The following is a 57,671-nucleotide window of genomic DNA, read 5'->3' on the forward strand; positions in this document are numbered from 1 at the left end:
GTCGGCGCGATCGGTGTAGCACTGCTGTTCGTTGTTGCCGCCGCCCCAGCAGTTAACTTCGTGTTCCCACTTAGCGGTGTCGATAGTGGAACCTTCAAACTCGTCTTGCCACACCAGGGTCCAGCCCTCACTGCTGGCCGATGATTCCGAGCTGGAAGATGCCACGCTGCTGGAAGAACTGGAAGAAGATGATGCAACCGACGAGCTGGATGAGCTGCTAGACGAACTACTGGATGAGGATATCTCACTCGAGGACGAGCTGGACGATGAGCTGGAGCTAACGACACTACTAACCGTCGAGCTGGACGAACTTTCGCTTGAGCTGCTGGAACTCTCGACACTGCTGGAACTGGATGAGCTTGAGCTGAGTGAGCTTGAACTCGGCGTGCTGGATACGACAGAAGAGCTTGATGAAGACTCGCTGGCCTCACTGGAGGAGGATTCGACGCTGGAGCTGGACGAAGTATCCACCGAGCTTGCGACGCTGCTCGCTACCGAGGAGCTGCCGTTATCAGAGCCCCCCGAGCTGCCGCCACAGGCGGATAGGGCAAGCGCTAATGCACTTACCACAAAGGGTAAATAGGCATTCGATTTCATTGTGACCTCTTTATTATTGTTAATGGCGGGGCCCGTCTGGCAGAGAGGTTTAGATGGGCGGCCGCTGTTATGGTTGGCCCACAAAATTGCTGGCTTTGTGGGATAACAGCGAGTGTGGCGCGGCCAATAAAGAGCGTCGTCCCAGATTCGTGACGGGCACTAAGGTGGCAAGTGTGCTGATTAAGTGGAAGAAAAGTGACGGGTGCCACTTTGTGACAAACGGAAAATCTGGAAACCTTTGCCAGCGCGCGTTGGTATTTAAGGCGGGATCACAAAAACGCGTGAAGTAAGCGGCGCCTTATCCTTTAGTAAGGCGCCGCCAGGGGAGTTACAGGTGTTTAGCGCTCCACTCGGGGTAGTCTTTAAGAATTTCTGCGGGTTTATCGGTATACCAGGCGTAGCCGTCGCGGCGTTCCTGGGAAATTTCCATAACATCGTAGTGCACGGAGCCGTCCCGATCACCCACCACCGGCTTGTTGCTGCCAATTTCGCAAAAGCGACCCCAAATAGGCCCCGCCCCTGGCTTTTTGACCAGAACATTGTGACCGTCTTTATCCTTTTCCCACGCCAAACCGTGCAGCTGATTCGCCGCGAACCAGTCGTGCGCGGCGCTAATGGCCTGTTTAAGTGCGTCGCTGGGGGCGTCGAGCGTCATTAAAAATTCAACCAGCTCGGCGCTTTCGGCGGTTGCCAGGGCAACGGGTTCAAACTTACGGGCGTTGATGGGGGCCAGAGTGTCCGCCTCGTGCTGGGCGCCCCAGATGGTGCGTTTACCGTCCACCACCACTTGGGTATCAAGCACGGCCTGTATGCCCTGGGCAAAACTGTCTTGCGCCTGTTTCGCCAGCTCTGGCGAAATAAACTGCAAGGGCTCGCGGCGATTAGCAGCGGCTTCTATCACCCGCAGCAGCTTGCCCATGGCCTCGTCGTTATAGGTAATGTAGTCGTGATAGCCGCCGGTCAGGGGAAAGTTCTGCGGCCATCCTCCATTGGGGTACTGCGCCTGCATAATCAGCTTGATGGCACGCTCGACGCCCTGCGCGTAGCGTGGGGTTTTGCTGGTGTTATAGGTACGGGCTAAAAACCAGATTTGCGTGGTGGTAGCGCCGTTGTCAAAGGTGGGTATGTAGTGCTTCTCGACCCCAAGCATCTGTCCCGGCTGGCGGGGTTCAAGGCTCATGTCGGTGCGTTTGGACCAGCCGCCCGAGGGCGTTTGGTAACTTAAAATAATGTCGGCAATGCGCTTTGCGTCGTCGGTGTGAAAGTAGGCGTCTTCCGGATTTGGGTCAAAGCCAAAACGTTTCGTGGGCGGCGCCTCAAGCGGCTGCTCGCGTCCGCTGTCTCGCAGCTCCTGGCTAAAGACCTGTTGATCCTTTTGCGCCAAGGTTTGCGACAGCTCGCGATACTGTTGTAGCGCTTGGTCCGTTGCGGCCGCCACAGGCAGCGCACTGCACAGCAGCAGGGTAAAAGCGATGGGGCGATACATAGAAACTCCAGATGATCTTATTGTGCCGACAGTATAATATGGTCTGACCAATTAACAATAATGGTCAGGCTGATTCTATGTTTCGATTCGTTAAGTTGCTGGCACTGGTCGCCCTTGCCCCTGTGAGTAACGCCGACTGTCTTGCGCCCAAGGCGTTAACCGAACTGGATTATCAATACGAGCAGGCGCTGCGCACGGGAGACCGTGAGTTTTTACAGCAGTTGCTGTTGCCAGATTTTGTATGGGTGCATAACCATGCCGTGGCCCATGAAAGCAAAGCCGATTTGCTCGCCCGCCTGGGGCCGGATTATCAGACTCTCAAGTCCCGCGAGCCCAGCGATGTCAAAGTGATTCGCACGGCGACGACAGCGGTGATTCACGGTTTATCGACGGTGGATAAATTCACCGACGGCCCACGCCACGCTAACAGTTATCGCTTTATGCGGACTTACGTAAAACACGGTGACGAGTGCCGGTTACTGGCGGGGCAGACTATGAAGGTGTGGAGTACAGAAACCGACAATTAGCCTCGCAAGTGTTGACGCCATCGGTGATTAAGCAATAGCCGAATTGTGCTAAGCTTGTGCGTTAAATAATAACAACTGGAGGCAAGGATGAGCCTTAGTACCCGCACACGGTTTTTGTTTTTCGTCACGTTTTTGATTTGCGTATTATTGGTTTACGGGTTCTTATCTGCAAACAAGCAGTCAATCCAAGCAGAACCGGATATCAGTCGTATAAATTCCTCTTCAGCATCGCTCTCGAAAGGCGTAGACACACCCACTGCCGAGCCCGCGACAGAGCTTAATTTGCCAGAATCCGCGCGCCGCAATCCGCAGAACTTTGCCGACGAAGACAAATACCGGCGCTTATGGGTTGAGCGAGGAAAGGATGAGGAGCAGCTGGAAATTTATAAAAGCTACTCCATGGACACTCTTAAAGCTTTGTCAGAGGATGGCGATGTCTACGCCACTATGGCCTTAGCAGAAGAAAATGATCACTGGTTGTTTAAGACTGATTTAAAACGCTTTCAAGCCTTAAGCGAGCAAGAGCAACAGCAGGCTCTGCTTGAGGTGGAGCAGGAGAGCTTGCGATTGCGGCGCTTGGCGGCGGCGCAGGGCTCGACGCAAGCGATTAGTTCCCTGTTCTACGAAAAAGGCTCTTTACTGCATTTAATTGAAAATGAGGGCTTTGGTCGGTCTGCCGACTATCATCGCCGGGTGTATGGCTACGATGACCCGGCGGTACCCTTAGAGTGGGAGTTGGCGATGGATGCCGCTGCGCTTGCGGTGGTGTTGGGGCGGCGCGGAGATGTTACCTTTGCGCAGGTTAATCTTTCAGCTTTAGCTAAAGATTATGGTTTTGAAGTCACGCTGACGGATTGGCCAGAGATATTAAACCGCGCCGATACATTTTATAGCGAGATTGCTCGGCAGCGCTCGAGCCTGGGGTTGGAGCCTTTCGATAACTCGGTGGTCAGTGGCTACAATGGCAATTACCGGGGTGAGCCCAACCATTTTTATTCAAACCTATCGCCCGATCGCTTGCCTGAACTTGAGTTGAGATGAGCCTTTGTCATCGATTGTTCCGAGGTAACCTCTGGCAGATTTGCGAACCAACCACTTATCAACATCATCGCAAAGGGCGCCGGTTGTGAATTGTGGCTTACCCACGGCGAATAAGTGCAACTAAGGTTCAGAGTGAATTGAGTCGCTTGGCCTGACGGCTTATGATAAAAAATTCATAAATGCTGGAGCTGGTGCATCCGGCCATCAGGAAAAACCCATGACAGGCGCTCCTAGATCAGACACTACTGACGATCCCCTTGATACTCATCGCAAGCATATTGGTGCGCTGGAAAAAGAGTGTCCGGTACGCGCCGCCATTAATGTGTTGCGCGGTCGCTGGAAGCCATCCATTCTCTGCGAAATCTCCCGCGGGCCGCAGCGTTACTCGGATTTACGTCGCACCCTGCCGCAGGTGTCAGCGCAAACCATGACCGTGCAACTGCGCGAACTGGAAGCCGATGGGCTGGTGATACGCGACGTCTATGCCGAAGTGCCGGTGCGGGTTGAGTATCGCCTGACACCCCTAGCCGAATCTCTGTCGGAAGTAATGGAACAGCTGGAGGCCTGGGGCGAACGCTACCTGGCCGAGCGCTCTGAGGGGCAGTCACAAAAACCTGAGTAACTCCCAAAACTGGTTCTGGATGGGTGTGAACCCCGCGTGACAAAGTGTGTTGACACACTCATCACCGGAGAACATCCATGACCAAGCTACTTATTATTAACAGCAGCGGGCGTATTAATCGCTCGATTACCCGCCAGCTAACCGCCGAATTTCGCCGCCAATGGCAGGCGGCTGCTCCCGCCACTGAGGTTATAGAGCGCGACCTGATTGCCGAGCCGCCCGCTTTCGTTAATGAGCCGTGGGTTGCGGCGGCGTTTGCCGACCCCGAACAACATACTCCACAAATGCAGCAGGCTATCGCCCCCAGCGATCAGTTGGTGGATGAGCTGATGTCGGCCGACCATGTGGTTATAGGCGCACCCTTATATAACTTTGGCATGCCTGCAGTGTTAAAAGCCTATTTCGATCAAGTTGTGCGGGTCGGTCGCACCTTTGCCTTTGACGCATCTCAGCCTAACCCTTACACACCGCTGCTGCCGCAAACGCCCGTCACGGTGATCACCAGCGCTGGCGATGGCGCCCTGTTGCCAGGCGGAGAACTCTACTCACTTAACACTTTGGAGCCCGCCATCAAAACCATTGCGGGGTTCATTGGATTGGCCGAGCCTGAGTTTATTCGCGTGGGCTACGAGGAGTATCAAGATAACCGGCACTTAGATTCTAAGGCTCGGGCGTTTGAGGATCTGACGCAGCGTATAGAAGGATTAACGGAAGCTACTGTCTATGCTGAAGGCGCAAAGGGGCGTGCACCCGTCGCTATGGCTTGATCTTGCGAATTACGATAGCTGCACCAGAAGCAGAGGAAGAAGTTGGGCAGGCCCGCTTTCGGGGCCTGCCCAAGTGCAGAGATTAAAAACTCATCTGTAAACTCAGCCAGTAATTGCGACCGGCGTCTTTGATGTTGTAATCGTCGGTAAAAATCACTTCGCTCACCGCGCCGCGGCCGGTGGCCAGGGTGTAAACACCGTCGCCGTCCAGGTCGACAAAGTCTGTGGTGTAAGAGGTAAAGTCTTCATCCAGCAGATTGTTAACGCGGCCGTACAGGGTGATGTTGTCGGTAATTTGCCAGTTCAGGCCCAAGTGGTACAAGTCGTAGTTTTTGTAGTACACCGGCTTGTCCAGCACGTTATCCCAGCTGCGATAGCGATCCGAGCGCAGCTCTGCCTGCAAGGTCATGGTAACGCTGGGCAAAATGGCCCAATCCAGTGAGGCATTGGCCATATGCTCGGCCGTGTTGGTCAGCGGTTGACCTTCCTGGGGGCCGCTTTTCTGCTCGCTGTCGGTCCAGGTGTAGTTGGCGTTAACCGACCAGTTATCGCTGATCAGGTAGCGGCCGGCAATTTCTACACCCTGAATGTCGACTTTGTCGATATTAATTTTTTGGCTGTAGGTGTCATAGCCCAGGGCGTCATAGGCACCCAGGTTTACACAGGGGCGTTGACCTCCGGTGGTTTCACAGCTGTAGATGGTGTCGCCGCGTGCAATCTTGTCTTCAAACTGAGTGTTGAAGTAGGTTGCATTGAAGTTATGGCCGTTCATGCTGGTCCAGTAGAGTGCGATTTCGCTGTTAACACTGGTTTCTGGTTCCAGCTCGGGGTTGCCCGCGAACGGCGAAGTACCCTGACCGCCAAAGCCGGTGATACCGTCATACAGATCGGTGGTTTGTGGGGTTTTATACCCGGTAGCCACACCACCTTTTACGGTCCAGCTGTCACTGATGGTGTACACACCGTAAAGTCGCGGCGACACCTGGCTGCCAAACACATCGTGTTCGTCGTAGCGTACCCCGGCGGTAACGGTGAAGGGGGTTATCGGGGTCCAGCTGTCTTCGACAAACAGCGAGTACATTTTTTGCTCTTGTACCGCACCCGGGTTGCCGCTTTCCATGCCGAACACGCCGTCTTCCAGCTCACCGTCAATTACCTGGCCGCCAATCACCAGCATGTGACTGCCCATGGCCTCAAGCGGAATATCCACGCGGGCGTCCAGGGTGTACTGGCTGCTGTCCAGTGGGCGATCGGGGCGTGGTAGGAAGGTATCTTCGGCCAGATCGCGGCGTTCGTCTTCGCTCATTCCGGCGTATTCACCCACGCCGTCGTACATCTCTTGTAACTGCAAACGTTCGGCGACAGTCAGTGGCAGGGTGCGGCCGTCGTTCTGAGTGTCCACGTAAGACAAAGAGAGATAGCTGGTGCCGAAGCCCCAGGTGGCGTCGTGGCTCAGGGACCACCATTCGCGATTAAATTCCTGATCCGCAGCATAGCCTGCGCGGGGGTTAACCTGGCCGCCGCGCGCCTGCCACAGCGCTTCAATGTTGTCTTTGGTGCCTAGTGGGTAGGACAGCTCGCCATTGTCCGGGTTGGTAAAGGGCGTGTTGTCGTAAACCTGCTCGGAAAAGTCGTAGTCAAAACGCAGGGTGTTATTTTGATTGGGGGTATAGGTCAAGCTGACGCCGTATTCCTGCTTTTCGCTGTCTACGGTGCGCCCGCCGCTGCCAAAACCCAGGCTGCGCACATGCACGGTGCCATTGGGGTCAACCGCGGGTTCAAACTGGGGGGAAGAGGCTTCGGATTCATAGTAGCTACCGCGTACACCCAGCGCCAGCGTGTTGGCAATTAAAGGGCCGGAGGCGGAGAAGTCCACCTGGCCGTCGTTGCCAAAATCGTCATTCTCTTGAATGGTGCCGGCCAGGTTTAAGGTGCCGTGCCAGCGGTCGGTCACTTTTTTGGTGATGATATTAATAACCCCGCCCATGGCATCGGCGCCGTACAGGGTAGAGGCTGGGCCGCGAATCACTTCGATACGCTCGATGGCCTCGGCCGGCGGCATATGGCCAAAAGCATTGCCGCCGAAGTTGTTGGGGTAAATGTCGCCGTGGTTATTCTGGCGTTTGCCATCAATCAAATACAGGGTGTACTCGCCGGTCAAGCCGCGCATGCTCACACTGCCTTGGCCGGTTTTATCGCGGGTGGTGCCGATATCAATACCTTCCTGGTACTTCAACATATCAAGCAGATTGACGTGGGGCCGGGTGAGAATTTCCCCTTGATCAATCACCGAAATACTGGCCGGTGCGTCGGTGATTTTTTGCTCGAAACCCGAGGCTGTCACTACGATTTCTTCGGTGACTTTCGGCTCTTTGCTTGGTTCTGCCTGTGCCGATAGTGCCAGTAAAGTCGATGTGCTCAGTCCGATTAAACCGCTGAACCGGTATTGATGAATAGCCAAAACTAATATCCCCAATTAATCGTTTTAATAATGAGGTCGAGAATTATTCACATTTGTGTGAGATTTTCAAGCGAAAATGTAAATAACTGTTTCTTGAGAGTGGGTCTACGCGGTTTTTGCGATTTTTCTGTGGATAACTTTGGCGGGTGAATCGGGGATAGGGAGGTTGCGGCGGATGCCAGGTGCGGGCAGCGGCCATTGCTTGTGGCCGCTGGAGAGGGGAGACGGTTACTGTAGTTGTGCCAGTAGAGCTTTTAGGGCTTTGGCTCGGTGACTGATACGGCCTTTCTCATCTTTACTAAGCTCGGCGGCGGCGCAATTGTGTTCGGGAACAAAGAACAGTGGGTCATAGCCAAAGCCGCCGTCACCCGCGGGGGCTTCGAGAATACTGCCCTCCCAGCTGCCCTGACAAATAAGGGGCGTTGGGTCTTCGCTGTGGCGCATAAACACCAGCACGCATTGATAGCGCGCCCCACGATTTTCGCTGGGCACGCCTTTTAGGGCCTCAAGAAGTTTGGCATTGTTACTTTCATTGGTGGCCTGGGTACCAGAGTAGCGCGCCGAATAAATGCCGGGTTGGCCGTTTAGATAGTCAACTTCAATCCCCGAGTCATCCGCTAGGGCGGGCAGGCCGGTAGCCAGGCAGGCGTTGCGCGCTTTGAGTATGGCGTTTTCCACAAAGCTCAGGCCGGTTTCTTCGGCGTCCGTTACCTGGAAATGCGATTGGGGTAATACCTCAAAGCCCACCCCGGCCAGCAGTTGCTGAAACTCTTTTAACTTACCCGGGTTAGAGCTTGCCAATACCACTTGCTGAATCATTACTCGGCCTCTTGGACATAGAGTTTGCGCGAAAATCTTACCTCGAGCGGTGTGCCACTTTGCTCGGGTATGACCTGGATAGCAAAGTTATACACTTCTTCATTGGTGTGTTTGAGCGGGGCGATATAGTAGGTGGCCTCCCCCTCGCTAATGGTTTGAAAATCCAGCGTCTGCATTTGTTGAATTAAATTTTTTGCGGTGCCCGAAACTTTGGCCGGCAGGCCCAAACTGGTTTTGCCGTCTTTGCTTTGGGTGACACTAATATTTACCAAAACCTGATTGCGGGCGCGGTTAATTTGGTAAATCTCCGCTACCGCCGGTGGTACAAAAGCGCTGTTAAAAACGCTGAAATGTACGGTGTAGCTGCCAAAGGTTTTGCTGCGTTCGGATTCGTCCAGCTCGCGCGCACTGGGGATTTCTTTTTGTGCCCAAGCTAAGCTGCTGCTCAGCAATAAAATGACACAAGCCAAGCGGGGAAAGTGGCGCAGATTCATGTGCGTCTCCGTGGTAAGTCGTTAATAGCTATTTACTCAGATGGTAAATCGCCGTCTCGCCAAATAAGTTGGGTGATAAATTCCCCAACCACTGGGCTGATTGTTGATTCACTACCTGGCGATGCAGCACATTGATATGCTTTTCGCGACACAAGACTTCAAAGTCTGTGAAGGTACAAAAGTGAATGTTGGGGGTGTCGTACCACTCGTAGGGTAGCAGGTCGGATACCGGCATGCGGCCTTTAATGGCCAGATGATAGCGCGCCTTCCAGTGGCCGAAGTTGGGAAAGGTAATAATGCATTCTTTACCCACGCGCAGCATTTCATCCAGCACTATGTGCGGATAGCGCATAGTCTGTAGGGCCTGTGTCATGAGTACGGTATCGAAGCTGTTGTCTTCGAAGTTACCCAGGCCGTGCTCCAGGTTTTGGTTAATCACATTCACGCCGCGAGTGATGCAGGTTTGAATTTGCTGTGGGTCAATTTCCAGGCCGTAGCCCTGCACCTGCTTTTTTTCGCTCAGCAGCGCCAGTAAGCTGCCGTCGCCACAGGCTAAATCCAGTACGCGACTTTCGGGGGCAATCCAGGTGAGTAGCTGGTTAAAATCGAAGCGCATGGTTACTCCGTGGTAATGCCGGCCATGTAGCGGCTGAAAGATTCGCGGTAGTGCTCGTTGGGCAGCAAGAAGGCATCGTGACCATAGGGCGAGTCGACCTCGGCGTAGCTGACATTTTTCTGTGCGGAAATTAAGGCATCGACAATCTCCCGCGAGCGCTCAACCGGAAAACGCCAGTCGGTAGAAAACGAGGCGACAAAAAAGTCGCAGCTGGCGCGGCGAAAGGCCACGGCTGGATCGTCATTGTATTCGCGGGCCAAGTCAAAATAATCCAGCGCGCGAGTCATTAAAATATAGGTGTTGGCGTCAAAGCGCTCGGAAAAGGTATCGCCCTGGTAGCGCAAATAGCTCTCTACCTGAAACTCTACTAAATCATCCAGGCCTTGCTCAAAGCTGCCGCTGCGCAATTCGCGGCCGAATTTTTCTCCCATCACATGATCGGACAAATAGGTGATGTGGCCGATCATCCGCGCCACTGACAACCCACTTTTAGGGTAGGTGTTGTGGCTCAGGTAGTCGCCGTCGTGAAAATGCGGATCGCTCATAATCGCCTGACGGGCGGTTTCGTTAAACGCGATATTCTGCGCGCTTAATTTCATCGCTGAGGCGATCACCACGCAGTGGCGCAAACGCTCCGGGTACTCCAGCGCCCAGCGCATGGCCTGCATGCCGCCCAGGCTTCCACCCACCACCGCGGCCCACTGGCTGATGCCCAGGGCGTCGGCCAGGCGGGCCTGGGAATGCACCCAGTCGCGTACCCTTAGCTTGGGAAAGTCGGCGCCCCAGACGGTGTTTGTCTCGGGGTTGATGCTGCAGGGGCCAGTGGAGCCACTGCAGCCGCCCAGGTTATTCAGCGAGACGACAAAAAACTTGTTGGTGTCGATGGCTTTACCCGGGCCGATATAACCGTTCCACCAGCCGGGTTTGCGATCCTTGGCACTGTGGTACCCCGCCGCGTGGTGATCGCCGGACAGCGCGTGGCAAATCAACACCGCATTGGATTTGCTGGCATTGAGTTCGCCGTAGGTTTCTACCATAAGCTGGTAATCGCTGAGAGTGCGGCCGCAGGCGAGGGTTAAAGGCTCGCTAAAAGTGAAGGCTTGGGGGGTGACCAAGCCCACGGAGTCCGCAGGGAAAGCTTGAGTCATGCTGATGTAGGTTCCGGGCCGCTGATGGCAGACAAAAGCGCAAGTCTAAAGTTGTGCCTGTGCCCCTGCAAGTAGCGCGTGCGGCGGGGCCCGGCTTTTGGCTACATCTGCACCTGTTGCCGCGCGCTGTGCAGCGGCACTACTTTGGCTGTGGGGGCGGTGTTGGTAGCCAGTGGCGGTGCTGTGCGGTTGTTGTCTGCATGCAGCAGAGGCTCTAGCTCGTCGCGGGCCTGAACCAGTTGCGCGAGGCTTTTTTCCAGCGCACTGAGCTGCTCACTGTGGCCCAGGGTTTTGCTGCGCATTTCGCCCAAGCGCATCATTTGGTGTTCCAACAACTGCTTTTGGTGCTGGTTGTGGTGCACCAGTGGAGTCAGGGCGTCTTCCAGCCAGTGGTAGATAGACATCTGCAGGCCAAAGAAAAGCTCTTTGACTTCTTTAACCAAGGTGGCGACAAAGCGATTAATCAGTGTCTTTTTGGGAGCCATCACGCTGTTAAACGAGTGGCGCAGGCGCTCGGCGCTGGATTCCAGGCTGCGCAGTTTGCGCCTTTCGGCGGTGATGTTAAGTTGATGTTTGCGCGCGATGGAAGCTTCCAGGCCGTGCTCGGGGCGCTCGTAAATGCTGGTTAGTACCTTGTTGGCGCGCTCCACTTCGCGCAGCAGCTGGTTAATGCAGATATCCACATCCTCAAAAAAGCTGCCAATGGCTCGCGACAGACCCACGGTGGTCCAGCTGTCGGCCATATTCTGATAGGCCTCGTCGATCATGCGTTGCAGTTTGTCGTCGGCGATGGGCGCTTGCAGCGACACTTTTTGGTGGTTCAGCAGCCTTTGGCTGGTGCGCAGCGACAGTGACTGCTTGTGATAGCGGTGGTGCGCTGCGCGGATGCGTTCGCGCTGGCGGGTAATTTCCGCCTCCGCGGATTCGTCGTGGGCCTCGCGCAGGCTGGCCAGTTCGGTTTCGTTTGCAATCACCTGGCGGCACAGGCTCTGGTAGGTATTACCGATCATATCCTGGCTGTTGCGCACCAGGCGGTGGTGCATAATATTTTGCTGCGAGCGCAGAATACACTCACCCAGGCGCTGCTCTAACTGCGGAAAATTGCTGCGCAGCAAAGCACTGCTGCGGTTACGGGTTTTGCCCACCAGTGCCTGCTTGGCCGATATAGGCAACACATGTTCGCTGGGCATTTCCAACAGGTGGGCGGTCTCCACCCGCACCCGTTCGATATTAGCGGCTACCTGTTCCGGCGGGGTTAGTTCATCCCACAGCGAGTCGATTTTGTTCAACAGCGCCAGTACTTCGGTGCCATTGCTGTCGCGCAGGTTTTGTATATGATCGCGCCAGATGGTCATGTCACTGGCGCTAACGCCACTGTCGGCGGCCAGTAAAAACAGAATGGCCTGGGCTTCGGGCAGGGTTTTTAAGGTTAGCTCGGGCTCATTGCCCAGAGCATTCAGCCCGGGGGTGTCGACAATTCGCAACCCCTCGCGCAGCAGCGGGTGGTCAAGATTGATTAACGCGTGGCGCCAGGTGGGTATTTCTACCAGGCCGGTGGCTTTATCGATGGTTAAGGTTGTCAGGTCAAAGCCCAGGCGCTCGGCCTCGGCGCGGCTGACTTTTTTGTTGGCTGATACCTGGCCAATGGCGTGGGCGATGGAGTCGTGCTGCTCGGGGTCGAACTCAATGGTGAACCAGTTTTGCGGAATGCGCTTAAAGCTCTGCATGCTGGCGGCGCTGCGGCGGGTTTCGATGGGCAGCAGGCGCACGCAGTTACGCGGTTGAGCTGGGTCCCAGAATATTTCCGTGGGGCACATGGTGGTGCGCCCCGGCTGCGAGGGCAGTAGGCGGCCGGTGTGTTCGCTAAACAGCAGGGCGTTAATCAGCTCGGTTTTGCCGCGCGAGAACTCGCCCACGCAGGCGATGGTGAAGTGGTCGCCATCAATCAATGCGCGCGTGCGCTGCAAATAGCGCATGGCGTCGGCGGTGACCAATTGGTGAGCTTCGCTCCACTGACTAAAGGATCCCAGGCGCTGGTCTAAGCCGCGCTTCCAGGTATTGTATTGCGCCATTTGGCGATGCAGTGCTTTTATATCCATGTCTGCCGCACATTCCCGTGTTTTTGTTGCTTGATCCGCCATTAAAGCGCAAATTTAAGCATTGCGCCAGCGGCCTGGCAGCGGGTTGGATAAAAGGGGCACAGTGGTCGGTGAGCGGTCAGCCCGCCCGGGTCGGTAAACCCGGGGTGGAGGTTAAAGCGGGGTTAAAACCCTAACAGAAGAATTCCCCGAAAGCCCAGAGCCTGTGCGATGGCGGGAATCAAAAACTGATTGCACAGGTTGAGAATCAAAAACAAGAATATCGGCGACAGGTCGATGGGCCCCAGCGGCGGAATCACTTTGCGAATGGGCGCCATTACCGGCTCAATCAATTGGCGCAGCAGCACCAGGGCGGGGTTGTTGCTAAACGGTGCCACCCAGCTGGCGATGATATAGACAATCATGCCGACAAAATAAATTTGCACCAGCATCTTTAAAATACCCACCACGCCCATGGGCAGTATCAGTAGCGGGTTGAGCAGCCCGCCGCCGGCGACCAGGTAAATAAGCTGGCCGGCCACCCATTGCAGCAGTAACGCCAGCACCAGCGAGGCCACATCAATACCGTAAAAGCCGGGAATAACCCGCCGCAGTGGCAGCAGCAACGGGTTGGTCGCTTTGCTGATGCCCTGAGAGATAGGGTTATAGAAGTCGGCGCGCACTAGCTGAAGTAAAAAGCGCAGCAGAATAATCAGCATGTACAACGAGCCGATGGTGCGGATCAGATAAATAAGCATTTCTTGCAGGGTATTCATTAAAACTCCTCGGTTACCTGCTACTGGCTGAGCTCACGGCCCAGAGATTCGGAGCGCGCGGCGCACTCGTTCATGGCTTTTTGCACCAGTTGGCGCAGCTGGCCGTCTTCAAAAGTGTGGATGGCGCGCTCGGTGGTGCCGCCGGGTGACATCACATTGCGCTTCAGCTGATCCACGGGTACATCCACTTTATTGGCAAGGCTTGCCGCGCCTAAAGCGGTTTGCAAGGTTAGTGCGCGGGCGCTGTCCTCGTCCAGCCCCAGCGATTTACCCGCCTCGATCATCGCTTCCATAAACAGGAAGTAGTAGGCCGGGCCCGAGCCCGACACCGCCGTTACTGCGTGAATCAAGGCTTCATTATCTACCCAAATGCTAAGTCCGGTCGCCTCGGCCACTTGGCTGGCAAAGTCGCGGTCTTCTGCGCTCGCCTTGCTATTGGCGAACAACCCGCTGGCACCCACACCCACTTGCGACGGCGTGTTGGGCATGCTGCGCACTATGGCGAGGTCTTTACCAAGCCACTGGCTTAGCGTTGCGGTGTCGATTCCGGCGGCGACCGACATCATCAACTGCTTATCTAAAGCGGGGGAGAGCTCGGCACAAGTGGCTTTCAGCATTTGCGGCTTGACCGCCAGCACCACCACATCGGCCCATTGGCAGGTGGCCTGATTATCAGTGCCGACCTCTATACCCAGGTTGGCAGTTGCGGTAGCGGCGGATTCGGCGCTGCGGGTGGTGGCGCGAATCTGCTCGGCGGGATAGCCGCCCTCAATCAGACCTTTGATAATGGCGCCGGCCATATTGCCGGCGCCGATAAAGGCGAGTTTCTTAACAATCACTGTGTATCCTCTTTATAGGTGCGGGGACCAAACAGGTCTGTGCCGATACGCACCATGGTGGTGCCGCAGTCGACGGCGGTTTCCAAATCGGCGGACATACCCATAGATAAAGTATCCAGAGGCGCGTTTGGGTGGTCGCCGCCAAGACTTTGCTTTAACTCATTTAGGGCGGTGTGCATACGAGTGAAGGCGCCGCGCTGCGCCTCCGGGGTATCGGCTTTTGCTGGAATGGCCATCAGGCCGCGCAGCGTAATATTGGGCAGTGACGCACATTGCCTGGCAAATTCAGGCAGCTCTGACAAGCTGGTGCCGGATTTGCTTTGCTCGTTATCAATATTCACCTGCAGGCAAATATTTAACGGCGGTAACGATGAGGGGCGCTGATCGGATAAACGCTGGGCGATTTTTAACCGGTCTACGCTCTGCGCCCAGGCAAAGTGCTCGGCCACCGCGCGGGTTTTGTTGGATTGAATGGGGCCGATAAAATGCCACTCAATGTCGCTCAGGTCCGCAAGCTCGGTTTGTTTTTCCAGCGCCTCTTGCAGATAATTTTCACCAAAGCGACGCAGCCCACACTCATAGGCCTCGCGAATGCGCGCGGCGCTTTGGGTTTTGCTGACGGCGATTAGGGTAATGTCGGCTTCATCGCGCCCGGCGGAATCGGCGGCGCGCTGTAATCGGGCGGTGACATTGGCGAGCTTCTCGTCTATCTTGTGCATCTGACTTCCGAATGTTGCCCTGCGTGAAGCGGCCTTCGGGCGCTCACTGCAATCAAAAAAATTGACAAATAGAGTAAGGGTTTAGCTGTATGGATATTACGGAGCTCCTCGCCTTTAGCGCCAAACAGGGCGCTTCAGACTTGCACCTTTCGGCCGGTTTGCCGCCCATGATTCGGGTAGATGGGGATGTACGGCGGATTAACCTGCCCCCTATGGACCACAAACAGGTGCATAGTTTGATCTACGAGATCATGAATGACAAGCAGCGCAAGGACTACGAAGAGTTCCTGGAAACCGACTTCTCTTTTGAAGTGCCGGGTGTGGCCCGCTTCCGGGTAAACGCCTTTAACCAAAACCGCGGCGCCGGCGCGGTGTTCCGTACCATTCCCTCTAAAGTACTCACCATGGAAGAGCTGGGCATGGGCCAGGTGTTTCGCGATATCTGCGCGGTACCGCGCGGTTTGGTACTGGTCACCGGCCCCACGGGCTCGGGTAAATCCACCACCCTTGCCGCCATGATGGACTACATCAACGACAACAAATACGAACACGTACTGACCATCGAAGACCCCATCGAATTTGTGCACGAATCGAAAAAGTGCCTGGTCAACCAGCGTGAAGTGCACCGCGATACCCACGGCTTTGCCGAAGCCCTGCGCTCGGCACTGCGGGAAGACCCGGACATTATTCTGGTAGGTGAGATGCGTGATTTGGAAACCATTCGCCTGGCGCTGACTGCCGCCGAAACCGGCCACTTGGTATTCGGCACCTTGCACACCACCAGCGCCGCCAAAACCATTGACCGGGTGGTGGATGTATTCCCGGCCAATGAAAAAGCCATGGTGCGCTCCATGTTGTCGGAATCGCTGCAGGCAGTAATCTCGCAAACACTCATGAAGAAAAATGGCGGCGGCCGGGTCGCGGCCCACGAAATTATGCGCGGCACACCGGCCATTCGTAACCTGATTCGCGAAGACAAAGTCGCGCAGATGTATTCGGCCATTCAAACCGGTGCCTCTGTAGGTATGCAAACCATGGATCAGTGCCTGGAAGATCTGGTGGCCAAGCGCGTTATCTCTCGCGAAGTAGCGCGCGAAAAAGCCAAGATGCCAGAGAATTTTTAAGAACGCAGAACGCAGAACGCAGAACGCAAAAACTGCGCGAGGACAATAAAGCGGCCTAACCGCATAACGACAATAGCTGGGTGATATTATGGATTTTGATCGTCTACTGCAGTTGATGGTGGATAAGGGGGCATCGGACTTATTTATTACCGCCGGTGTGCCACCGTCAATCAAATTACACGGTAAAGTAGTTCCTGCCACCGCCACACCACTGGCGCCGGAAAAAGCGCGCGAGTTGGTGTTGTCGGTTATGAATGAAAAGCAGCGCCGGGAATTTCTGGAGGCAAAAGAACTCAACTTTGCCATCAGTGCGCGGGGCATTGGTCGTTTTCGTGCCAGTGCTTTTTATCAGCGCAACTTGGCGGGCATGGTGCTGCGCCGGATCGAAACCAAAATTCCCAAAATTGATGACCTGCATTTGCCTGAGGTGATTAAAGAGCTGGCCATGACCAAGCGCGGCCTGGTGATGTTTGTGGGCGCAACGGGTACCGGTAAATCCACCTCGCTGGCGTCGATGATTGGCCATCGCAATCGCAATTCAAAAGGGCATATTATTTCTATCGAAGACCCAATTGAATTTATCCACCAGCATGAAGGCTGTATTATTACCCAGCGCGAGGTGGGCATTGATACCGACTCCTTTGAAGTCGCGCTAAAAAATACCTTGCGCCAGGCGCCGGATGTTATTTTGATTGGCGAGGTGCGCTCGCGCGAAACCATGGAGCACGCCATCGCCTTCGCCGAAACCGGCCACCTGTGCTTATGCACCTTGCACGCTAACAACGCCAACCAGGCGCTGGACCGGATTATTCACTTTTTCCCTGCCGACCGTCACCGCCAGTTGTGGATGGACTTATCCCTTAACCTCAGAGGCATTGTGGCGCAGCAACTAATACCCACGCCAGATGGCAAAGGCCGCCGCGCTTGTTTGGAAGTGCTGCTCAATACGCCGTTAATGTCTGACTTAATTCGCAAAGGTGAAGTGGGTGAGCTAAAAGAGCTAATGAAAAAATCCACCGAGCTGGGCATGCAGACCTTCGACCAGGCGCTGTACAACCTGTACGACAGCGGCGAAATCACCTACGAAGACGCACTCGCCCACGCCGACTCGCCCAATGACTTGCGCCTGATGATTAAGCTCGGCTCCGAAACCGACGCAACCTATCTGTCCAACGCTGCCGACAGCCTCTCCATTGAAGAGGAAGATACAGGCCGCGGCGGACGGATGTTTTAACCAGGCATCATTACAAGAGCGCTCACTTGAGTGCTCTGGTTTCTTGTGCTCATCTTAAAGTCTTCTCCATAAATCCTCGATATCGACTTAGCCTGTGTTTGTCGGCCTGCGGGCGGCTAGTGCTGAAAGGACAACGTTGTCTGTTTTTTGGTCTGTGAAATGGGTCACAAAATGATCTGTGGCGCGTGATCTCTCGTTTAACTGTGATTTATTTCATAATAAGCTGACACCCTGGTTATCATAAAAAGTATTAAATCGGTCGTTAAGTTGAGCCGATACAGGGATTGTGTCTGTGGTTAAACATTCTTCTAACGTCATATCAGTTGTCTGTCGGGTAATACGAGTATTGGTGGTCGTCGGTGCGGCAACTAACGCTTTTGCCAATCCTTTGAACGACGCCATCCGCAATAATGAACAACGTATAAAAGATGATGAGCTTCGTCGCGAGGACGAGCTTCAGCGTAACCTTCCTCAGTCCGACATTTTTCTGCAGCAACCAGCCGAGCAGGAACCACTGTTTAATCAAGACAGCCAGCAGTGCTTTGATATTCACGCAATTGAAGTATCAGGGGTAACGCGGTACTCCAGCGCCAAAATAGATGAGCTAACGGCTCCCTTTACAAACCAGTGTTTGGGCATGGCCGGGCTACAAAAGATAGTCAGAGCCATCAGCAACCTGTATTTAAACAGCGGCTATGTCACCAGCAAAGCCTATGTGCAGCCTCAGGGAATACGCGACGGTGTGCTGGATATTCTAGTCGTTGAGGGCCGCCTGCAATCGTTGCAAGTTAAAAAGGGCGCGTTAACTGAGCGCCAGCTCTATTGGGCTTTTCCGGTTGCCGATGGTGAGCTGCTCAACCTGCGGGATTTAGAGCAGGGGCTGGAGAATATTAATCGTCTGCGTCAGAACACCGCGACGATGGAATTACTGCCGGGTGAGCAGCGCGGCTCGACCGTGGTGGAAGTTGACAATACTCAAACTCGCCGCCTCAGCGGTGGTGCCGGTGTGAATAACAGTGGTAGTGAAGCCACTGGCGAATATTTAGCGAACCTGTTTGTCTCTTGGGATAACCCCACAGGCTCGAGTGATAACCTGTATTTAACCTTCAGCCAGTCGGTGGATGCCCCGCCCGATGCTGAATCAAGCAGCTATGCCCTCGCTTACAGTATGCCTTTAGGCAACTTGTTGCTGCGGCTCAATGCCAACCAGTTTGATTATCAGCAAAAAGTTTCCGGCGCGGTGGTGGACTTTACGACCAGCGGTTCATCCGAGGGGCAGTCGCTGGGTGCAGACTACATGCTGCGCCGAGGGCAGGCCGATAAACTGGCGCTGTTGTTGTCTTTCAACCGTAAAGTTAGTCGCAACTATTTAGAGGATGTATATCTGGATACCTCCTCTCGGGTGCTTTACCTGACTGAGTTAGGGCTTAAATACACCCGTTATATCCAAGGCGCCGTTGCGCGATTGGAAGGCGTTTGGACGCGCAGTGGCGATTGGCTGGATGCAAAAACAAAAGTCGTTAGCGCCGAAGACGATTTTCAGTTCGACAAGTTCTCTGTAAACGCCAACTATTCAACGGGGTTTTCGTTACAAGAAGTTCCGTTTAGCTATCAAAGCAATCTGTCACTCTATTACACCCCTGATGATGTTATCGCCTCCGAGGCTTTGTCTCTCGGTGGGCAATACACCGTGCGTGGCATTGAAAACGCCAGTATCGTCGGCTACAGCGGTGGTTACTGGCGTAACCAGCTGGGCCATCAGTTTGAGTTGCCCGTTAACGCTTCGTTAAATGTTTCCCTGGCGTTGGATGTCGGCAACAGCGACACGCCCGAATTTCCCGAGCAAGGCCGCGAGTGGATGGCGGGTGCCGTTATCAGTGCGGCGCTGGCCAGTCGACGCCTTGGTATCAATTTAACCTACGCACACTCCCTGCAAAGCCCCGAGTATTTAAACGCTCAAGATTACGGCTTTTACGCATCAGCGCAGTTGTACTTTTAGCAAATAACCAAACAACACAGTTCGCGAGCGCACTATGGAACGCAAAAACAAAACACGGATTATTTCTCTTTCTGTCATTATCGCCATGATTGCCAACCCCGCCCTGGCAGAAAGGCAGCGCGCCGATGAAGTTCGAATGCGCCAGTTAATGCAGCAAGCCATGCAAACCGGTGCGGTCCAAAAGTCCAGTTCTCGGCGAACGGGTGCGCAAAAAGTTTCAGCGGATATGTCCGCGGGGGTGGTTGTCGATCACTCTGCCCCCGCTCGTAATCAATCCCGTTTAAAAGAATCCTCTAACGGCACACTGGTGGTGGATATTGCCGAGGCCAGTTCGGCGGGAGTATCTCATAACCGCTATCAGGATTTTAACGTCGATGAAAACGGCCTTATTTTAAACAATAGCACCGCACCGGTACTGACCCAGTTAGGCGGTTGGACCGACGGTAACCGCAATTTAACTGGCGGTTTGGCCAATATAATTTTAACCGAGGTAACTGGCGCCTCCCGCTCCAACCTGCTGGGTCATATAGAAGTAGCAGGCCAAGCCGCAGAATTTGTACTCGCAAACCAAAATGGCATTACCTGTGATGGCTGCGGGTTTATCAATATTCCCCGGGCAACCTTAGTCACTGGCCGGGCCAATATGATAAACGGCAACCTGGATGGCTTTACTCTGGGTGACGGTGATTTTGTGCTCCAGGGCGATGGCATCAACGCCTCGAATGTTGACCGTTTCGATATCGTAACGCGCATGGCAACTATTAATGCCAGTCTTTACGGTAAAAAGGTTAACGTATTTACCGGTAACGACTATTTCTCTTACCGCGACGGTGTTATCAGCTCGACCGAAAACTCGCAAGGCTCTACACCGTCTGGTGTTGCGCTGGACGTCGCGGCTTTGGGCGGAATGTACGCACAAAGCATCCACCTGATAGGTACCGAAAAAGGTTTGGGCGTTAACAGCGAGGGTTTAATTCAATCGGTTGAGCAGCTGGAAATTTCGGCAGATGGCGACATTCGCCTAAAAAATGCGGTCTCTAATCAAGCCGTAACCATTGCTTCCGCCTCTGAGAGTGTCATTGCCGATGGGCAAGTGTACGCGCCGACAGTGGAGCTTATTGCAAGCGACACTATCACCAATACTGGCATGCTAGCCGCTCAAGATTCACTGTCATTGCAGTCGGACCGTATCGTCCAGCAAGGGAATGTATACGCAGGCCTGGCGGAGGATGGCTCACTACTCCCTGAAGCAAGATTTAGCTTGAATGGCGTTAATCACCTGGAAAATTCCGGTTTTATATACAGCGCGGAAGATTTGTCGCTGTCATTGCAGTCGCTGAACAATAATAACGGCCACATCGTATCCGGCGGGGGGATAAATTTTGAAGTTGCCGAGCGAATTGGTAATCGCGCCGGTGTGCTTCAGGCCCAAGGTGGCAATGTGCAGCTTTCCGCCGATGTGCTGGACAATCACATCGGAGAGATTTATACATCGGATCAGTTCGAGCTTTTTATTGATGTTGATAGCGACATAGATAATTCGCAAGGTACTCTGTTTGGCGCCGAGGCTATCAGCATCCAGGTGGCTGAAGGAGGTATAGAAAATTCGCAGGGGAAAATTAAAAGCCAGCGCATAGCGCTGAGTGCAGACGGCGTCGTCAATGATGCAGGCTTTATTGATGCACAAACCCTCAGTGTAAATGCCGGTAGGTTGGATAATCGCAGCGGTGTTCTGCTGGCGAGCGATACGGAAGGCTCGGGCCTTTCGCTTCAAATTCAGGGCGACATTGACAACGAGCAGGGAAGCATTCATTCCGCAGGTGAGTTACAGCTTTCCGCAACGGGTGGCCTGAACAATACCGGCGGCACCATCAGCTCCACCCAGGGTGAGCTAACGCTGAGTGTGTTAAATGATATAAATAACACACAGGGGGCGATCACCGCGCAGACCTTTACGCTCAACGCTACCGACCTGACAAATACCGAAGGCCTGCTGTCAGCCGACTCGTTCACCGGTGGGTTGCAAAGTATCAATAATCACCGGGGCAGCATTCAAGCGCAACAGTTACATATTGATGCCGCTCAGTATCAAAGCGCGGGCGGGCTTTTGCTCGCTCACGGTGAGCAGGCTGACTTGAGCCTGAACATTGAAGGGCTTATCAGCAACACTGCAGGCGCCAGCATACAGACGCAGGGTGAGAATTTTGATGTCGCTGCCGAAAGCTTAATCAATAACGACTCCGACATCCTCCATTACGGCCACGGCGATTTCAATCTTACCGCAAGCAATACTGACAATAGCGACGGTGTTATTAGCAGCCAGGGCGACATTCGCCTGGATATTTCCAGCCTGGACAATCGTCTCGGCGTCATTAATGGCGATGCTTTGTTTGTCACCGCCGATGATCTTGTCAATGACGATGGTCAGTTGGCAGCCTCTGATATTACCGTGGATGCGCACAGTATCAGCAACCGATCCGGGTTGCTCTCGGCTGCCAATGGTTTGAATTTGCAAACTGTTGCGCTAGATAACGCCGGCGGGGAAGTTTCTGGCGCAAGTGGTGTGGCTCTGTCTTTTGCTGCGAGCGATGCTTTGGATAATCGCAACGGGGTTATTGTATCCGGCCAGGTCTTACAGATTGATGCACTAGGGTCTTTGCGCAATACCGGTGTGCTCCAATCCCAAGGCAGTTTCACTTTTACCGCAGATCAGCTGGCGAATGATGGCCAGCTGCGCGGCGACAATGTGAGCCTCGAATTAAATCAGCTTACCAATCACAATGGCGGCTTAATTGAAGCTCAGTCGCTAAGCATTGATGCCACAGATATACACAACGCGGGGGCGATTCTTTCCTCAGGGGCGGGCGATCGGGACTTTCAGCTAAGCGTCGGCAGCTTTTTCAATACGGGCCTGCTAGAGGTTTATTCCCATAACCTGAAACTCAGTGATATCGCCTACGAGACACAGGGCGGCCGTATTATTCACCACGGTGAAGGGCGGCTTTCTGTTGCCACCGGCAATGTATTTGATAACCGTACCGGCACGCTTTATACCGCAGGAAGTCTGGATATCAGTGCATCGGTAATCGATAACCGCGGCGGTGAAATCAGCGCGGGTAAAAATCTGGGTTTAACGGTAAATGCTTTTAACAATGAACAGGGCCTGCTGCAATCGGGCGGCAGCTTGACTTTTGATTTGTCCGAGCTGAACAACCGCGCCGGTCGCATTCATCTGTTTTCTGATTCCGATTCAAGCTTTACCATTGAAAACACACTCGATCTTACCGACGGCGAGATTATCTCGTTTGGTGAAGGCGGCTTATCACTTGCGGCCAATCAGGTCGTGAACACTCGTGGGCAACTATCGTCCCATAGCGACATTCATATTCAGGCTGAGACATTTTTGAATCAGCAGGGTGTTTTATCCGCTGCGACTAATGTCACCCTGAACGCGGAAGAAATCGATAACCTAGACGGTGAAATAAGTGGCCACAGCGTCACCATTACCACGCCAAAGTTTGCTAACCACGGCGTGGTATCCGCGTTTTCGCAGCAGGGCGAAGCCTTGAGCTTTTATGTGGATGAGCTTATTAACCGTGGTTTACTGGAAAGCTACGGTGTGACTTTGGATTTGAGTGATACCCACCTAGACAACCGTGATGGGCGGTTGCTGCACCAGGGGCAGGGTATGCTATCGCTGCAGCAGCAGGCGCTGGATAACACCCGTGGCCAGGTGTACACCGCAGGCTCATTAAGTGTGTCGGCGCAGTCAATTGACAATACCTCGGGGGAGATTGTCGCTGAGGGCATAGCAAGCTTAAATGCCACCCAGGGCATTGTTAATTACGCCGGGGTCATTCAATCCCAAGACAATCTCACAATACAGGCAAATGAGTTACACAACGAAGCCGAAGGCTATGTGGTATCTCTAGGCCAAGCGGCGAATATCAATGTAACAAACCTTGTCAACGACTCGGTGATTCAGGCCGCTCACGATCTAAATATTGAAGCTCATCAGTTGCGTAACCAGGGGGAGGTCATTGGCACCGGCGTAATCCTGAACGCAAACCAAATGAATAATACCGGCCTTATCAGTGCTCAGAATTTATCAGCTAAGGTAGAACAACTACTAAATAACGAAGAAGGTATTGTTCAGGCCAGTGAGCTGGACATTCTTGCAGATAGTTTCGTAAATTCTGGCACCGTGATCGGCTACGGGCAAGACGCTTCCGGTACGTCGCTTAATGTTGATACATTGGCCAACACAGGGCGCATTGAAAGTTATGGTGGTGTGCTGTCCGTGCAGGCGCGCGAACTTATTAATTCGCAAGGGTTATTGCTTGCCTCGGGGGCACAGACTCATTTGGCCGTGGCGACCGATGCGTTCGATAACCGCGATGGTGTAATCGCATCCGGCCACGACCTGACGCTCGACACTGATAGTCTCATCAACGCCAACGGTGAAGTAAGCGCGGCGCAGACACTGCTTTTACAAGCAGCACAATTGGATAACGCCAGTGGTGTTATCTCTTCAGCGGCCGAGCTGGACATTACCGCAACTTCACTAAATAACACGGCGGATGGCTTATTAGTAGCGGATGAGCAAATCCGTGCAAATATTGCGAACTTTGATAATACCCAAGGTCGGCTTGCCACCTCGGAGCTTAGCCTCACCCTTGAGGCACTGCACAACGCAAACGGATTAATCAGTGCGGATTATTTCAGTATTGCGGCCGATAGCGTAGATAACACCGCAGGGCTATTACTGGCCACAAATTCACTTGAGGCCAGCACACTAGCGGTAACCTCTTCGCTCAATAACACCGCGGGTAGCTTACAGGTAGAGGGCGGTAGCTTTGCCATTAATGCACATGAGCTAAACAATGGTGGCAGCGGCCAAATTGTTCACAGTGGCGCAGGTGAGTTGGCGGTTACTGCAGGGCGTATTAACAACGGCGCCGAGTCTGTTATTGCCGGTGAAGCGAATGTTCAGCTAACGGCTGCTACTGACCTTGTTAACCAGGGTGTGATTCAAGCGGCTGATAATTTGGTGGTTGATACCCACACGTTTGAGAATAACGCGGGCCAGATTCTGGCCGATGGCGGTATCAGCATTCGCGCTGACACCATCACTAACAGCTCGACAAACGAACAAGTGCGTGGTTGGCTAAATGCCGACTGGATAGACATTACCGTCGCACGTTTCGTGAATGACCAATACGCCCGGGTAGAGGCCTCCGAGCTTGTGCTGTCCGCCACCGAGACAGTTAACCACGGGTTGTTGCTGGCGGCTGATGAGCAAGCTGCATCCAAGCTTGCGATTACGACAGACACACTGAGCAACAGTGGTCATATTGAATCTTACAATGGTGTGGCCACCGTACAGGGCGGGGTAATAGACAACAGCGGGGTAGTGGCACAAACACAAGGCCAAACGCTGCGGCTTGAGGCCGATACCCTGAACAATACCGGAGTATTGGCCGGTGATGGCGAGCTGACGGTAATTGCCGAAGGTCAGTTACATAATCAGGGCGAAATAGCCGGTACCGGGAGCGGGGCGGTTAGCTTATCGGCCGCCGAATTGATTAACGAGCAAGGTCTGCTCAGTGCCAGCACATTGGATATTCAGGCGGGGCAGCTGAACAACCTGGCCGGAGAAATCAACGCCAATACCTTAGGCATTACCACTCAGCAGTTGGTAAACGATACCGCCACGATTCTTGCCGCGAACCTTGCAATTGAGGCCGCCGACGTCATCAACCGAGCCGATGCCGACGGGCAAAGCTACCTCAGTGCCGATACTCTTACCCTTGATGCGAATACACTCAACAACACCGCCACGGTACAGGGCCAACAGCTGACGCTGGATGCCCATGCTCTGACGAATCGCGAAGGCACCATACTGGCCACTGGCGAGCAGGGCGAAAGCTTGCGGCTGCTAGCCGCCCAAGTAGATAACAGCGGCGGACTGATTGAAGCCCACGGAGAGCATTTGTCTATCGGCGCGGCGCTTATCAATCAGCAAGGCACTTTGTTGCATACCGGTAATGGCGTACTGACGCTATCGGATATCGACAACAGCGCTGGCCAGGTGGCGACGCAAGGCGCCTTACAGCTTGACGCTACCGACGTAAACAACAGCCAACAAGGATTGATTCAGGTGGCCGGTGCTGCCCAGGTATCCGCTACTCGTTTGAATAACCAAGGCGGTACTTTGGTGGCCGGGCAAGGTTTATCGTTAAACGTCGACGAGGTGCAAAACACCGATGGCGGTTTGGTGCTATCGCAATCCACCCAAACGGACGACTTTTTCTGGAGTGGCAGCACCTGGAATAACCAGTACGGCACCTTAGAAATTCATTCGGCTGATCAGACCTTGCAGCTTGACGGGTTTAATAACGCAAGCGGTACTCTCTATCACGCCGCTGCCGGCACACTCACTCTTGAAAGTCTCGCAGACTGGAATAGTGGCGACGGCGTTATCGTCAGCGATGGCGATATCGAGGTTCAAGCGCAGCAGCGTTTTACCAACAGCGGGACACTGGCAGCGAATAGCATTGAAATTTCAGCCACTGAAATGGAAAACCAATTTGACGGTTTTATCAATGCTGGTTGGATGAGCCTGGATGCTCAAACGGCCACTAACTTTGGCACCGTCCAGACTGGTCAGTTTTCGTTGCGCTCTGGTGTGTTGCGCAACCAGGCCACGCCCGCTGGTGACGGCAGCTACGAAGGTGGCCTGCTGATGGTTACCTCGGAACAAAACAATGCGTTTAGCCTCAACGGCAACAACCTGGAAAACAACGCCGGAGCGCGGCTGCAGCTCCACTCCGCCAGTAATCACATGGATGGACAAGTAATCAACCAGGGCGTTGTCGCCGCATTGGGCGAAGGTGAGCTGTCGTTTAATGGGCTGGTTAACCACCAGGGGGTGGTGTATTCGGGCGGCTCGATCACCGTGGCGCAGGGCAACTGGGATAACCGCGAAGGCGAAGTACGTGCAGAGGGTGCCGTGAATGTGGATGCATCGGCACTGAATAATACTAACGGAATTATCCAAGCCGCGACCGGCCTGAACATTAACGCTGATACCTTAATAAATACAGACGGCTCGGTGTTTTCGGAAAACGCCATAGCGCTATCGCTGCAAAACACTCTGGATAATTCGCGCGGCGCGGTGCTGGCAGAGTCTGGGGCCGTCACCATCCAGGCTGACACCTTGCTAAACGAGCGCGGCTTTATCGAACAAGCAGGCCAGGGCAACTTGGTACTGAAGCTTGCAAGTGTGTTGAACAACACCGGCGGCCAGATTAATACCGAAAATCATCTGCTCATCGACAGCGCACAAATTATCAATAATGCCTTTGCCCCATCGGGTGAAGATGACCGCCAGGCGATTATCAACGCCGAGCACACTACCCTTACGGCAGAGCAGCTGAGTAACAGCGGCGGTTACATTCAAGGGCAAGAATTTTTGTCGTTGGATATTAATCAAATAGACAATCGCGCCGGCACCTTGATTGCTATGGGTGAAGGCAGTGGCAGTTTTACGCTGCAAAGCGAACTTTTGGATAACCGCAATGGTGGCTCGTTGCAGGTGTTCCAACACGATCTATCGCTCGTGGGGCTTGAGCTGGATAACACCGGGGGTATCATCGAGCACCGCGGCCAAGGTTTATTTACCGCGAATAGTGAATCCGTATTGCGCAACGCGGGCGGCGTGATTCAATCGGCAGGCGACATTACGTTAAACGCTGCCAGTATTGATAACACCGATGGCGCCATTGCGGGGCGGGGCGTGACCTTAACCGCCGAAAACACAATTCACAACGCGAATGAAGGCTATATCGCCGGCGATACCCTAAACCTTTCCGCCCAGTGGGTGGATAACACCAATCAGGGTATTGTGGCTTCGGTGGGCGAGGGTGAAGACACCCTGAGCTTAAATGTTAATAAATTTAGCAATCACTACGGCACCGTGCGCAACAGCTCCACCCATTGGGATTTTGTGTTTGGTGAAATTGACAACGAAAACGGTACCGTTATTCACACCGGTAGCGGACTGTTTAATCTCGACCACCCCGATACCCTCACCCTTACTGGCACCGTAGCCTCCACAGGGGATATTCACGTCAGCGCCAGCGACTTGCACAGCACAGGCAACTTACTGGCCGATGGTGATATGACTCTTGATATTACCGGAGCAGTGATTAACGCCGGGCAGGCTATTATCCGTGCCGGCGAAGAACTGAGCGTAACCGTGGGAGGGCAAATAGACAATTCGGGTGGTATCACCGCCTTCTCTGGCTTTGACCTTACCGCCAGCGGTGCGCTAAATAACAGTGGCATTATCGTTACCGATTCACAAAACGCCACAATAACTGCCAGCCGCGTTAGCAATAGTGGCGATATTGCCCACAATGGCACGGGCGCCTTTACCCTAAACACCACCCAACTCGACAATGGCCTGTTGCCGGGCGCTGCTGCTGTGCAAAGTGTCGCCAGCTCTCAGAGTGAAAGCACAAATGAACCTGCCGGCACCCTAAAAACCGGCGGTACTTTGGCAGCCAGCGGCGTTGTGCTGAATAACAATGGCGTTATCAGTGCCAGCACCTTGCAGTGGACAGACTTTGACACTCTGGTGAACCAGAGCCTCGGTCGGATAGAGGCCGGCAGCATTCAACTAAGCGGTAATGCCCTGGACAATGCCGGGCAATTGGTCGCTACCGGCACGTCGGGTTCGATGGATTTGGCCGTGGCCACACTGACTAACCGAACCGGCGCAACCTTGGCCAGCAACAGCCAAAATCAATCGTTTATGGGGGACGTAATCAATTCGGGTAGCATCGTTCATGCGGGTACCGGGGTTTTAAAACTGGGCAATGCCGGTGTTATGAACATTAGCGGCGGCACAGTTTCCACCGCGGGCACTGCGCAACTTAGCGGTAGCATTACCGGCGCGGGCACGGTATCGGCGGCCGAGCGTATTAGCATTACCGGAGTGGGTACTTTTACTAACACTGGCAGCACCCTTTACTCCCAGGGCGATATCGACATCAGTGCCGCGGTGAATAACCAGCAAGGCGTTCTGATTGCCGATGGCGTTTTGGATATTGATACCAATGGCACTATCGAAAATAACCATGGTCACTTGCAAGGTGGCCGGGTGCAGCTAAACGCCTCGCGGCTTAATAACACCGGCGGCGGTAAAATACTGTCTACCAGTGGCGGCAGCGGTTACATCAGCGTAGGAAGTCTTAATAACCAAGGCGGTAGTATTATCGCCAATAACGCCAGTTTTTCGGTCGCCACCAGCGGCGCTCTTAATAATACCGATGGCAGCATTCAACACACCGGTGGCACGCTCACGGTTACAGCTGACTCTGGGCTAAACAATACCAGTGGCAAAATACAATCCGCCGGTACCTTGCGCTTACGCGGCGGCCCTATTGAAAACGACAATCAAGGCCTACTCTCTGGCGCTGTGCTGGACATAAATACCAGTGCGCTGACTAACTCAAACCAGGCAAGAATTATTGGCACCGGCTCTGGCACTAGTGAAATTATGGTTTCCAGCTTGACTAACTCTGCCACTATGTCGGCAGGTGGTTCTGGTTTTAACGTGGATGTGGCAAATACGTTTAATAACACCGGCGGCACCCTGGCCTTTACCGGCACAGGCTTGCTGGGGTTAACCTTTAACCAATACCAGAGCGATTCTGACAGTAATATTCGCAGCAACGCCAACCTTTCCTTGCAAACCACTCAGGCCCTTGGCAACGCCGGTGACATATCCGCAGGGGGTTTTCTCAGTGTTTATGCACAATCGTTTAACAACGCTAGTTCCGGCCAGGTGGACAGCGGTAATGTGCTTGCTATTGATACGGAAGACGGCAGCTTTAGCAATGCCGGTACGGTAAGTGCGGCTGAGGCACTAGAAGTAAAGACTTCTAACTTTTCCAATAGCGGTACGCTCGCGTCAGATAATATTCTGTACTTGGACATGGATACCCTCAATTTAGGCAGCGGGAAAATTGAGGCCAAGGGCCTGTTGGATATTCAGGTAATCAATAGCGTTAACCTTGGTGCCAACGAATCCTTAGTCAGTGAGGGTAGCCTCATTCTTGCCAGCGAGGGCAGTATTTTTAATGGCGGCACTATATCAGCCAACGGGGATGTCACGTTAACTTCGCAAGGTTTAACCAATGATGTGTCGGCTGTGATCAGCAGTGGCGCTACGGCGGAGCTAAACATTACCGGAAACCTGAATAATAGCGGCACCATTGAAAGCTCAAGCAACGTAATTGTTAACGCCGAGAATGTACTAAACAATCATTCTATTCGCGCGGGAAATAATCTTGAGCTGTTTGCCGATAATATTGCCAACCAGAACAACGCCGTATTGTACTCCGGCACCTCCATGACTTTGGGAGTAAGCGACACCTTAAATAATTACTACGCCGATATCTTGTCTTTAGGCACAATCAGTATCGGAGGTAAGTCTGCGGGTAGCAGCGCCAACGTTATTCAAAATACCGGCGGAACTATCAATTCTTCAACAGATATGAGCTTGTCGGCCCAAAGCGTCGTCAACTCGACAGAGGGGGTCAGTGAAGAGTATTTGGGCTTAACCGATACCACTGAAGACAGTACCTATGTCGCGTTTCAGGAGAAATGGGGCAACGGGGCAGAAACTTCAGAGGGGCAAGCACTGCTATCCGGGATGACTATCACGGAAGGTTTTCATCCTGGCAGCGTTCCTCTACAGAAAGACCTTCAGTTTTACGATAAGAAGCTCGTAACAGAAAAAGAGTACTTCACCACTGTGGTTAGAACGGAGGGTAAACGAGCCGGATTAATTTCATCCGGTGGCAACATGGCTTTTTACAATGCAGATGTGATCAATGCCTTTGGAAATATCACTGTTGGCGGAAACCTCACCGCTCAGGGGGCGAAGCTGGCCAGTTTTAATACCGCTAAAGATCAAACTGATGTAATTACCACTACCTACGATGAATACCATGTTGAGTATGATGCCTACGATACTGATGCGAACGGTATGGAAACATACAGGGAGGAATACAGATTTGTTGGCTATAAAAACCGCAATCAGGAAGAATCCGTCGAAGGCGCCGATGTTAAGTACGGCCAAATTAACGTTGCGGGAAGTATGGCGGCCAGCTTTGAGCAGGATATTTCATTTGAGGGAAGTAGTAGTCTTGACGGAGTGGACGAGCGTTCAATAAATGTCAACAACACCGCTGAAACGGTTGGCCGCCTCCAAGACAAACAAGATGAATACGCCAGCGTAACAGGCGACGGCGGTAGAAACGGTCAGAAAGGAAATACCAACCAGTCGCAACGGCAATATGCAGACCAGGAAACCGGGCGCGATGGCGATGCCACAGCCGGTGGCGACAAAGAAATACACGTAAACATTCTTTCTCGCCAAGCTGAGGATGCCACGGCCAAGCAGGCTCAGGCCCAGCAAGCGGCTGCCTCTACGGCGCGGCCCACGCAAGAGCGCGCCGAAGCGGGTGATGACTTTGTACAACAACAACTGCAAGACTTAATTGCACGCTACACACCAGAGCCAGAAGTTTCCGCTGCTGAGCAGGCGCAAGGCAGCGATGCGGGTGTGGATGGCACCGGCGCCCAGCAGCAAGCATTGGCAGATGGCGAATCCACCCCGGTAGCCGGTACCCAGGTAGACGGTAATACCGAGGTGGAGGCCAGCAACACAAATACTGAAGGCGGTAGCCACACGTTACCGGCGGAAAATACAGATCAGCTGGCCGAGTTTAAAAGCCGCGCCGCCGAACAGGGCAAAGAAGTGGTGCTAACCCCGGGTGGCCAATACGTGATGGTGGACCCGAAAAAACCCGACGCCTCGGGGGCGCAAAGCCCCACGGGCGTTGAAATTTCTACCGCGCCGGCTGACTACAACCCCGAGCACTTAGGCGGCCTTTACGTTGAAAACACCGCTCCCGAAGGGCAATACCTGGTAGAGACCCGCCCGGAATACACCGAGTACGGTAACTTTCTGGGCTCGGACTATTTGCTAAACGCCATTGGCTACAACCCGGATAAAACCCAAAAGCGGTTGGGGGATGCCTTTTATGAAACCCAGCTGGTCAACCAGGCGCTAGTGGGCCAGGCCAACCTGAGTTTTGGCGCTTACGGCGTGAGCGACGAAGCGCGCATGCAGCACTTGATGGACAACGCCATCGCCGCCAATGGCTCGATGGAGCTGGCCGTGGGTATTGCGCTTACCGCAGATCAAGCGGCCAGCCTTACCGACGATATCGTCTGGATGGTAGAGGAAGAAGTAAACGGAGAAACTGTGCTCGTTCCCCGGCTGTATCTGGCAAGTTTAAGTCAGGATGACATGCTGGCGAATGACAGCGCCCTTCGTGTGGGCGGTAATGTGTATGTTGAGTCTGGCGGTAACATAACGTTTAACGAAAATGTTCGCAGCCGCGGCACCATGAACTTTTCGGCCGATGGTGCAATTGATCAAAATGCCAACCTCACCTCTTTAAGCGGTTTAGGGTTAACGGCGGGTGAAACACTGACTAATACCGGCACCTTACAGGCAGACTTGTTAGAGCTAACCGCAGGCGGCGATGTTACCAACCTTGGTTCGCTGGGGGCCGACCGGGGGTTATGGGTAAACTCTGAGGGCGGCAGTATTATCAACAGCTCGGTGGCCGATATGGTGTCGGGCGGTACCCTTAGCCTGACGGCGCAGCAGGATATTATTAACCAGCAAGGCTACCTTGAAGGCGTAGACGTTGCTCTAACTACCGAACTGGGCGACATAGTTAACAGAACCGAATTCGAACAACTTGAATACAGCACGGCCTGGAGCCAGGGTGTAAAAACCAAAGTGGGTGAAGCCTCGGTGATTGTGTCTCATAACTCACTGTCGCTGGATGCAGGCAACAACCTTGAATTGCAAGGAAGCTCCCTTTCTGCCGACTCATTTATTGCCCTTCGGGCGGGCAATGACATTCAGCTTGAAGCGATAGAGAAAAAATCTACTTATCAATCCCTCCATCACGACAGCGAAGGCAGCCGGGTTGAGTATCAGGTTGCGAACATTCAAAGCGGCGGCGACTTATTAGTCGATGCCGGGCGCGATATCAATGCCGAGGGTACTCAGTTTGGTGCCGGTGGCTTTGCATCAATAAGCGCAGGCCGCGATATTAACCTGGAGGCCGTCGCCAATAGCCGGCACAGTCGTTTCGATTATGGTGACCGTAAAGGCGAGCGCGAGGTAATAACCCACACCCAAGCCAATGTTATTGGTGATCAGGGTGTTAGCCTTAAAGCCGGTCAAGATATTAACTTAACTGGCAGCAATGTTATTTCCGAAAACGGCAATATTCGTTTGCACGCCGAGCGCGATACAAACTTGGTGGCGGTAACGGATTCTGAGTATCACTATAGCTATGAACGTAAAGATAAATCGTTTGGCCGCAGTGAAACCCGCGAGTCGGAAAGCTACGATGAAACTGTCGTGGGTAATAACGTGTTGGCAGGCGGGCAAGTTTTTATAAATACCGCGTTGGATGAAGAAAATGATCAGATAAATCTGCTCTCGAGCCGAGATGTAAACATAGTGGGCGGCAATATTTCCGGTACGGATGTCACCATCGGTGCAGGTCAGGATGTCAACTTAGTGGCTTCTGAAGAAGTGCACACATCGTTTGAACGCGTTCGCTCTAGTGGTTTTGGTGGTATTAGCGGTAGTAGCGACAAGGTCACCGATGGGGCAGCGCTTCAAGTCGGTACATCGGTTACGGCGAGTGACAACGCGACAATACTCTCGGGCCGTACCACCACCTTGGCGGCAAGTGGTGTTAACGCCGGTGAGGATATAGAAATCCAAACTGGTCTGACAGACGACAGCGGCGATTTAAATCTGCTGGCGATGAATGAAACCACCTACCATAAAGAAGAGCACACCAGCCGCTCCTTCTCACTCAATATTGATAGCAGCTCAGTATCGTGGAGCAAAGAAGATAAAAATGAAACGGACAATATTAATCAGGTGTCCATTGGTAGTGTGCTTAACGCTGGCAATAACGTCACCGTTAATTCGCGTAATGATGTAAATATCCAAGGTGGCCTAGTGAACGCCGGAAAAGCGGTGGGTATTAAGGCCGCCGGTGATATCAACGTCACCGCCGCTACCTCAAACAGTCAGCAAAGTGAAAGTCAATCCGTGACTCGTTCGGGTATGAGTTTAAGCACTGACTCCAACGGCGTTACGTTCTTTAGTGGTGATCGAACCGAAGAACAGGGGCTAGAGGGCTCTATTGCGCAAAGTAACGGTAGCCTGATAAATGCTGGCACCAATGCAGTCTTTGATGCGGGCAATGACATTACCATTGCCGGCAGTAATGTTGCGGCTGAAGACGACATTTCTCTCTCAGCCGAAAACAATATCAATATTGTCACCAGCGTAGAGGGAAGCTCCACTGCGACAGAAGACACACTGATTAAAGACGGTTTAACTATCCGTGCTAATCACAATATTGGCGATGCGGTAGATACGATTGGCGCCCTTGGCAGTGGCGACAATGCTGTCAGTGATGCCAGCGGAGCAATGGAAGCCGCCGATGCGATCAGCAATATCGGCGCTAGTGCCAGCGCTCATCTTGGGCAAACCACGACCACCACCCGCAACACCGCCGACAGCCAAGAGGCGATAGGATCAAACCTTGCGGCCGGTGGTAATGTCACCATCGACGCCGGTAATACGGCTACGGTAAGCGGCTCCACCGTCAATGCCGAAGGTGATATTGATATAGACGGCAAAGACGTCAATATCCTTGCTGCCGATAATACTTACACCAACACCAACAGCACTGAATACTTGCAAGTCGGGGCGACCTTACAGGCCACCAGCGGTAATGCCAGCCTTACCGCCGGGTTTAGCCAGTCTGAATCTGACCTCACGGATACCATCATCACCAACACAGGCTCGGTGCTCAATGCCGGTGGCAACCTCAATGTAACCGCTGAAGACGAGCTGACCGTGACCGGTAGCGACATGAACGCCACCAATATTGCGCTTGCCGGGCACAATGTCACGATTAATGCTTCTGAAGGGCTGGAAGATTCCAGTTCGGATTCAGAGCACTTAAGCGCCGGGGCGGGTATTAACTTTGGCTCAGAGGGCATTGGCTTTACCGCCAATATGGCCATGGGTGAGAGTGAGTTAGACAGCACGACAACGACGCGTCAAAACAGCCACATTACTGCCACGGATAATCTCAGTATCACTAGTGCTAACGACACCACCATTGAGGGCGGCAACTTACAGGGTGCCACCGTCGACATGAATGTGGGCAACAACCTTACCGTGGCTTCGGTACAAGATATTGGCATGGTGGAAGGCGAACAATGGGACGTGAGCGCCAGTATTACAGTCGGTGCTGGGGTTTCCGGCGGTGCTAGCGTGGGCTACGGTGAAACAGAAGGCTCCAGCGCCTGGGTGAGCGAGCAGACCAGCATCATTGGCTCTGAATCCGTCAACATAAATGTCGGTGGTCACACTCAAATCGACGGCGCACTGATCGCCAACATCGATGAAAACGGCGAAGACCAAGGTAACTTGGTACTGGATACCGGCACCATCGGTTTCAGTGACATTGAAGATCACGACGAATATGAGAGCTTCTACCTTAACGTTGGCTTTAGTACCGGTGGCGATGCCGGTGCCAACAGCAACACCGGTGCCAGCCAAGATGAGCAAGGACCAAGCTGGACAGCGCAGGGTAACTACGCCGATCACGATTACCGTCAAACCAACTACGCCACCGTGGGTAATGGCAATATCGTTGTACGCGACGACCCCGATGTCGATCTGTCGGGTTTAAACCGGGATGTCGATAGTGCGCAGGTTACTACTAAAGAGGATTCTACTAACGTTGATGTGTATGTGAGTAGTACGGCGATTGAAGCGATTGGTGGGTTGTTTGCGGAGGATGATCCGGAGACGGCGGAGAACGAAAATACGCTTGAGCGTTGGGGGAGTAACCTGAAGGATATTGTAGCGGTAGATACTTACACCGCTATGGGTCATAAGGTTTCTCAGCTAGCCAATCCAGAGGAAATTGCAGTAGGGTGGGAACAGACGAAAAAAACATTAGGCATTACATCCGAGCCGCCACCCCAGTTAACCGCGTCCATGCAGCGCCGTAATGACGAAATCATCGAAGAGCAAACGGCTAAAGTCGCAGCTAGATATGGTGAGGAAGCCGCACAAAATTTAGATTTCCTTCATGATGAGACGGGTGCGATCGTCGGTGCCGAATACAACGGTATGCCTCTGATTGCGAATGACGATGCGGCGCAACAACTTGCGTCAAACTTAAAAGTGAAAGAAGAAGACTTAGCGCGTCGAGAAGGTTACGACAGCACTCTAGCTTCGAATCAAGAGCGCATTGATAGTGCCGAAGCCATGCTCGATGAACCAATATTACCTAGTCCAGAATTTTATGGTGCCATCGCATTTAGCAATCAAAATATTTCTGATATCAACCGTGAAATTGTAGGGGGTATTAGGTTGGAGGATACCATCGGAGATAATATTGGAATGTATTACCCTGTTGATGGCGATGGCGTATATTCTCTTTCAGGGCCAGTAGTTTTGGGGACGCGGACAATAGCTTTGGGAGGAGATTTAGGTATGGGGCCAGGAGTTACTGCTGCGCTCAGCTATAACTGGGACCATCATGGCAATGCTGCGATTCATTTCACGCTTGGAGGTGGCGGCGATACCGGAAGTGGTGGTGTTAACATTACTTATCAGAGTACTACTGCAAATAATATATTTGACCTTGAAAGGTGGGCTGGGCAAACTCAAGTGGGGGGTGACTTAATTTTGGATGTGGATAAAGGAAAAGTCTTTGGTGATGGGTTTACGGGAAACTATACGGCCTTGGGGTTAGACTTTTTGCCTGCCGACATTCCGATAACCTACTCAGGTCACGTCACATATACGTGGCCGATATTAAACATAAAAGACCAAAGAAGAGAAAGTGGAAAAGATGATTGATTTTATTTCTGAAATTTATCAGGTTATGGGCGTCATTGTTGCCATTTTTTGCTTTCCTCTGGTGATCTTTTTTATAATATCAGTATATTTTAAGGTGTTCAGGAGAAATAGAAAAAAGTCAGTTAATTTTGCTGTAGCCTTTGTTGTAAATCTAGCGTTAATAGGGGGAGGTAGTTTTTTACTTAAAGCTTTTTCAGCCATAGCTGTTATTAATGAAATAGATGAAATAGCTAGTGGTCATAACTTTTCTGTAAAGATTAACAGTGTTGATTTTTCATCAGGTGAGGAGCTGGTGGAAGATTTTGTTAGTCGTAATGTCCCTCCTAAAGTTAGTGGGTCCCATCCTACGAAGAAGATCTCTGTTGAGATGAAATCTTCGCTAGGCGAAATAGAACTAGAGCTCTTTAGAGATTCTCGAGAACATAACCTCTATTGGGTATGGTATACGGGTTATCGAGGAACTCATAACGGTAGCTTTTTAGTTCAAACAGACTTATTTTCTGATTATTAGTATTCGAGGTCCGCGAGACATATGGGGTCGTTGATTTTTGAGGGTGGTTTGGTTATTTTCGATTTCTAAGGTTAGGACAATTGATTTGTTCAAGGAGGAGCAAATGCCCCGTCTTCAGATCAATAACAGAGAGATTGGGGTCAGGTCTTGAATTGTGAATTCGACGATTGACTGCTAATCTGATTCTTATGGCCAGACCGCTACGCATAGAATTTGCCGGAGCTCTCTATCATGTCACTTCACGGGGTGATGGTAGGGAAGATATCTATCTGAATGATGAGGATAGAGCAGTCTGGCTGGAAGTGTTGGGTGAGGTTTGCAACCGCTACAATTGGGTTTGCCATGCCTACTGCCTGATGAGTAATCATTATCATATTCTGATAGAAACCCCAGAGTCTAATTTGTCCGTGGGAATGCGCCAACTAAACGGTGTTTATACGCAGCGTTTTAATCGGCTGCATTCCCGTGTAGGCCATGTGTTTCAGGGGCGCTACAAGGCGATTCTTGTTGATAAGGAATCCTACTTGCTGGAGTTGGCGCGTTATATCGTTTTAAACCCTGTTCGAGCGAGAATGGTCCGAAAAGCCCAGCAATGGCGCTGGAGTAGTTATCGAGCAACGGCTGGATTCGAGCCGGTAAAACCTTGGTTAAATGTCGATTGGTTGCTGAGCAGTTTTGCTCGCCGACGAAAAACCGCTTGTGAGCGCTATCAGCGCTTTGTGGAAGAAGGGAAAGGGCAGCCATCACCGTGGGAAAGTTTAAAGAATCAGGTGTTTCTAGGAAGTGAAGCATTTGTTGAGCAGATGCAAACGTTATTGGATTCTGATAAAAGCTTAGATGAGGTACCAAGCAGTCAAAGGCGCCCATTCGCTAAACCACTGAGTGACTATGCAAGATCAGCCGAATCACGCAATGAAGCGATAGTAGCCACCTGGCTTTCGGGTGGGTATAAAATGAAAGAAATAGCTGAGTACTTTGGGTTACATTACTCTTCTGTGAGTAAAATAATAAAAGCCCACGAGAATTCACAATTCAAGACCTGACCCTATTCTTTTCATGAATAAAATCAGAGTTACACTGCTTTTTTCGTGTAACTTATGTGAGGGTTTTTATGATTAAAAGGATAGTTAAGTCTGTAAGATACGCTAATACTTTGAACAAAGTTGATAGAAAATGTTTGGATAAAAATTGGAAGGAAGTGATTGAATTACTAAATAAATGTAGGGCGATATTGGGAAAAGATAATGTTACAACTTCTATTTTGACTGCTACGGCTTATTTCCAGTTGCTTGATTGGGAGTCTGCCTCTAAGTATATTTCATGTGCTAAAAACATTTGTGAAAATAGTAATCGACTAAATAAAGACGAAAAGAAATATTTGATAACTTATTTGAAAGGTATGGAGCTAACTATAACTTCCAGAGGAGATGAAAGTGTTGTGTATGATGGTCTAGATTATTCATACAATGAAGATAATATTGATTCCACATTTAAGACACGGTTCTTTTTCAAAAAATTTAAAGAGCCAGCTGCTGATTCCAATTACAATCAATAGGATCATTGAGATCATTGGGTTCAAGTTGAACCTGCTACAGTTTAACGGGCACTTTTAATAAGGGACAATTGTGCCCTCAGTAGTGTTTGAGGTTTCTACAAAAAAACGGGCTTAGAAATTGGAGGCATATTTAGCCTCTTCTTATGGTCAGACCACTACGCATAGAATTTTCCGCGCAAGTTCTGGCGACAGTTCACTTAATCGCAAAACCATTGATTTTATAAATTTAGTTTATGAATTAGTCTGACTTATAAGTATCTCGAGCCAAATGGACAACGTTGTCCATTTGTGCGGTCCTGTGCGCTGTGTCACATCTTCGGTTTTGGCGTGAGAAGCTCTGTTTATTTGTGACGAAATCGCGGTTAACATTCCTCTCGCGTATCCGTTTCTTATGAGAGCAGAAAATGGATATGGTAAATAAAGAATAATAACTACTTAAATAGTTTTGATTTGGCTTTGGCCAATAATCCCTGCAAGGATGCGAGAATACTTTTAAGGATGAAGCCTACCTTCCCACAATTCAGTTTTATTTTTTTCACTTTTAGTGATTTCGCGGTGCGTATTTCGCATTCGCGTGCTGTGTTGTGTTTGATAAAAAATATGGAGACCAAGATGCATATGAATGCTAAGTTAATGACAGCGCTTATGGCCCTTGCACTTTCTGCGTGCGGTGGAGGCGGTAGTTCCTCTGGTGGATCCGCTTCGAGTGTTGCTTCTACTGCCCAGTCCAGTTCATCAAGTGTTGCTAGTTCTGAATCTACAGAATTCAATGAGATTATGGGGCTGTACGATGCTTCATCTGGAGTAGATAACAACTATTATTACATCGATTCCAGCGGTACCTTGACGGCGTACAATTATTTAGGCGACGGCGCAGATGCGGGCGACAATTGTTACCGCGAGGCTGTAGAGGATGACGTAAACGCAGATATTACAGGATCTAGCTTAAATGCAGAGTCGTCCGGTGATTACTCGATTGATATTGGGGGCAATACCGTCACGTTAGAAATGACGGGTGATGAAATTACCCGAATCTCGGCGGGTGGTATCTCGGCAGGGGGTAGCATGTCGTTGACGCTCGGCGGTGTCTCTTTTCGTTTGACGCCGGATAGAGCAACTGACTTGTCGATTGATGACATTACCAGCATGATGTGCGAGTAAAGTTTTCGGCTACAGCGATAAAAAAAGCCCGCTTAAACAGCGGGCTTTTTTTATAGGTAATTATTTTTTGCGCCATTCTTTTCCCGTTGCAGCCCAGTAGGCGCCGTCGTATTCGTGGTAGAAGGATTGGGTGAAAGCCCACTCACGCAATCGTTTTGTGTGTGAGAAACTTTGTTTATTTGTTACGGCGTCGCAGTTAGTATTTGACCCACAGATTCTCTTTTTGCGAGAATGAGCAGCGAAAGCTGATATGAATTAGATTAAATTTGGCTTAGGTCATGAATCCTCGCAAGGAGGTGAAGGCCTGTTTAAGGATGGAGCCAATGTTTTCACAGTTCACCATTATTTTTACACTTTTAGCTATTTCGCGGAGCTCAATTTTTAGTCGCGTACCTTATTATGTTTGATAAAAACATGGAGACAGATATGCATATGAATGCAAGGTTAATAGCAGCGCTTATGGCTCTCACTCTTTCGGCGTGCGGCGGAGGTGAAGAAGGCCCTTTTGGTGAATCCTCTTCGAGTGTGGCGTCAAGTTCATCTAGCGGTTCCAGTTCTGAATCCACAGAATTTGATGAGGTTATGGGGTTGTACGATGCTTCATCTGGGGTAGATAAAAACTATTATTACATCGATTCCAGCGGTACCTTAACGGCTTACAATTATTTAGGCGACGGCGCAGACGCGGGCGATAATTGCTACCGCGAGGCTGTAGAGGATGATGCGAACGCCGATATTACGGGATCTAGCTTAAATGCAGAGTCGTCCGGCGATTACTCGATTGATATTGGTGGCAATACCGTCACGTTAGAAATGACGGGCGATGAAATTACCCGAATCTCGGCAGGCGGTATCTCGACAGTGGGTAGCATGGCGTTGACACTCGGCGGTGTCTCTTTCCGCTTGACGTCGAAGAGAGCAACCGATTTGTCGATTGATGACATTACCAGCATGATGTGCGAGTAAGGTTTTCGGTTACAGCGATAAAAAAAGCCCGCTTAAACAGCGGGCTTTTTTTATGTGCAATTATTTTTTTCGAAGCCCTTTTCCCGTCGCGGCCCAGTACACGCCGCCGTAGATATGCTCCAGGAACATTTTGTCTTTATAGGTGGAAGGCATGTGGCCTAAGCCGGTGTAGAAAGCACGGCCGCCGTCGTATTCGTGGTACCAGGCAATTGGGTGAAAGCCCATGCCTTTACCGGCCACCTGGCCCCAGTCGGCAACCGGGTCATAGGTGTTTTCGTCTACGGCGAGAATGTAATTGAGACCGTCGATGCGCTCGGCGCCAAATTCGTAGTATTCGTCGGTCCACAGGAAGCGGTCGGGCATGCGCTCTAGGCCGGGAAATTTACGATCCAGTACTTCCACTTCGGCGGTTTGAATGGCCGGATGAATGTGGAAGGTGCGGCCGACCATTTTGGTGTACCAGTCCCAGTCGTATTCGGTATCGGATGCTGAGTGGATACCGACGAAGCCTTTACCGGACTGAATAAATCGCTCCATGGCGGCTTGCTGGTCGTCGTTGAGGATGTCTGCGGTAGTGTTTAAAAAGACGATCACGTCGTAGTTTTTCAGGCGGTCGTCGGCAAATACGTCGGACATTTCTTGCCAGTCGAGCTTGAAGTGATGACGCTCGGCCATTTCCTGCATGGCATCCACACCGGCGTTGATGGATTTGTGATGCCAGCCTCCAGTTTTGGTGAACAGCAGAACGCTAAACTGTTCGGCGAGCGCGGGTAGGGCTGAGACAAGTAGGGTGGCTGCCAGGGCCAGCCTGGCGGTAAATGAGCGCATGGCATTTCTCCATTATTGTTAAGGGCGCCTGCTATGGGCGCGCGTTTTGTGTGCCGATAAAGATAAACGGCGCTTGCGGGAGAGACAACCGTGTTAGCAATTATTAACGCGCCTTGGTGTCGGTAGTCCCTATGCCTAAGCTGTCCCATAGGGCATCCACCCGAGTTTTGACTGCCTCATCCATCACAATGGGCTCGCCCCATTCGCGATCGGTTTCTCCTGGCCACTTATTGGTGGCGTCCATACCCATTTTGGAGCCCAGGCCCGATACAGGGGAGGCAAAGTCCAAGTAATCGATAGGTGTGTTTTCCACCAGTGTGGTATCGCGCGCCGGGTCCATACGGGTGGTGATGGCCCAGATGACGTCTTTCCAGTCGCGGGCGTTGACGTCGTCGTCGGTGACAATGACGAACTTAGTGTACATAAACTGTCGCAGGAATGACCAAACGCCCATCATCACCCGTTTGGCGTGACCCGGGTATTGTTTTTTCATGGTGACGACGGCCATGCGATATGAGCAACCTTCTGGCGGAAGATAAAAATCGACAATTTCCGGAAACTGCTTTTGCAGCAGCGGAATAAAGACTTCGTTCAGCGCCAGGCCCAATACCGCAGGCTCGTCTGGCGGCCGGCCGGTATAGGTGCTGTGGTAAATGGGATCTTTACGGTGGGTGATGCGGGTGACGGTAAAGACCGGAAAACTGTCGACTTCGTTGTAGTAGCCGGTGTGGTCACCGTAGGGCCCTTCAGGCGCCATATCGTCAGGTGCGATGTGGCCCTCTAAAATAAACTCGGCCGAGGCGGGTACCTGCAGCTCGTTGTCGCCTGCTTTTACTACCTCGGTTTTATCCCCCCGCAGCAGGCCTGCAAAAGCGTATTCGCTCAGCGTATCTGGCACGGGTGTGACCGCCCCTAAAATTGTGGCTGGGTCGGCGCCCAAGGCGACCGCCACGGGAAAGGGTTTGCCCGGATGCTCTTGCTGCCATTCGCGAAAATCCAGCGCGCCGCCGCGGTGGCTTAACCAGCGCATGATCAGACGGTTTTTACCGATCTTTTGCATGCGATAAATACCCAGGTTTTGGCGCTCTTTGTGGGGGCCGCGGGTAATAACCAATGGCCAGGTGACCAACGGCGCGGCATCGCCTGGCCAGCAGGTTTGAATGGGAAGTTTGTCGAGGTCGATGTCCTGCTCGTTAATGATGACCTCTTGGCAGGGCGCTTTTTTTAACACCTTGGGCGCCATGTTCAGCACTTGTTTAAAGATGGGCATTTTTTCCCAGGCGTCTTTTAGGCCTTTGGGCGGCTCGGGTTCTTTTAAAAAGGCCAGGAGCTTGCCGATTTCGCGCAACGCTTCCACCGAATCTTCGCCCATGCCCATGGCTACCCGCTCGGGGGTGCCGAACAGGTTGCCCAGTACCGGAATGTCGTAACCTTTGGGGTTTTCAAACAAAAGGGCAGGGCCGCCAGCGCGCAAGGTGCGGTCGCAGATTTCGGTCATTTCCAAGTTGGGGTCAACTTCGACGCTGATGCGTTTAAGTTCGCCGCGCGCTTCGAGTTGGGAGATAAAATCGCGAAGGTCGGTGTATTTCATGATGGGTCCGGAAAACGGTTTACGGGATACGGTGGCTGGAAAGTATAACGAAAAACGGGGAACATTTACGTTCCCCGTTTTTCGTCAACCGTTCACCGGTGGCTTACTTTCTTTTCATCGACAGGAAGAATTCATCGTTGGTTTTAAAGTCTTTTAGCTTATCCACCAAGAATTCGGTGGCCGCTACGTCTTCCATATCGTTCAGCAGGCGGCGCAAAATCCATACGCGTTGCATTTCGTCGTCTTTCATTAACAAATCTTCGCGGCGAGTGCCGGAGCGGCGTACGTTAATGGCAGGGTAGGTACGTTTTTCCGCGATCTTGCGATCCAAGTGCAGCTCAAGGTTACCGGTGCCTTTAAACTCTTCGTAAATCACTTCGTCCATTTTCGAGCCGGTGTCCACCAGTGCGGTAGCGATAATAGACAGGCTACCGCCCTCTTCAATGTTACGCGCGGCACCAAAGAAACGCTTGGGGCGCTCCAGAGCGTGGGCATCCACGCCGCCGGTCAGAACTTTACCGGATGAGGGAATCACAGTGTTATAGGCGCGAGCCAGACGAGTGATGGAGTCCAGCAGGATGATGACATCTTTTTTGTGCTCTACCAGGCGTTTGGCGCGCTCAATCACCATGTCGGCCACTTGCACGTGGCGCGCTGGTGGTTCATCGAAGGTGGAGGCAACCACTTCACCGCGTACGGAGCGCTGCATTTCGGTTACTTCTTCCGGGCGCTCGTCAATCAGCAGTACGATCAGGTGGCACTCAGGGTTGTTGCGAGTGATGGCCTGAGCAATGTTCTGCATCATGATGGTTTTACCCGCCTTGGGCGGTGCGACAATCAAGCCGCGCTGACCCTTACCGATAGGGCTGATCAGATCAATGATGCGGCCGGTCAAGTCTTCGGTAGAGCCATTACCAGCTTCGAGTACTAGGCGTTCGTCGGGGAAGAGGGGGGTGAGGTTTTCAAAGAGAATTTTGTTGCGGGAGCTTTCGGGTTTGTCGAAGTTAATCTCGTTAACCTTCAGCAGGGCAAAATAGCGTTCGCCTTCTTTAGGGGGGCGAATCTTACCCGCAATGGTGTCGCCGGTGCGCAGGTTAAAGCGACGAATTTGGCTGGGCGACACGTAAATGTCGTCGGGACCGGCCAGGTATGAACTGTCGGCTGAGCGCAAAAAGCCGAAGCCGTCTTGTAGAATTTCCAGCACCCCGTCGCCGTAGATGTCTTCACCGCTTTTGGCGTGGCGCTTGAGGATATTAAAGATGATGTCTTGTTTGCGCGAGCGGGCGAGGTTTTCTTGCCCCATTTCGCGGGCGATATCAATCAGTTCTTCAATGGGTTTCTTTTTAAGATCGGTAAGGTTCATACAGTTGGACTTGGTTAAGTGAAAAGTTTATGCAGGAAGTTAATGCCTGAATGGTTGATCTGCTCAGCAGATTGAAAGAGTTAACTCGGGTTGCTAGTTACTGGTGAGCAACCCGCAGGCAGCCCGTTTAAGTTTGCGCGTATCTTGTTGTTTTATGACGCAAACTGCAATTACGTTTTTGTTACAAAGCATTCGTTACCGAATAACCTACAGAGCTATCTTGAAAAGCGTAGGGAAAGTCTCAGGGAATCTTTGTTGGCCCAATTCTGGCGGGTGTGTGTCGCTTGAAAGTGGGCTTAACTAACGAGAGCTGTAACAGGTGTTCGGAGTATAGCGGCAAAGTTGGGAAAGTGCAAAGCCCCCCGCAGACAATGGGCATCGCCTGCGGGATGGGTCGAATTTATAGCGCAGAATCGATAAATTCAACCAGCTGAGCACGGCTCAGGGCGCCCACTTTAGTGGACTCGGCGCTGCCGCCTTTGTAGATGATCAGTGTTGGAATACCGCGAATACCAAACTTGGCCGGGGTTTCTTTGTTGGCATCTACATCCATTTTGGCGATTTTGATTTTGCCCGCATATTGGTCGGCCAGCTCATCGAGAACCGGCGCGATCATTTTGCAGGGGCCGCACCAGGCTGCCCAGAAGTCTACCAGTACCGGCAGATCAGATTGCAGAACATCGGCGTCGAAAGAATCGTCGGTAACGTGAACAATGGCGTCGTTACTCATAGTCAAATAGTCTCCAGGCCCGTATTTGGGTATTTGAGTGTGTGTGCAATGGGAATGCCCTGCACGGGTAAATGGGGGCTCAAGCGCTTAAATCAAGCCTCGCAATGGCTTGCATAATAAGGATTGCACAGATACCGATCAAGCCGAAATAGACTATGGTGCCAATTGGTGAGGTCTATCTTTCGTCAGACGGCTTGCCCAGAGAGGTCATTTGCTGGGTCAGGCCGAGTTTGTCCAGGGCTTTGCACAGGCTTTCCAGGGTAATCGGCTTGCATAGAAAATGATCCATGCCACAGGCGAATACGGCTTCGCGGTGTTCCTCCAAGGCGTGCGCGGTAAGCGCGACGATCGTAGTAGCGGTAAGGTTGTGCTGACGTTCGTAGGCGCGAATCGCACGGGTCGCGGCAAAACCGTCCAGCTCTGGCATTTCGCAGTCCATTAGGATCAGGTCATAGGCGCGCTCGGCGCTCTGCACTGCTCGCAGGGCCTGCTCGCCATTTTCCACGACGGTGGGAGACACGGCCAGCTTGCCCAGCAAGCCGGTGATCACCATACGGTTTACCGCATTGTCCTCTGCTACCAGAATATTCAGGCTCGAGAGCAGGCGCGCCTCTACGCTGGTCTCCTGCACTTGGTTTTGCTGCGCCGGTGGGTCAAGGTTTAGGCTGGTGCACAGTGCGGCGAACAGGTGACGGGGAATAACTGGTTTGCGCAGCACCTTGGAAATTTTCAGCTGTTGTTGTGCAGCGCTGTCTATTGGCTCTTCCGAACCTGTGAGCAGAACGATCGGCAGCTGCTGGTGATTGTGGTGCCGACGTATGCGCTCAGCCAGCGCGAGGCCTGACATAACTGGCAGCTCCTGACATACGACCGCCAGGTCGAAATCGAGTTGTTCAATCAGCTCCAGCGCCGAGCTGGCGTTAACGGCGCAGCTGAGCTTTACTTGCCACTCTTGGCACAATCGCCGCATCAGCAGCCGGATGGGCTCGGAAGGTTCTACCAGGAGCAAATGCTTGCCGGCGAGTTGAGTATTGGCTTTTACCTCGGCTGCTGTTGCAGCGCTGTTAAAGCGGGCGGTAAACCAAAAACGCGATCCCTCATTTTTGACGCTGCTCACGCCAATATCTCCGTGCATGAGTTCGCATAGGCTCTTGCAAATAGCCAGGCCCAGCCCGGTGCCTCCATAGTTGCGGGTGGTGGTGGTGTCGGCCTGGTTAAAAGCATCGAACAAGTGCTCTTGCACCTCGGGGCGTATGCCAATTCCGGTGTCATTTACGCTAAACATGAGTTTGGGCTGGTCGATGCTGGAGTCGGCGGCGGGCATAATCTCGAGGCTAATACAGCCTTGCTGGGTAAATTTAAAGGCGTTGCCCATCAAGTTAATAATGATTTGTCGCAGCCGTGTTGGATCTCCAAGTACTTTGTGCGGCACTTGAGGGGCGATATAACAGTAGAGCTCCAGGCGACGTTTGTTAGCGGTTGGTCCGAACAGTTGCACAGTATCTTCAACCAGAGCCGGTAGATCGAACTCCGTTTTTTCCAGCTGCATTTTGCCCGCTTCAATCTTGGAGTAATCGAGAATGTCGTTGATGATTTCCAGCAAGGTCTCGCCGGAGCGATGGATGACGTCCAGATAGTGTTTTTGGTTGTCGTCCAGTGGCGTGTCGCGCAGCATTTCCAGCATGCCTATGACACCGTTCATAGGGGTACGAATTTCGTGGCTCATGGTGGCTAAAAACTGGCTTTTCGCGCGGCTGGCGTCTTCGGCGGCGAGCTTTTGTCGGCGTGTTTCCAGCTTTTCCTCTTTTTCCGCTAACAGCGCCAGCTCCATCGAGCGGCGCTGGTCTAGATCTTCAAGCAAGGTTTCGCGCATGTCATTGATGGCGTCAGTCACATTGTCCAGCTCATCGGGGCGGGGATCGGTTTTAACTCGGTTAAGGGTTAGCGGGGTGGCTAGTTTGTCGAGGTTGAGACGGCGCGTGTACTGGGCAATGGTGTCCATGTGCCGGGTCAGTAGGGTGTGTATCAGCCACAAGATAAGGATGGATACCAGTAGGGTCTTGGTGCCTTGGATCAGCGCAATAAACAGCGCGCGCTCCCAGAGTTTGTCGTAAATGCTCGACAAATTGGCCGTTATAGTCAGCTGCCCTAAGTCTTGGGGTTTGGTGGTTTCGTCCTGGTAGATTAGATCATAGTGTTTGGTCAGAAAACGCGATGGATTAGCGGCGATCGCCTGGTCGTCTATCGCCTGTTTGCTGACGGTAAGAACCTGGGGCTTGTTGTTCCAGTCCAGCCAGTCGACTTTTACTTGCACCACATCCGCCACATCTAGCACGCTGTTTACCTGAACTTGCAGTTGGTCCTGATCGAAGCCCCAAAGGCTTTTGGTGATGCTGGCGAGGGTGCTGACTCGCACCTGATCAAGGCGTTTTTCCAGTGAGGAAACATCGTCGTTAAAGCTAGTATAAAGCTGTAATACGATAGCAATTAGGGTAATCAGAGAGCTGCAAAGAATAATCAGGCCGAGCAGGCGGGCGGCGATAGGGTTGTCGCGGGTGTAGCGTGCAAATGATGGCATTGAGTGTAAATGCTGGGCTGTGAACGGTCGCTTAAGTGTAGCAGTGGGCGCCAGCTTTGCCGATAAATACTGATATTGGCGACGCTAACTGTAACAACCAAGTACCTCGTTGAGAAACCTTAATCCCAGGTTGGTGGTGCCAATGCGCTCTTCTAAGGAGGTGACCAAGCCGCGCGTGTGCAGGCGCTGCCATTGGGGGTGCAGAGAACTCAGCTTGAGACCAGTGCGCTGTTGATAGAGGCTCGGCTCACAGCCTTCGAGCAGACGCAGGGCGTTAAGCAGAAACTCCAGCGGTCGCGCGTCTGGATCTATGGTTTCGCGCCCCGCAATGGCCGGGTTGGTAAAGCGCCCGGGCCCAGTACCTGCCTGCAGATAGCGATCCGGCTGACGGGTTTTCCACTGGCGGATGATGGTGTCTTCCTCGGCAAGGGTGATTTTTCCGTGCGCGCCTGCGCCTATGCCCAGATAGTCGCCGAATTGCCAGTAGTTAATATTATGCTTTGCCTGTGGGCCGCTTGCGTAGGCAGATACTTCGTAACGCTTGTAGCCTGCCGCTTGCAGCAGATCGTGGCCGTCGTCCTGAATATCGGCCAGGGTGTCTTCTTCGGGTAGCTGGGGCGGCTGACTGTAGAAAACGGTATTGGGTTCGATGGTCAGCTGGTACCAGCTGATGTGCTCGGGCGCGAAATCTATCGCGGTGCGTAAATCTTCCAGCCCCGCCGCTCGGCTTTGGTCCGGCAGGCCGTGCATTAAATCCAGGTTGATATTGTTGAAACCGGCTCGCCTCGCCGTGGCGACCGCTCGATGCGCCGCGGCGCTGTCGTGTATCCGCCCCAGTGCTTTTAACTGTGCATCGGCAAAGCTCTGAATACCGATAGAAAGTCGGTTGACGCCGGCGCGGCGAAAATCCGTGAACTTTGCTTGCTCAAAGGTGCCTGGGTTGGCTTCTAGGGTGATTTCTATGCCGGATTCAAAGCCAATGATCGACTCTGCATCCTGCAGTATTTGGCCTATTGCTTGTGCCGAGAAAAGGCTGGGGGTGCCGCCGCCAAAAAAAATGCTGCCCAGCTTGCGCCCCTGGGCCAATTCGGCATCGGCGCTTAAGTCTTGGGCCAGGGCAGCTACATACTCGGCTTCGGGTAATTCGGCTGCCGCCTGGTGGGAGTTAAAATCGCAATACGGGCATTTGCGCACGCACCAGGGAATATGGATGTAGAGTGATAGAGGGGGAATCTGCAGGCTCGACAAGGTGGCACCAGGGTTAGAGTATTGCGCTGTTATTATCGCACGGAGCGCCGGCTCTGCCTATGCGTTCTGATTGAGCCAGGTTTCCAGAATCAGCCTTGCTGCAATCGCGTCTACCGGATCGCTTTTATAATGGCTCGAGCCGCCTGCGGCGCGGTGCTCTTGTTTGGCTTCGAAACTGGACAGGCGCTCATCTACCATTTGTACCGCCAGCCCGAAACGGCCGTGAATACGATTGGCGAATTTGCGTGCGCGTGTGCTCAGCTCGCTCTCGCTGCCGTCCATATTTAGGGGTAGACCGACTAACACTAAATCGGGCTGCCATTCATCCAGCAGTTTTTTAATCTCATCCCAATTGGGAATGCCGTCGCGGGCGCGCAATTCGGTGAGCGGCGAGGCCATGCCGGTCTGACGTTGCCCGGTGGCTACACCGATACTGCGAGTGCCATAGTCGAAGGCGAGCAGTGCGGTCACTATGCGTGGCCCGCGACACTGGAAATTAAGTTGAGGTCGATACCGAGGTTGCGTGCAGCCGCAGCCCAGCGCTGCTCGGTGGGGGTGTGAAATAAAATTTGTTGATCGGCGGGAACTGTCAGCCAGGCGTTGTCGGCAATTTCCTGTTCCAGTTGGCCCTTTTCCCAGCCGGCATAGCCCAGCGCCACCAGTGAGTTTTCAGGCCCTCGGCCTTCGGCCATGGCTTCAAGAATGTCCCGGCTTGCGGTGAGCGAAATATCGGGTGACACCTGGATGCTCGATTGCCATTGCTGGTTGGCACAGTTGGGGTGCAAGACAAAACCGCGCTCGACACTGACCGGGCCGCCCGCCAGGGCGGGGCGTTCGGCTGAGCTGTGTTCTAGGCTCAGTTCAAGCTGTTGATAAATGTCGCCCAGTGTCAGATCCATAGGCAGGTTGATGACAATCCCCATAGCGCCATCATCTGAGTGTTCACAGATATAGGTTACGCTGTGGGCAAAATGAGGATCGCTCATGCCGGGCATGGCAATCAGGAAATGATTGCGAAGTGAGCCAGGTTCCAGAGATTCGTTGGTGTCGGTCGTGGTCATGTTGTTAAGTATTAGGGCGAATGCGGACAAACTCAAGCGTGTTATTGACTGGCCGAGGCGGTACTCAGGCCGTCTATCTCGAACGACCAGGTGCGGATAATTTGCAGTTGGTCGTAATTTGCCCGTACTTGAGCAGGAATGGGGTCGAACGGGGCGGCGAGGCGCACGATCTGCAATGCGGCTTGATCCAGAATTCCGATACCCGAGGACTCAGACAGCTCTAACTCGCGAATGGTGCCGTTGGGGTTAATCGTTACCGACATCCGCAGTTTTCCTGTAATGCGCTGTGATAACGCCTGCTGTGGATAATTGTCGTTACCCACCTGCTCGATTTTCCGGCTCCAGTTAAGCAAATACTCAGCCTCGGGTGCTGTTTTAGTCGCCACTGAGGTCAGGCGACGCAGGCGAGGGCGCTTGGCATATTCCTGACGCTGGCGGTCGAGCTTGGCCTGCAGGCTGGCAATTTCTGGTGTGACTAGTGGTTGCTCATCCGGTTGGCCCTCGCGCTCGTCTTCTTGGCGCTGGCTCTCGCTGTCGGTGGGCTGCTGGATCTGTCTTGGAGACGCCTCTGTGCTGGTGACGATTTGCGCCTGAGTAGCCATTGCTTCCGAGGCCGCTTGAATCCGTGGCACCGGATTAATTGGCTTCACCTGAGGCGCGGCAAAATCCGCTTGCTGATCGGTGGTTAGCTCTTGATCGGCAAGTTCGGTGCCGCTTGCTTCTTGATTGTGTTGCGCGAGAAATCGCGCATCCTGCGGGGCCGTTGCAGACTGATAATTAGCCAGAGTAATTTCCAGCGTCGGAGCCAGATCATCGGGTTTGGGGAGGCTGAAAGTAAGTCCGAAAATCAGCAATGCATGAGCGACGATGGCGACAAAAACCGTAAAGCTCAAGCGATCCAGGCTTTTAACACTGGTGTCCACGCCCACCGCGACAGCGTTTGCTGCAGCGCTGTTGCCGCCGGTGCTCATACTTTAGCGGCCCTCGATGACACTTGGTTTTCGACTGCCTGCATCAGTTTGGCGCCTATTTGGGTGTCATAAGCGCGGTCAATTTCGCGCACGCAGGTGGGGCTAGTGACATTAATCTCGGTGAGATAGTCGCCGATGACATCAAGCCCGACAAACAGCAGGCCGCGCTCCACCAGTTGCTGTGCCACCTGGCTGACAATCCATTGGTCGCGTTCGGTCAGAGGTTGCGGCTGGCCCCGGCCGCCAGCCGCAAGGTTGCCACGGGTTTCACCTTCTGCGGGAATGCGGGCCAGGGCATAGGGGATGGCTTCGCCGGCCACCACCAGAATGCGTTTGTCGCCATTGCTGATTTCAGGAATAAACTTCTGCGCCATGATGAGGTGACGGCCCTGTTCGGTCAGCGTTTCGAGGATTGAGCCGACGTTGGGGTCATCGGCGCGGCAGCGAAATATGCCGCTGCCGCCCATACCGTCCAGGGGCTTAAAAATGACGTCTTTGTGATCTTTGTGGAAGCTCTTTAGTTGATCCATGCGCGCGCTGACGATCATCGGAGGGCAGCACTGGGGAAACTGAGTGGCAAAGATCTTCTCGTTGCAGTCGCGCAGGCTGGCCGGGTCATTCACGATCAGGGCGCCTTGGCGCTGGGCTGCCTCGAGTATGTAGGTGCTGTATATATAGTCGGTGTCAAAAGGCGGATCTTTGCGCATCAAAATGGCATCTAGCTCGCCCAGCGCAATATCGCTGGGCGCTCCCAGCTCGTGCCATTTATCTGCGTCTTCAAACACCTCGAGTGGGCGAGCGAAGGCGCGCGCCTGATCGCGACTCAAATACAGATCCGTGGGCTCCATGTAATAGAGTTCATGACCGCACTCGCGGGCGGCTAATAGCAACGCTAATGTCGTATCTTTGTAGTAGGTTATGCTTGCGATGGGGTCCATCACAACGCCGATTTTAAGGCTCATTACAGTGAATCCAGCTGGTCGTTGGCGGCTGCCTTGGCTTTGCACGATGGCTATGGCGCAGGCTTTGTCCGAAAAGGGGTAAAGTTATCCGCTCAGTGGTGCCGACGCAAGCCTGTTTCGTCATAATTGAGAGTAATATCAAAGTGGTTAAACTGTTGATTTTTGAATATATTCAGTCATTTATAGATAAAGCCTAAAAACTATGTTAAAAGTTGGTCGTATAAATAAACCCGGATCGTTTGCGGCCGGGCCCGGTGCGCTCTCGGTTTCCTCCGGGTAGCAGCGCGTCTAGGCAGATCCCAAAAAATACAACGCAAAGGTCAGTATGTATGGACGTTAGCTTGGAAAGTCTCAAAATCATGGTGATCGACGACAGTAAAACCATTCGTCGTACCGCCGAAACGCTGCTAAAAAAAGCAGGTTGCACTGTCATTACCGCTACCGACGGGTTTGATGCTCTGGCAAAAATTGCTGATTCGCGTCCCGACATCATATTTGTGGATATTATGATGCCCCGCCTGGACGGCTATCAGACCTGTGCACTGATTAAGAATAATACCGAGTTTAAATCCACGCCGGTCATTATGCTGTCCAGCAAAGACGGCTTGTTTGATAAGGCCAAGGGCAGAATTGTCGGTTCCGATCAGTACCTGACTAAGCCATTCAGCAAAAGTGAGCTGTTAGGGGCCATCGAAGAGCATGTAAAACAGGCTAAAGCCTCCTGAGAATTACAGCCATAACACTAAAATAACCGAAGACTTAGACTACTTAATATTTATTGGGGATCCCATGGCCAGAGTATTAATCATCGATGATTCGCCAACCGAAACTTATAAACTGACCACCATGCTGGAAAAAAGCGGCCATGCCGTACTCACCGCCCCCAACGGCGAAGAGGGTGTTGAGCTGGCAAAAAAAGAAAAGCCAGATGTTGTCTTAATGGATATCGTCATGCCGGGTTTAAACGGCTTTCAGGCCACTCGCCAGCTGACCAAAGCGCCGGAAACGGCCAACATTCCCGTGATTATCGTGACCACCAAAGATCAGCAAACCGATCGCGTTTGGGGTATGCGCCAGGGCGCAAAAGCCTATCTGGCTAAACCCATTACAGCTGATGTATTGATGAATGCCATAAATGAAGTAATGGCCTAGCTGCCCGGCGTTCGCGTTTGGGTAAGGAGCCAATAACTAAATTAACGGAACCGAATTTATGGCGGAACAATCCAGTGCGTTTACAGCGCTTGCACGGTTAGCTCAAGGCAGTCGCAATGCAGCGCGCGGGCTTCCCGCCCAGCTGGATGTGCGCGAGCAGTGGAGCGGGGTGGGTTTTACCCTGTTAGGCAGCTACTTCGTCGCTTCCATGGATGAAGTCGCGGAAATGCTCGAAGTCCCTCATTTTACTCATTTGCCCGGCGTGCAGCCCTGGGTGCGTGGTGTGGCCAATGTACGCGGTCGCTTGCTGCCATTGTTTGATTTGGCTGCATTTTGCGGCGGGCGCCTGGTGGGTGGACGCAAGCGGCGTCGGGTGCTGGTGTTAGAAACCGAAACGCTGTATTCGGGTTTGATCGTCGATCAAGTATTCGGTATGCAGCACTTCCCTGTGGATGAATACCACAGTGAGAGTGGAGATTTAGTTGAGGCTATTCAGCCTTATGTGCAAGGCAGTTACATCGTGGGTGAGCAGCGATGGAACGTTTTTAAGTTATCGGAATTAGCCCGAGATCAGCGCTTTACCAACGCGGCTAAAGATTGATTCGGGTATTTGTCGGAATGAAAGATTCAAGAGGGATTTTGGTCGCCGCAGATTAAAGACGGCCAGATTGACCCTTTACCAACAATTTACAACAAGCTACAAAGTCGGTCGGGAGTGAGTCAATGAAAACTGAGTCCAGAACTATCGCTGGGACGATCAAGAGCAATCCTGCGATTGTTCTTGCTGGCGTGCTATTGGTAATCTTTTTGGTTGCCACGCTGGTGGTCTTTATGTTGGTGCAGAAAAATGCTGCCAACGATCAGCGATATTTGCAGCAAGCCGCAGAATTGCGTGCCCAGGCTTTCCAGTTAACATCGTTAGCGCGGGATGCAACATCGGGTGAAGAAGAGGCGTTTACCGAGTTATCGACCGTGGTTGATACCATGTCGAACACTTGGGAGACGCTGCGCAATGCCGATGCCTATACCCGCGAAGAGCTGCGGGCCGAATTTGATAGCTACGGCTCGGTCTGGAAAGACCTGAAGGCTAACGCTGAGACCATTTTGGAGAACCAAGAAACCATCGTGTTTCTGAACCAAGTTGGTAGCGAGCTGAACAACAACCTGCCTACCCTGCAATCGCAGCACAATATCATCGTTGAAATTTTGCTGGAAACCGACGCGCCGGCGGAACAGGTTTCTCAGGCTCGTATGCAGTCTTGGCGCGCCGAACGTATCGGTCGGAACGTGGATAAAATGCTACGCGGTGGCGATGAGGATGCCACCAAAGTTGCGGACCAGTTTAACCTCGATGCCAACATTTATGGTCGCGTATTGAATGCAATGCGTGAAGGCGACGAGATGATGGGCATTTCAATGGTAACCGACCCGGATGCCCGCGCCAGTCTGGAAGAGATTGCGTCGTTGTTTGAAACCGTAAGTGGCTCGGTGCAGACCATTTTCGAAGGTGCTCCCGCCCTGTTTGAAGCGCGTCAGGCCGAAGAAGCTGTACTCGACCAAACACCGGTACTGTTGCAATCGCTCAGTGATATCACCGATAAGGTATCCGTGCAGGGCGAGGCGCGTCCACTGAACAACAATGTGCTGCTTGCACTGGCCGCCGCTGCGATTATTTGCTTGGGTGTAATCGGTGCCCTGATTTATATGGGTACTCGTCGCCGCCTGGCCGTAACCGCCGAAACCAACGAGCAGAACCAGACGGCGATTTTGCGGCTGCTGGATGAGCTGGCCGACCTGGCTGATGGTGACCTGACCACCACCGCCACGGTAACCGAAGATTTCACCGGTGCGATTGCCGACTCTATTAACTACACGATTGACCAGCTGCGGATTCTGGTGGCGCGAATTAACGATACTGCGGTGAACGTATCTGCCGCCGCCCAGGAAACCCAGCAGACCGCTCTGCATTTGGCCGAGGCCTCGGAGCACCAGGCTCAGGAAATTGCCGGTGCATCGGCAGCGGTAAATGAAATGGCGGTTACCATTGACCAGGTATCGGCCAACGCCTCTGAATCGGCGGCGGTAGCGGAACGAGCCGTATCCATCGCCAGTAACGGCGCCAAGGTGGTACAGAACACTATTAATGGTATGGATACGATTCGCGAACAGATTCAAGATACATCGAAGCGGATTAAGCGATTGGGTGAATCGTCGCAAGAGATTGGTGACATCGTATCTTTGATTAACGACATTGCTGACCAAACTAACATTCTGGCTCTTAACGCTGCGATTCAGGCCTCTATGGCTGGTGATGCAGGCCGCGGCTTCGCGGTGGTTGCGGATGAGGTGCAGCGCCTTGCAGAACGCTCGGCCGCTGCAACCAAACAGATTGAAGCGCTGGTTAAAACCATTCAGAACGATACCAACGAGGCTGTAATCTCGATGGAGCAAACCACCTCTGAGGTGGTGCGCGGGGCGCGCCTGGCACAGGACGCCGGTGTGGCACTAGAAGAAATTGAAAACGTATCCACGAGCTTGGCTGAATTGATTCAGAATATTTCTAACGCCGCTCGTCAGCAAGCCTCGTCTGCTGGTCACATCTCCAACACGATGAACGTGATTCAGGAAATTACTACTCAAACCTCTGCCGGTACCAGCGCCACGGCGCAGTCGATTGGTAACCTTGCCTCTATGGCCATGGACCTGCGTGAGTCAGTTGCCGGTTTCAAACTGCCCGAGGAAGATACCAGTGAGGCTAACGCTTATGCCGCCGCGCCCGCTGCAGAAATCGAGGCTGAGACAGCGCCCGACTATGATTCTGCGGTAGAGCTGGAAGAAGCGGAAGTTTTGGACCTGAGTGACGAAGTGGAAATAGACATTGATGGTGATGAGCTGGAAAGCTCTAAGCGTCACTCGGGCTAAGCCACAGATATTGTCGGTGGACTGAATTATGGGCTGGTCTTTACGGACGATCGCCGATCTCAGTGACAGTGAGTTTGCCGCTTGGAGTCAGCTGCTGGAAGAGCGCGCCGGTATTCAGCTGGCTCCGATGCAAAAGTCTTTGTTGCAGTCGCAGCTGAGCATACGCATGCGCGAGCTCGGCTATGATAGCTACAACGAATATTATTCACTGGTTACCGACGGGCTGCAGGGACGGCTCGAATGGTCAATATTGATTGATCGAGTCGCCGTCAAAGAGACCAGTTTTTTTCGCCACCGGGCGTCTTTTGAGTATGTAAGACGCTATCTGCAAGACAAAATCAACAATCGTCAATTAAGTGAAAGCTTTGACTTGTGGAGCGTAGGCTGCTCTACCGGCGAAGAGCCCTACTCATTGGCAATGGTGGTAAACGATTGCTTCGAGTTGGCTCAGCTTGAGCCCTACTACGGTGTGACCGCACTGGATATCAGCTCCACTGCTTTGGCAAAGGGGCGTCTGGGGCGATACTTGCCCCGCGCGCTGGAGCAGATGACAGCTGAAGAGGCTAAACGTTATACCCAAGTGTGTAATGATGGCAGCTATGAAATTGCGCGCAAACTGCGCGATCGAGTCTGCTTTACCCATGGCAATGTAATGCAGATCGGCGACATGCCCAAGGTAGAGATGGACGTAATATTCTGCCAAAACCTATTGGTTTATTTCCGTCGTTGGCTGCGTCGCGATATTTTAAATTCCCTGGTAGAGCGCATAAAGCCGGGTGGCTTGCTGGTTATTGGTTTGGGGGAGTCTGCGGACTGGGATCATCCACAGATGAAACGGGTCAACAACGAGACCGTACAGGCCTACATCCGGCAAGAGCATAAAAAACAATGAGGAAGGCGCTAGATGGCTGATAATCGCAACTTCGCGGCTCTGGATTGGGTCATTCATGAAATTGCTGAAACCTTAAAGCAGGCCAGGCAGTCGCTGGAGTCCTATGTCCAGGACACAAACGACAAAGCCAGGCTGAGATTTTGCCTTACCCATGTGCATCAGGTGCGCGGCAGTCTGCAGATGGTTGAGTTCCACGGTGCGGCTATGTTGGCCGAAGAGATGGAGCAGCTCACTCAGGCAATGATTAATGATGCAGTCGCCAACTCGGGCGAAGGCGCAGAAGTATTAATGCGCGCTATTCTGCAGTTTCCTATTTATCTCGAGCAGGTGAAAACAAGCCGCAATGACAATCCTTTAGTGGTATTGCCGTTGCTCAACGATTTGCGCACCGTGCGTGGCGAATCGCTATTGTCAGATACCAATTTATTTATGCCCGATCTAGCCCCGGCTAGAACTGTGTCGGGCGAAGTGCTGCCCGTTGCAAAAGATGACGCTCAGTTTAAGGCCACAGTCGCTAAGCTTAGACAGATGTATCAGTACGCGGCAGCGGGTTTTATTAAATCGGTCAATGCCGATGAGAATCTCGCTTATTTGCAAAAGGCATTTCAGCGCCTGTACCGGTTAACCAGTGGTACCCCTAGACAGAGCCTCTGGGAAATCGCGGTAGCTTTGGCCGAAGCACTGGAAATGGATGCCGTTGAGTCCAGTGTGTCGGTGAAGAATTTACTGCGTCGCTTAGACAGAGAAATCAAAGTGCTGGCG

Annotated in this window: 41 protein-coding genes (2 of these 41 cut by a window edge); 20 read left to right on the forward strand and 21 right to left on the reverse strand. The window is 52.6% G+C overall.

What is annotated here, in order from left to right:
- Positions 1–114 carry the beginning of a glycoside hydrolase family 16 protein gene (locus NHM04_RS12310; protein WP_254264086.1) on the reverse strand. 4,656 nt of this gene lie to the left of the window's left edge, so 114 of the gene's 4,770 nt are visible here — the first part of the coding sequence; it begins with the start codon at positions 112–114; its stop codon lies off the left edge, out of view.
- On the opposite strand from NHM04_RS12310, the gene NHM04_RS12315 reads away from it, so the two are divergent.
- Positions 86–583 carry a hypothetical protein gene (locus NHM04_RS12315; RefSeq protein ID WP_254264087.1) on the forward strand — a complete coding sequence of 166 codons (498 nt, stop codon included), beginning with the start codon at positions 86–88 and terminating at the stop codon, positions 581–583. The genes NHM04_RS12310 and NHM04_RS12315 overlap by 29 nt on opposite strands.
- A gap of 342 nt (positions 584–925) precedes the next feature.
- Here NHM04_RS12315 and pelA read toward each other — a convergent pair whose 3' ends face one another.
- Positions 926–2,083, reverse strand: a complete 1,158-nt coding sequence (gene pelA, locus NHM04_RS12320; protein ID WP_254264088.1) for a pectate lyase — start codon at positions 2,081–2,083, stop codon at positions 926–928.
- Between the two features lie 77 nt (positions 2,084–2,160).
- Here pelA and NHM04_RS12325 point away from each other — a divergent pair, with 77 nt between their 5' ends.
- From NHM04_RS12325 to NHM04_RS12340, 4 genes are all read left to right on the forward strand, one after another.
- The gene (locus NHM04_RS12325) at positions 2,161–2,610 is read left to right on the forward strand and encodes a nuclear transport factor 2 family protein (protein WP_254264089.1); all 450 of its coding nucleotides are present in this window, start codon (positions 2,161–2,163) and stop codon (positions 2,608–2,610) included.
- 282 nt (positions 2,611–2,892) lie between these two features.
- Positions 2,893–3,651 carry a hypothetical protein gene (locus tag NHM04_RS12330; protein WP_254264090.1) on the forward strand — a complete coding sequence of 253 codons (759 nt, stop codon included), beginning with the start codon at positions 2,893–2,895 and terminating at the stop codon, positions 3,649–3,651.
- A 217-nt stretch (positions 3,652–3,868) separates the two neighbouring features.
- Positions 3,869–4,273 (forward strand): helix-turn-helix domain-containing protein, encoded by a 405-nt coding sequence (locus NHM04_RS12335; RefSeq protein WP_254264091.1) that lies wholly within the window; start codon positions 3,869–3,871, stop codon positions 4,271–4,273.
- A gap of 77 nt (positions 4,274–4,350) precedes the next feature.
- Complete coding sequence (locus NHM04_RS12340; RefSeq protein WP_254264092.1) at positions 4,351–5,040, forward strand: FMN-dependent NADH-azoreductase; 690 nt, start codon at positions 4,351–4,353, stop codon at positions 5,038–5,040.
- Between the two features lie 82 nt (positions 5,041–5,122).
- On the opposite strand, the gene NHM04_RS12345 is transcribed toward NHM04_RS12340, so the two are convergent.
- From NHM04_RS12345 to NHM04_RS12385, 9 genes are all read right to left on the reverse strand, one after another.
- Positions 5,123–7,501 (reverse strand): TonB-dependent receptor domain-containing protein, encoded by a 2,379-nt coding sequence (locus NHM04_RS12345; protein WP_254264093.1) that lies wholly within the window; start codon positions 7,499–7,501, stop codon positions 5,123–5,125.
- Positions 7,502–7,729: 228 nt separating this feature from the next.
- Entirely contained in the window at positions 7,730–8,320 is a 591-nt protein-coding gene (rdgB, locus tag NHM04_RS12350; protein WP_254264094.1) for an RdgB/HAM1 family non-canonical purine NTP pyrophosphatase, read from the reverse strand.
- Positions 8,320–8,814 carry a DUF4426 domain-containing protein gene (locus NHM04_RS12355; RefSeq protein WP_254264095.1) on the reverse strand — a complete coding sequence of 165 codons (495 nt, stop codon included), beginning with the start codon at positions 8,812–8,814 and terminating at the stop codon, positions 8,320–8,322. The genes rdgB and NHM04_RS12355 overlap by 1 nt, the downstream gene beginning before the upstream one ends.
- 28 nt (positions 8,815–8,842) lie before the next feature.
- Positions 8,843–9,430 carry a methionine biosynthesis protein MetW gene (gene metW, locus NHM04_RS12360; protein WP_254264096.1) on the reverse strand — a complete coding sequence of 196 codons (588 nt, stop codon included), beginning with the start codon at positions 9,428–9,430 and terminating at the stop codon, positions 8,843–8,845.
- Between the two features lie 2 nt (positions 9,431–9,432).
- Complete coding sequence (locus NHM04_RS12365) at positions 9,433–10,578, reverse strand: homoserine O-acetyltransferase (RefSeq protein ID WP_254264097.1); 1,146 nt, start codon at positions 10,576–10,578, stop codon at positions 9,433–9,435.
- A gap of 101 nt (positions 10,579–10,679) precedes the next feature.
- Positions 10,680–12,677: a dynamin family protein gene (locus NHM04_RS12370; protein WP_254264098.1), complete on the reverse strand. Its 1,998-nt coding sequence runs from the start codon at positions 12,675–12,677 to the stop codon at positions 10,680–10,682.
- Positions 12,678–12,841: 164 nt separating this feature from the next.
- Positions 12,842–13,432, reverse strand: a complete 591-nt coding sequence (locus NHM04_RS12375; RefSeq protein ID WP_254264099.1) for a YggT family protein — start codon at positions 13,430–13,432, stop codon at positions 12,842–12,844.
- A gap of 20 nt (positions 13,433–13,452) precedes the next feature.
- Positions 13,453–14,271 carry a pyrroline-5-carboxylate reductase gene (gene proC / locus NHM04_RS12380; RefSeq protein ID WP_256526535.1) on the reverse strand — a complete coding sequence of 273 codons (819 nt, stop codon included), beginning with the start codon at positions 14,269–14,271 and terminating at the stop codon, positions 13,453–13,455.
- Complete coding sequence (locus tag NHM04_RS12385; protein ID WP_254264100.1) at positions 14,268–14,990, reverse strand: YggS family pyridoxal phosphate-dependent enzyme; 723 nt, start codon at positions 14,988–14,990, stop codon at positions 14,268–14,270. Before NHM04_RS12385 ends, proC begins: the two co-directional genes overlap by 4 nt.
- Positions 14,991–15,079: 89 nt before the next feature.
- Between NHM04_RS12385 and NHM04_RS12390 the strand changes: the two genes are divergently transcribed.
- The 9 genes from NHM04_RS12390 (at position 15,080) to NHM04_RS12430 (ending at position 40,611) form a co-directional block, all read left to right on the forward strand.
- The gene (locus tag NHM04_RS12390; protein ID WP_020210690.1) at positions 15,080–16,114 is read left to right on the forward strand and encodes a type IV pilus twitching motility protein PilT; all 1,035 of its coding nucleotides are present in this window, start codon (positions 15,080–15,082) and stop codon (positions 16,112–16,114) included.
- Positions 16,115–16,202: 88 nt separating this feature from the next.
- On the forward strand, positions 16,203–17,348 hold the full coding sequence (locus tag NHM04_RS12395; protein WP_254264101.1) for a PilT/PilU family type 4a pilus ATPase: 1,146 nt from the start codon (positions 16,203–16,205) through the stop codon (positions 17,346–17,348).
- A 292-nt stretch (positions 17,349–17,640) separates the two neighbouring features.
- The gene (locus NHM04_RS12400; RefSeq protein ID WP_254264102.1) at positions 17,641–19,347 is read left to right on the forward strand and encodes a ShlB/FhaC/HecB family hemolysin secretion/activation protein; all 1,707 of its coding nucleotides are present in this window, start codon (positions 17,641–17,643) and stop codon (positions 19,345–19,347) included.
- Between the two features lie 34 nt (positions 19,348–19,381).
- Positions 19,382–36,418: a hemagglutinin repeat-containing protein gene (locus NHM04_RS12405; protein WP_254264103.1), complete on the forward strand. Its 17,037-nt coding sequence runs from the start codon at positions 19,382–19,384 to the stop codon at positions 36,416–36,418.
- Positions 36,402–36,929, forward strand: coding sequence for a hypothetical protein (locus tag NHM04_RS12410; RefSeq protein WP_254264104.1), 528 nt, complete (start codon positions 36,402–36,404; stop codon positions 36,927–36,929). Before NHM04_RS12405 ends, NHM04_RS12410 begins: the two co-directional genes overlap by 17 nt.
- 167 nt (positions 36,930–37,096) lie before the next feature.
- The gene (locus NHM04_RS12415; protein ID WP_254264105.1) at positions 37,097–37,972 is read left to right on the forward strand and encodes a transposase; all 876 of its coding nucleotides are present in this window, start codon (positions 37,097–37,099) and stop codon (positions 37,970–37,972) included.
- 110 nt (positions 37,973–38,082) lie between these two features.
- Entirely contained in the window at positions 38,083–38,484 is a 402-nt protein-coding gene (locus tag NHM04_RS12420) for a hypothetical protein (RefSeq protein ID WP_254264106.1), read from the forward strand.
- Positions 38,485–38,940: 456 nt separating this feature from the next.
- Positions 38,941–39,645, forward strand: a complete 705-nt coding sequence (locus NHM04_RS12425; RefSeq protein ID WP_254264107.1) for a hypothetical protein — start codon at positions 38,941–38,943, stop codon at positions 39,643–39,645.
- Between the two features lie 459 nt (positions 39,646–40,104).
- The gene (locus NHM04_RS12430; protein ID WP_254264108.1) at positions 40,105–40,611 is read left to right on the forward strand and encodes a hypothetical protein; all 507 of its coding nucleotides are present in this window, start codon (positions 40,105–40,107) and stop codon (positions 40,609–40,611) included.
- Between the two features lie 60 nt (positions 40,612–40,671).
- Here the strand turns inward: NHM04_RS12430 and NHM04_RS12435 are convergent, their stop codons facing one another.
- The 10 genes from NHM04_RS12435 to gshB all read right to left on the reverse strand — a co-directional run bounded on the left by NHM04_RS12435 (position 40,672) and on the right by gshB (position 51,943).
- Positions 40,672–41,439 (reverse strand): ThuA domain-containing protein, encoded by a 768-nt coding sequence (locus NHM04_RS12435; protein WP_254264109.1) that lies wholly within the window; start codon positions 41,437–41,439, stop codon positions 40,672–40,674.
- A gap of 103 nt (positions 41,440–41,542) precedes the next feature.
- A complete protein-coding gene (gene ubiD, locus NHM04_RS12440; RefSeq protein WP_254264110.1) occupies positions 41,543–43,030 on the reverse strand; it encodes a 4-hydroxy-3-polyprenylbenzoate decarboxylase in 1,488 nt (495 codons plus the stop codon).
- A gap of 103 nt (positions 43,031–43,133) precedes the next feature.
- Positions 43,134–44,393 carry a transcription termination factor Rho gene (gene rho, locus NHM04_RS12445; protein WP_254264111.1) on the reverse strand — a complete coding sequence of 420 codons (1,260 nt, stop codon included), beginning with the start codon at positions 44,391–44,393 and terminating at the stop codon, positions 43,134–43,136.
- Between the two features lie 400 nt (positions 44,394–44,793).
- A complete protein-coding gene (gene trxA / locus NHM04_RS12450; protein WP_254264112.1) occupies positions 44,794–45,123 on the reverse strand; it encodes a thioredoxin TrxA in 330 nt (109 codons plus the stop codon).
- 175 nt (positions 45,124–45,298) lie between these two features.
- Positions 45,299–47,701, reverse strand: coding sequence for a response regulator (locus tag NHM04_RS12455; protein ID WP_254264113.1), 2,403 nt, complete (start codon positions 47,699–47,701; stop codon positions 45,299–45,301).
- A gap of 84 nt (positions 47,702–47,785) precedes the next feature.
- Complete coding sequence (gene hemW, locus NHM04_RS12460; RefSeq protein ID WP_254264114.1) at positions 47,786–48,949, reverse strand: radical SAM family heme chaperone HemW; 1,164 nt, start codon at positions 48,947–48,949, stop codon at positions 47,786–47,788.
- Between the two features lie 57 nt (positions 48,950–49,006).
- Positions 49,007–49,420 carry a Holliday junction resolvase RuvX gene (gene ruvX / locus NHM04_RS12465; protein WP_254264115.1) on the reverse strand — a complete coding sequence of 138 codons (414 nt, stop codon included), beginning with the start codon at positions 49,418–49,420 and terminating at the stop codon, positions 49,007–49,009.
- Entirely contained in the window at positions 49,420–50,010 is a 591-nt protein-coding gene (locus tag NHM04_RS12470) for a YqgE/AlgH family protein (protein ID WP_254264116.1), read from the reverse strand. The genes ruvX and NHM04_RS12470 overlap by 1 nt, the downstream gene beginning before the upstream one ends.
- A 41-nt stretch (positions 50,011–50,051) precedes the next feature.
- On the reverse strand, positions 50,052–50,981 hold the full coding sequence (locus NHM04_RS12475) for an energy transducer TonB (protein ID WP_254264117.1): 930 nt from the start codon (positions 50,979–50,981) through the stop codon (positions 50,052–50,054).
- Positions 50,978–51,943, reverse strand: a complete 966-nt coding sequence (gene gshB, locus NHM04_RS12480; RefSeq protein WP_254264118.1) for a glutathione synthase — start codon at positions 51,941–51,943, stop codon at positions 50,978–50,980. Before gshB ends, NHM04_RS12475 begins: the two co-directional genes overlap by 4 nt.
- Before the next feature lie 329 nt (positions 51,944–52,272).
- Between gshB and pilG the strand changes: the two genes are divergently transcribed.
- The 6 genes from pilG to NHM04_RS12510 all read left to right on the forward strand — a co-directional run.
- Positions 52,273–52,668, forward strand: coding sequence for a twitching motility response regulator PilG (gene pilG / locus NHM04_RS12485; protein ID WP_020210990.1), 396 nt, complete (start codon positions 52,273–52,275; stop codon positions 52,666–52,668).
- Between the two features lie 64 nt (positions 52,669–52,732).
- The gene (gene pilH / locus NHM04_RS12490) at positions 52,733–53,095 is read left to right on the forward strand and encodes a twitching motility response regulator PilH (protein ID WP_254264119.1); all 363 of its coding nucleotides are present in this window, start codon (positions 52,733–52,735) and stop codon (positions 53,093–53,095) included.
- Between the two features lie 58 nt (positions 53,096–53,153).
- On the forward strand, positions 53,154–53,696 hold the full coding sequence (locus tag NHM04_RS12495; RefSeq protein WP_254264120.1) for a chemotaxis protein CheW: 543 nt from the start codon (positions 53,154–53,156) through the stop codon (positions 53,694–53,696).
- A 122-nt stretch (positions 53,697–53,818) separates the two neighbouring features.
- Entirely contained in the window at positions 53,819–56,017 is a 2,199-nt protein-coding gene (locus NHM04_RS12500; protein ID WP_305881944.1) for a methyl-accepting chemotaxis protein, read from the forward strand.
- 28 nt (positions 56,018–56,045) lie between these two features.
- On the forward strand, positions 56,046–56,909 hold the full coding sequence (locus NHM04_RS12505) for a protein-glutamate O-methyltransferase CheR (protein ID WP_254264121.1): 864 nt from the start codon (positions 56,046–56,048) through the stop codon (positions 56,907–56,909).
- A 12-nt stretch (positions 56,910–56,921) separates the two neighbouring features.
- Positions 56,922–57,671, forward strand: the 5' portion of a protein-coding gene (locus tag NHM04_RS12510; protein ID WP_254264122.1) for an Hpt domain-containing protein. The gene runs 5,541 nt beyond the window's last position; the window shows 750 of its 6,291 coding nt (coding positions 1–750); it begins with the start codon at positions 56,922–56,924; its stop codon lies off the right edge, out of view.

Origin of the sequence: Gilvimarinus sp. DA14 (genome assembly GCF_024204685.1) — a bacterium.
Classification (GTDB): Bacteria; Pseudomonadota; Gammaproteobacteria; order Pseudomonadales; family Cellvibrionaceae; genus Gilvimarinus.

Coding starts and splice junctions, on each gene's coding strand:
- pelA (WP_254264088.1), bottom strand. CDS start 2,083: ATGTATCGCCCCATCGCTTTTACCCTGCTGCTGTGCAGTGCGCTGCCT.
- NHM04_RS12325 (WP_254264089.1), top strand. CDS start 2,161: ATGTTTCGATTCGTTAAGTTGCTGGCACTGGTCGCCCTTGCCCCTGTG.
- NHM04_RS12335 (WP_254264091.1), top strand. CDS start 3,869: ATGACAGGCGCTCCTAGATCAGACACTACTGACGATCCCCTTGATACT.
- NHM04_RS12340 (WP_254264092.1), top strand. CDS start 4,351: ATGACCAAGCTACTTATTATTAACAGCAGCGGGCGTATTAATCGCTCG.
- rdgB (WP_254264094.1), bottom strand. CDS start 8,320: ATGATTCAGCAAGTGGTATTGGCAAGCTCTAACCCGGGTAAGTTAAAA.
- NHM04_RS12355 (WP_254264095.1), bottom strand. CDS start 8,814: ATGAATCTGCGCCACTTTCCCCGCTTGGCTTGTGTCATTTTATTGCTG.
- metW (WP_254264096.1), bottom strand. CDS start 9,430: ATGCGCTTCGATTTTAACCAGCTACTCACCTGGATTGCCCCCGAAAGT.
- NHM04_RS12365 (WP_254264097.1), bottom strand. CDS start 10,578: ATGACTCAAGCTTTCCCTGCGGACTCCGTGGGCTTGGTCACCCCCCAA.
- NHM04_RS12370 (WP_254264098.1), bottom strand. CDS start 12,677: ATGGATATAAAAGCACTGCATCGCCAAATGGCGCAATACAATACCTGG.
- NHM04_RS12375 (WP_254264099.1), bottom strand. CDS start 13,432: ATGAATACCCTGCAAGAAATGCTTATTTATCTGATCCGCACCATCGGC.
- NHM04_RS12385 (WP_254264100.1), bottom strand. CDS start 14,990: ATGCACAAGATAGACGAGAAGCTCGCCAATGTCACCGCCCGATTACAG.
- NHM04_RS12390 (WP_020210690.1), top strand. CDS start 15,080: ATGGATATTACGGAGCTCCTCGCCTTTAGCGCCAAACAGGGCGCTTCA.
- NHM04_RS12395 (WP_254264101.1), top strand. CDS start 16,203: ATGGATTTTGATCGTCTACTGCAGTTGATGGTGGATAAGGGGGCATCG.
- NHM04_RS12405 (WP_254264103.1), top strand. CDS start 19,382: ATGGAACGCAAAAACAAAACACGGATTATTTCTCTTTCTGTCATTATC.
- NHM04_RS12430 (WP_254264108.1), top strand. CDS start 40,105: ATGGCTCTCACTCTTTCGGCGTGCGGCGGAGGTGAAGAAGGCCCTTTT.
- NHM04_RS12435 (WP_254264109.1), bottom strand. CDS start 41,439: ATGCGCTCATTTACCGCCAGGCTGGCCCTGGCAGCCACCCTACTTGTC.
- ubiD (WP_254264110.1), bottom strand. CDS start 43,030: ATGAAATACACCGACCTTCGCGATTTTATCTCCCAACTCGAAGCGCGC.
- rho (WP_254264111.1), bottom strand. CDS start 44,393: ATGAACCTTACCGATCTTAAAAAGAAACCCATTGAAGAACTGATTGAT.
- trxA (WP_254264112.1), bottom strand. CDS start 45,123: ATGAGTAACGACGCCATTGTTCACGTTACCGACGATTCTTTCGACGCC.
- NHM04_RS12455 (WP_254264113.1), bottom strand. CDS start 47,701: ATGCCATCATTTGCACGCTACACCCGCGACAACCCTATCGCCGCCCGC.
- NHM04_RS12470 (WP_254264116.1), bottom strand. CDS start 50,010: ATGACCACGACCGACACCAACGAATCTCTGGAACCTGGCTCACTTCGC.
- NHM04_RS12475 (WP_254264117.1), bottom strand. CDS start 50,981: ATGAGCACCGGCGGCAACAGCGCTGCAGCAAACGCTGTCGCGGTGGGC.
- gshB (WP_254264118.1), bottom strand. CDS start 51,943: ATGAGCCTTAAAATCGGCGTTGTGATGGACCCCATCGCAAGCATAACC.
- pilG (WP_020210990.1), top strand. CDS start 52,273: ATGGACGTTAGCTTGGAAAGTCTCAAAATCATGGTGATCGACGACAGT.
- pilH (WP_254264119.1), top strand. CDS start 52,733: ATGGCCAGAGTATTAATCATCGATGATTCGCCAACCGAAACTTATAAA.
- NHM04_RS12495 (WP_254264120.1), top strand. CDS start 53,154: ATGGCGGAACAATCCAGTGCGTTTACAGCGCTTGCACGGTTAGCTCAA.
- NHM04_RS12500 (WP_305881944.1), top strand. CDS start 53,819: ATGAAAACTGAGTCCAGAACTATCGCTGGGACGATCAAGAGCAATCCT.
- NHM04_RS12505 (WP_254264121.1), top strand. CDS start 56,046: ATGGGCTGGTCTTTACGGACGATCGCCGATCTCAGTGACAGTGAGTTT.